Raw genomic sequence first — 57,056 nt, forward strand, 5'->3', positions numbered from 1 at the left:
TAGCTCCCTCGCCAACGTCTCTATTTTGAGGGCTTATGAGGAGTTCGTTACGTGTTGCCACGGTCTTCTACAGCAAGACCGGAAGGACTAGGAGGGCGGTGGAGCTCCTCTCGCAGACTCTGCGTGAGAGGGGTGTGTCAGTTGATTCGTTTGCGGTCAGCCCTGCGAGGGAGTATTTTAGCGGGTTTCTCCACGCTAACCCAAGGATCCTATATGAGACTCTCGCCAACGTAATTGTTGAGATTCGCGGTGTCGAGAACTTTGATCCGACGCGATATGATTCAGTGGTCATAGCGACTCCCATCTGGTGGGGACGTCCCCCACCACCAATAACCGCCTTCATAGTGAAGTACAGCAACGTAATCAGGGCAAGGACGTACTGCATAACCACCGCAGACCTAGGTGTGGATTACTCATCCAGGCTGAGGGGGCTCCTGAGTAAGTGGGGGTATGATGTTGTCGGTTGCGTCTCACTCAGAGATCCGGAGGCGGAAGTCGGTAAGTTGGGTGAGCTGGCGAATGCTATCGTGAGCCACACTCGGCCTGACGTGCAAGGAGCTGTCCTCTCCTGACGTAATGGCCTGTAGGAGCGTCTGCAGTGAGGGGGTGACGACGATCAGGAGCTAACTCATGAATCCCCTCACGAGGCTTAACACGCTGTCTGCCCCTAGATATTCGTTGATTATATATCCAGAGACTTTTGATATCCCCGTGGGTTCATGATTGACTGTCGAGCCCAGCGACACAGAGCTCACATCCACAGCTGGGAAGTCATCCCCAGGCGACTTGGAGCACCACCACCATAACCGTCCAGAGCTCCCGCAACGTATAGGCTCACCACCTAGGATTAAAAACGGCTTGAAGCCTGTAGATCTTCTCCCTAAAAACATCTTAAGAAAACGCTTCCTGAACCCCCGTAGCGGGGAGGGCGCCAAATCGTAGACCACCAGGTCATAGGGGAGGCGACCTGAATGCTTCGAGGACTATTAAGGTTTATATCTCGGCTCAATAATATGTTGGATGTGGCTGCTGGTGTTGAGCTCTATCCCCTCCAGCTCTGACCAGACCTGTGAAGGCTTGAGGGACGCGTTGTCAGAAATCCGTCGAGGGTTGGGGAATTGACTTCCGCTAGATTAAGAGGCTTCATTAGCGCGGTTGCCTCATACCTGGGTGTTGCGTTGATGGTGTATGGAGGTCTCTTCCACAACCCGTTCGCAACACGCAGGGTCACCTACGACTACATGGTTTGGGCGGCCGTCCTCCTCTCACTCTACTCCCTATATCTCGAGCTCAAGACTTACCGAGGCCGGTCCATCGCGTCGAGCTTGGTGGTCAGCATTGCGGGCGGGGTTCAGGTGGTTGTCGGCAGGGTCTTAAGTCTGTACATCAACTCCTACAGCATATTCGGGTACTTCGGCGCCCTTGTAGGTGAGCACTACTCCATGGAGGGCTTCCTCGCCTCAGGGCTTGTGCTCTCAGGTTCCGCGATACTTTCCGCATCAACCACTATCCACGCCCTCCTCGGCGGACCTCTGGAGTTCTCGGAGAGGCCCAGGTTGTGTGAGGTTTGGAATAAACTCGGGGGGCTGTGGATAAGGTTTAACTCCCTGCTTGATGGGAGGGCTTGGGTGATCGCGGCACTATCGGGGTTGTTTGCCTTCTGCTTCAGATTCATCGTTGAGGTACGTTGGTGGGAGTGGCTGATAGGTTGGGACACACCGGAGCACGCCGCTCACCTCATGGACTTCATGGAGAGGCTCAACCCCTTCACGAGCTACTACTGGATGGGTTCAATGAGGAACATCCCACCACTTCTGAACATGGTGCTGGCGCCATTCACACTCGTGAGCGATGCGTGGACCGTCTTCAAAATCTACCCCAGCGTCGCCTACGCGATAATGGCGGGGCTCTCAGCACTCGCGACGATGAAGGTATACAGAACAGGGTGGAGGGCCGGGCTACTGGCCGGCGCGCTGACCTCACTCTACATACTGAACCTGATGCACTCATACCAGTACCATAGACAGCTACTCGGCGCGGTGATGATGCTTGCAGCCGTCCTGACCCTCGAGACCGTTGAACCAGCGAGACGCCTGCGATGCGTGATCCTCGCCGCGACGTTGCTCACCGCATGCGGGCTGAGCCATGAGGTCACGGGTCTCGTAGGTTTCACGCTGTCTCTCACGCTACTGTATAGGTCTGCGAATGGGGGGTGGCCGCCCGGGATGATCGCCGGTGCGGTTGGGGCGGTAGCCAACGCCCTGCTCGAGATCTGGTACTGGAGGAGGCCCTACACCATCAGCACGGTGGTCGGCGCCCTGCCGGTAGGGCTGGTCAGCACTGGACTGGAGGCGCAGAGCCAGGCACTCTCATATCTCGTGGCTGGGTACGGTCTCACACTACCGTTTGTCATGATCGCCCTGACCAGACGGTGGAGGACATACGCTGGGACGGCGGTGCTGACGCTCTTCACGGCGGGGGTCTCACCACTTATAGCGCCATACTCAAGCGTTACAACATGGTACAGGTTCCTGATGGGGGCAGCCCCACTTGTAACCACCCTGACTGCGGTAGGAGTTGTTGAGGCGTTAAGGGACTGGAGGGCGGTGGTTGCGTACACGATCGTATTGGCGCTCCCGAGTGTGGGTTTCGCGTACGGCTACAACCTCATGGGCACTTACACGAGAGCTCTGAGGGAGTTCCCAGACATAATGACGCCCGCCCCACCGGATCGAGAATACCTTAAGACTTACGAGTACTTCAAGAACGTGGGTGTAGGGGATAGAGTCATCATAGCCGACAACTCCATAGCCAGGTACGTCCACCTCGCCATCAGGAACCCGAACCCCCAGCAATTAATATGGATTCGAGGCCCGGTGGGCGAATTAAAGAACACGACCGTGTGTGACATACTCGGTAGGCTGGGGGTGGGCGAGGCAGTCATAGCGTCCACCTATGTGGACGCTTCTACAATAGGTTGCGTCAAGAGCGTGGAGCCGGTGAGTAGCGAAACACCTTGGATAATGGTGGTGAAGCTAAATACCCGGCATGATCCGCACTGAAGAACCTCACCCCCGGACCTCTTGCTGGAGAGTCAATCAAGTGCGTTAGGGTGGCGGCGGATCTTTTGAGGTCTGCAGAAGGCTGGCGTGCAGGATCAACCCGCCGCTTGCTGTTTAAACCCCTCATCTCAATTTTAATGGCGCGTTTTGCGTATACTTATACTGTGGATGGTGTGGTGTCGTGCGTGACGGCGAGTTAGTGCTCATCGATGAGTCGACCCTATGCGTGGGCAGGAGGGTTAAGCTGATCCAGAGAACCTACCTCCATGGGGGTAAGGTGGTTTTGAAGGACGTTGTGAGGTTCGGTGAGGCGGTGGCGATTCTGCCTGTCAAAGACGATGGCAGCGTGGTGCTCATAAGTCAGTTCAGAGTGTCTGTTAACAACTGGGTTCTCGAGGTTCCTGCTGGGAGGGTTGAGGAGGGGGAGGATCTCGTGGACGCCGTGAGGAGGGAGTTGAGGGAGGAGGTCGGGTATGATGCTGAGGAGGTGGTTAAGCTGGCGTCGGTCTACACGGCCCCCGGCTACAGCGATGAAGTGCTTCACGTATTCCTGGCCAAGAAGCTCAGGTTCGTGGGGGCGTCGCCGGAGCCGGGCGAGCTCATAAGGACTGTAGAGCTAAGCGTCGATGAAGCGGTTGAAGCCCTGCTTAAATCCGAGCACACGGACGCCAAGACATTGCTTGCGATCCTGCTACTCAAGACCTTGAGCGCGGCCCGCCGGGTAGGTCAGCAAGCTTTAACCTGATTCACTACCCGCATGCGAGGAGGCCCCTAGGATACGGCGGAGTCTGGCATTCTCCACTACCTCAGTCATGTAGAGTGCTAGGAGGGTGAGCGAGGAAGCGATTATCAGCAGGGTGCATAAATCAACTATGAACCAGTTAGGCCACCAGGCAACGTAGAACGGGAGCGGGAACACAACATCCCTCTTACTCCAATCTACGTGTGCCTTATACGACTCCCACCAGGACCACAGCCCGATCATTATGAGGGTGTGGAGCACACACGCAACAGACACCTCAACACCGCTCCTCAACTCAAACCTCTCCGCAAGTCAACGCGCTGAATCCGAACACCTCGCTCATCCCCAACCCGGCGGTGAGGACGTGCAGTCCGCGGAGAGTCCTCATCGAGGTACGGGCAATTCCCTAGCATTCTCCTACCTAAACATCACATGCTCTAGAACGCTTATATATTGAGAGAAAGTTAACATGGGTTTCGCCGTAGATGTCGGCAACCCCATCGCGTTGCTTAGCTTATGCCGCCGCGCACGCCGCTCAGCGACGCTGCGAGGTAAGTGCAGAGGGCCTACGATCCCGTAGTTGTGGATTAAAATCAGATCACCTCTTCCCTGACCACGTTCCTCGCCAGAGGGATGTCGAGAACGAGCTTAACCCTAACCATCCCATTCGCATACCCTGAAATGTGTGGGTAGGTAGTTATCCCCACCGATTTTGCCAACCTGGACAAGTTAATCAGGTTGAGATGCTCTACGACCACTTTCCTCTCCTGCAGGTTGCTTAACTCCCTCACCACCTCCTCGCCAGGTCTCCTGACCTCAAGAACGGTGTCACATATCTCGACCGCTAGGGCTTGCTGAGGCCTAGCACACAGTTTAACCGCAGCGCCCCTCACTCTACCCCTTACCTCAGGCGTTGTAGTGATGGTGTAGACCCCTTTTTTCTCATCGTAGAGAACCCCCCACTGACCGGGGGTGCTGACAGCCCATGAGGCTTTAACCACGTACCTGCCGTCCTTCAACTCCACCTCAGACCTAACGCTGGTTTGACTTTCGGTAATCTCAATCGACTTACTGAGTTTCGGAATTTTCGACGGATCCATACACATTATGATGACGTTCCTTCCCTCACGCGAGGCAATCCTAACCCCTGGAGCTATCAGATACCCAACACCTCTACTGTCAGTTGCTAGGAGGTATGTGTCGCTACACAGGTCACTGTAGGTGATTCTGTCTACCAAGGCGCTACTGCGTCTGAAGAACTCCGTGGTGATGTGGTAACCCCTGCTGTAGTAGCCGCGAGCCTTCAGAAGGCCGAACTCAACCTCCATGGGCTTAGCCAGCAAGATACCGTCATCGAAGAATCGAACCGAGCTCCTAACCGCTGAGGCCGCCCTGGAATTACTCACACGCACCGCGAAAGGCGTCAGGGTCAGTAACGCGATGAAGACCAGGAAGAACGTTAAAGCGATGTCGAACCCGTTCAAACCACACCCCTAAAATAGACATGCTAAAGAGTTAAATGTGTCTCGAGACTCCTTGCAATGAGGGCAGTACGGCTTCATTGAGTACACTCGCTTTTTTCAGCGCCCCACCCAAAAGTCTTTAGGAGATCCAGCGAGCCTGTGCTTGAGAAACGTCAAACAATTTGTTGATATTTATAAACCTTGTAGTGATTTTCTTTGTGTCGGTGAAATCGTGGGTTACGTAGGCAAGGTTCTAATAGTCAACCTAGCTAAGGGTAGGGTATGGTACGAGCCGACTCCAGATCAGGAGGTTCTGGAGAGGTTTGTGGGCGGTAAGGGGCTTGGACTGTGGTACCTCCATAGGTTGCTGGGGCCGCACTCAGACGTGTCGCCTTTCGACCCCCGCAACCCGCTGATATTCATGACGGGGCCGCTCACAGGACTTCCCGTTCCGTGCGGTAACAACACTACCGCCGTCACTATAAATGGTGACACGTGGTACACGACTGCTGCGTCGCACACCCACGGATTCTTCGGGCCCTACCTAAAGATGGCCGGCTTCGACGGTCTCGTGCTGCTCGGCGCCTCCAAGGACCCAGTTTACATCTGGATTCATGATGGCGAGGTCGAGTTGAGGGACGCCTCCAAGCTCTGGGGCAGAGACACTCACGAGACGGAGGACCTCGTTAAGAGTGAGTTGGGTTTGGAGCCGGCTAAGGTCAGCGTGGCCGCGATCGGGCCTGCGGGGGAGAACATGTGCACCGGCGCCGGCATCTGGAACGACAAGCACCACTCCTTCGCTCACTCAGGCGTCGGTGCTGTGATGGGCTCCAAGAAGGTTAAGGCTATCGCGGTTCACGGCAACGGGAAGATACCTGTCAAGGACCCTGAGAGGTTGAGGGAGGTTGCGAGACTGTGGAGTGAGAATCTCTGGAAGAGCGACGTCGTTAACGCCCTCGCGAGGGGCGGCCTCCCCCGCACCGAGTACGCCTACACGAAGCAGAACTACTTGGTCTCCGACAAGAACCTCTCTGACGTGAGCTCGCCGGAGTTCGCTAAGGGGATGTCCAAGTTCAAGTACACTCCGAAGGCCTGCTTCGCATGCCCTATAGCGTGCTCCTACGAGGTCGAGGTGACTGAAGGACCGTATAAGGGGGTCATCGCAACACCTGCCGGCGGCGGTGAGAACCTGGAGGGCGTGTCCTCCCTGCTCGGGATCTACGAGCCGGGCGCGATATTCCACTTAATAGAGCTTGCGGACAGGCTGGGGTTCGAGACGAGCACCATAGGCTCCACGATAGCCGTCCTCATAGAGGCTTACCTGAAGGGGAGGGTGGGTAAGGAGGAGTTGGGTGGGATCGAGCTTAGGTGGGGTGACCCGAAGTTAGTTGAGGAACTGCTGATTAAGGCTGCGAGGAGGGAGGGATTCATAGGTTACCTCCTCTCCTTAGGTCCGAAGAGGGCTGCCGAGGCCGTGGGGGCTGAGGACCTCGCGGTCCACGTCAAGGGGACCGGGATAAACCTCCACGACTGGCGGTTCACGTGGGCAATACTGCTCGGGCAGTTAATTGGCGGTGGGTACAGCTGGCCCGCCCCCGGCGTGGACGCGTGGGCGACCGAGCCGGACATAGGCTACCCAACATATCAAGACCCCTTCGACTGGAGGCTGAAGCCTAAGGCGGTTAGGGACACGCAGCTCAAGAAGAACTGGGTGGATAGTATAGGAATATGCTGGTTCGCTGACTGGGGCGTGCCCGGCTCCCTAGGGTTTGAGGCGGAGGCCGTCGAGGCCGCGACGGGGATGAAACTCACTAAGGAGAAAGCACTCGAGGTCGGTGAGAGGGTCGTAAACCTTGAGAGGGTCCTCAACGTGAGGCTGGGTCTGAAGCCCGAGGACGACGTGGCCGACGTAGGGCCGAGGTTCCTGGAACCCCCCCGTAGCCGGCCCCGCCAAAGACAAGGACATAAGGAAGCACGTCAGGTGGATGGTTAAGGAGTACTACAGACTCATGGGCTGGAGCGAGAAGACCGGGATGCCTCACCACGAGACCCTTGAGAGGCTCGGCCTGAAGGAGTTACTGTGCTGTTGCCGCTGAAGCCCTCAACGTGAAGCACCATTGATTTTTCAGTAAATCAATTCGAGAGTCCACCTGTCTGTGGTCTAAACTTTATATATTGCTACATTGTAATTAAGGGTCTTGGAGCAATTGGGAGCATCAGAGTGAGGTACATCGGTAGGGTAAACGTTATAGGTAAGCAGGGTAGGGCTGAGGTACGCTACGACAGCGATGAAAGGAAGTGGTACATACACGTAGCGTTCGAGGTATCCGAGAAGCTGGTTAAGGAGAAATGGGCTAAGGTCCCAATGAAACCTCTAGGAGATAGGATCGCTGGAGTAGATATCGGTATTAACGATCTTCTCGCTGTTTACGTGGAGGATGATTCAGCTCTACTCGTTTCGGGTAGACCTTTGAAGAGCACTAGCTTCTACTGGAGGAAGAAGATAGCGGACTATCAATCCATCTTGAACAGGTATGGGCTGAGAACTTCTAGGAGGTTTAGGAGAATGTACAAGAAGTGGAGAAAACAGATCAGGAACTACATAAACTGGGCTGTGAGGAACATTATGGAGTGGTTGTACTGGAGAGGAGTATCAAGAGTGATAGTTGGCTATCCGAAGTACGTAGCTCAGAACAGTAATAAAAGCTCTAAGGTAAACTTCGAAGTTGTTCACACATGGACGTATAGATATCTGTTGATGAGGATTGCCGAGGTTGGAGAAGAGTACAGTATCAGAGCGAAGTTTGTCAGCGAAGAGAATACATCCACTACCTGCCCACTATGCAAAGCGAAGAACCAAGACCACAGAAGAGTATACAGAGGACTGCTGAAATGCTACAAACACAACAAAGTATTCAACGCAGACCTAGTGGGAGCATACAACATACTACTCAAAACAAGAACCATATCCCCAAGCCCCGTTCTACACGGGGTAGGGGTAATGCGCCTGAGACCAGGCGTAGAACTGAACCCTAAAACTGGGAATGTAGCTCCAAACCTCCCCAGAACCCTCGCACTTTAGGGCGGGGAGGAGGTCAGTTCACGCGTAGGCCGTGATTGCCTGTTTTTAATTTGTTGGCTTTCTTCATATATAGTATGTGGTTGGCCCGGCCTTCCTTCCCCACTTCCGGTGGGTTGGACCGGAAGTCCTGGTTCTCGGGTGGCTGTTGGTGTAGTTAATACGCACTTAACTACACTCCGGTGAAGTTAACCCACAACACCATTGCCTCAATAGAGACCCTACATAGAGAACCATAAAGAGAACGAAACCCCGAACAAACCTTAAACCAAGCCGGAAAACAGAACCACATAAAGGTTAAATGACCTAAGACAAACAGCCAACACACCATTAAGTTAAGATCCCGAAGCAAGTGCATCAACCAGTACACCAACCAATGAACCAGCTGATGAACCACTCCCTCCGCGCGTTCCTCGTGACGTATTCCACGAGAGCTCACCTAATTCTAGGTATGGAGAAGCCTTCAATTCTTCGTATGGAGAATCACACACGGTTCTTGAGTCCTTATGGACTGACTTGACCTAGTCCCTTGCCTACGGCGTCATTACGTTAGGGTTCCTAACTTAGTGTGTGATCTAGTGCGTGGTTTGGTAGACCGACTCGCCGCCGTGCTCCTGCTTGGTGGAGGTTGCCCCACGCTTCACCCCTTGGGTGTAGTGGCTAACTCCCGCGTTAACTCCCTCACGTCGCTCAGCCTATCTAAACCGCTGACGAGACCTGCAATCCTTGCGACTGCCTCCTCAGGTAGGGCGGTGCGGGTTAGGTCTATGAAGATGCTGGTAAGGGTTGAGGGGGGTTGGTGTGGAGCCGGCCGGTGCTGCCTCTCTGGCCGGATACCTTAAAGCAGTCGAGGACGGTATTGTGGAGGAAGGCGATGACGTCGTGTTAGTGAGAAGAGGGTATGTGTTGAAGGATTCGGACACGATCCACGGACCCGCTGTGGATTAAAAATCCGCGACGATGTATCAGGATTTAACCTACAGGATTACGTTCCGGCTTTCCTGAGTTCTAAGACCTTAAGGACGTCCTTGTTGACTAGGTTCTTAGGTAGCTCTCCCTTCAATATCCTTATGGCTTCCTCGACCGCTGTGTACTCGAGTCTTTGGAGGGCTTCCTCAGTAAACCAGGCTATATGGGGTGTCAGTATTACGTTGTCAAGTTTAAGGAGTGGGTTGTCGGGCGGTAGGGGCTCGACTTCGAACACGTCAAGCGCTGCCCCGGCTATCCATCCCTCCTTCAGGGCCTTGTACAGCGCTTCCTCGTCTATCAGAGGGCCTCTGGACGTATTCACTATGTAGACGTTGGTCGGAACGAGGCTGGATCCACCTGCAATCGAGAGGCTTACATCTCTAGCTATTGATGAGATTAGCCCCATAACTGACATAAGGGGGTCTGCGGAGTACAGGAGAGCCCTCACAAAGGCATTGCTGTATGAGGCGTTGCTGGAGATATGTAGGCGAAAGAATTGTTGAGTGGAGGCGGAGTTAGGCCTTAGTGCATCGACCCGGCACTACGCTCCTTGCTACGCGTTCCAAATCCTTCGAGAAGACGGGGTGCGGTGGAGAGAATACCTCAACCGCCACTGCGTCCTCAAGGGCTTTCAGCCAATGGACCACCCCCTTCGGGACTATGTATGAGTCACCGCTGTTGAAGAGATACTCCTTGTCTCCAATCCCCACGAGAACCTTTCCAACTACTATGTAGTTAACCTGTTCAAGGTCGTCATGGACATGTCGAGGGACTTCAGACCCCCTGAGGTACGTGTTCTCCGTCAGTAACATGTTGGACCCGCATGCCAGCACCCTCCTCCTAACCCCTGGAAAGGTTTCGACCTCGACCGAGTCCCTTCTCAAGACGAACGCCACCAATTCCTGGCACACCACATAATGGATCGTGTCGTAAGCCTTAATTTATGTTTTAATGCCTACACGACCTCAGCGCGTGGAGCCGGACTATCTGTCTAAATTTAATGTAGTCGTTTGTCGTAAAGCTTTTAACCCTACCCACCATTTAGTAGTTTAGTGTATCTTTATGGGCGACGATGACAACGTGTACTATGAGCTGTACGGGGAGTACATATCGTTAAGGGAGTTAGGGGTTGCTACAGTGGTTTCAACCGCGCTCGCCCTAATATTCTACTCTCTAGCGCCCTATGTGGCCAGCACGTTGAGGATGCCTCAGACAGGGCTCATGATAACTTTAGGTGCTGTGGGGGCGTCGCTCGGGTTCGCGGTAAGCATCTTCTTGACTAAGGTTAAGCGGGTGATTAAGGAGGTGTGATGGGTTTGGATCCCTTCACAATACTACTGGTCGTGGCACTCTCAGCCCTCTCCACAATCCTCTATATATTTATAGGGATACTGCCAGGAACCGATGAAACCGCTACGATGGCTCCAGTATTGCTCACACTACTCTTGGCAGGTGTGGACCCGCTACTGGCCCTGGTCTGGTTCGTGGCCAGTATAGCGGCGTTCAAGATGGCTGACAGTATTCCGGTCGCCCTAGCCGGGATTCCCGGAGGGGTTATGGCGGTTCCTCAGGTTCCTGACGCGCTGACCGCTAAGGAGAGCGGTCTGGCCGACACGATACTGAGGAAGGGCATTGCAGCCAGCGTCGTCGGCCAGTTCGTAGCTCTCGCCACGACCCTCACACTCTCCTACTACCTAATGCCTCTGGGTGACTGGCTCAGAACGGCTGATGAGGTACTCCCAGGCGTTAAGGTCGCCAGGTGGTTCTGGATCCTCTTGATCGGGCTTGTGGTGCTTGCCCTCACCTCTAAGAACAGGTGGCTCTCACTGCTGACTATACCATCATTCGCCCTGCTCGTGCAGGGGTTTAGAGCGGTCTACGGCAAGTCAGTCTCCATAAGCTTCTTCCTAGGTATAACTATAGGTCCCATGCTGTTCGAGCTGATATCAATGCTCCATAGGGAGTTAAGGAAGTCCTACGAGAGGAGGGGGCCTAAGGAGGTGAAGCTGGCCAGGATTGGTAGGATATCGCTCAACCCGTTGAACATATTGAGTAAGGAGGAGGCAGTGCAAAGCACTGTCTGGTCCGCAGTCACGTCAGTGCTCGCCACAGTGATGTCGCCGGTCGGGCTGACCATACTCATAGGGGACCTCCTCAGAGAGAGTAAGAGGGACAAGGTCAAGGGCTCCATACTAGCGTACACAGTCAGGGACGCTGTAAAGAACGCCACCTACATAGGAGGCACCCTAATACCCCTGCTGGTCATAGGGCAGGCCACCGGACCCATGGCGGCGGGCCCAGCACTACCGTTCTTCCAGAAGCTCGACAACCTCGGGATGAGCGCTAGAGACTACATAATGACTCACTACGACTACGCGACCATAGTGGCTTCAGTGCTAGGCGCTACCACCATAGCGTTCGCCTTAGCCTACCCAGTATTAGTTAAGTACTCGAGAACGTTGACCCTGGCAGTCTTCAGGAGGGTTCCTGCCGAAGCGCTCTACGGGCTCTTCATAGCCATAGTGATAATGCTCTCCTACTACGACGCCAGAATATCTGGAGTGTTCGGAACGCTCATCGTGAGCCTAGTATCCGGGACGCTGTGGAGGCTTGGCGTCTCGCTGGGCGTGCTCTTCATGACCTTAGTAGGGGCGTCAACAATAGTCGCGCTGCTCACCGGGTTGCCTATATGAATCCTCGTTGCGAACGCTCAAAAACATCAGTGTTTTTCTTTACTTAACACGTAGGCCATTCGAGCCTTGTTAAGCAAATCCATTGAAGCGGAAGGTCACTAACTCCTTAATTTACGTGAGACTCCTAGATGCCCTGGAGCTTAGTTGGTTGAGCGGAGGAAAAAGGTATGTTGTTCAGAGACAAGACGGGAATGCGGGCTTACTTGCCGCACTTCTTTCCTTTCTTCTCCTCCTTCTTCTCCTTCTTCTCGCTCATGAAGGGGCCCCAAATAATATTTATGTATTCGAACTACTTAAATTGAGTGTGATTGTTAACGCTTCCTACCCGCTTCCTCCTCTATGAACTCAGCCATCAGTTCAACGCCCTTCCTTAGCTTCTCCTCGGGTTGCGTGACGAACGTGATCCTTAGGTGGTTGTTTCCATGCTCGCCAAATATTGATCCGGGTAGCATGACGACCGCCTTCCTGTCCGCTAGCTGGTACGTGAAGTCCACGTCACTCATCCCGATCCTCTGGATGTACGGCGTTAGGTCTGGGAAGAGATACATGGATGCCTGAGGCTTCCAGACTTTGGCTTCGGGTAGGTGCTTCCTCAAAGCGTCGTACAGGGCATCCCTCCTAGATCTATATATTGGGAGCACCTTACCGAGGTATCTCCCCTTAATCCCTGTCGTCAGAGCGTAGTATGCGAACCACTGCCCCGGCACCGGCGATGTTATGCTGAGGAACCCCTTAACCTTAGTGATCTCCGCCACCACCTCCTTAGGGGCGTACGTGTACCCGAGCCTGAAACCCGGTATCGCTATGTCTTTTGAGAACGAGTTAATGCTTATCAACTTCTCCATGGTTCTCGAGTGTCTCTGAATCCAGACATGCTCGCCCTCATAGACCACGTGCTTGTAGGCCTCATCGTAGATCAACCATACATCATTGTCTATGCATAGGTCCGCTATCAACTTCATAAGATCCTCCCTGACGATCCTGCTGGTAGGATTGTCGGGGCTCACGACTATGACCGCTGCCGTCTTCCTGCTTATCGCGCTCTTCAAGCACTCCTCATCAGGTTGGAAGCCATTGCTCACGTCCTGCACGCACTTCCTGACCTTAAGGCCGTAGAACTCGGCTAGGTCCCAGTAGACACTGTAAGTCGGATCCAGCAGGACGACCTCATCACCGGGATCTGTCGTGACTATTAGTGAGAGGTTCATCCCCTCAACGCCGCCTGACGTAACCACTATATTCCCCACATCGACATCGAAGCCGCCGTACTTTCTCAGGTCCTCCCTGATGGCCTCACGTAGCTCTATCAGCCCGGCGGTAGGGACGTACCTGAAGTGGTTGAACGGGTCTTTAGTGAGCCTACCGTAGAATTCCTTAATGAGATCCTCGTCCGGCGGGAGTCCGGGCTGGCCGGCCGTGTAGTTATAGACAACCCTCCCGGACTTAACCAGCTCATCCGCCTTAGCGATCAGCCTCCTCTGAGGCGAGGGCTTCACCTTAGAAGACCTAGACGAGATCTTCCTCAACAGACCACCCTACATAACTATGCAGTGAAATTAAAAACCTCCTAACCCTCCACGTTCAGGGCATTGCATCCTAGACTCAAGCCCTACCTCTCCCTAACGGCCTCAACCCTTATGGCGCCGACCGGGCACGCGTCTGCCGCCTGCTTAACACACTCATAGAGCTCCTCCGGAACCTCCCCGACGGACGTAGTCTCAGAGACCTCTACGCTGTACTTCTCAGCAACTCTATTCTTTCCGATATCCTGGCCCAATGCAAAGACGTCGGGGCAGAGCGCAGGGGCTACCCCGCACGCTATGCACGCTCCTCTGTCCACCCGGATCCTGTACTTCATGCTAGAACCACCGATTATTATGTGTTTATGAGATTATTTATTGTTGTGGTATGGCATTATATATATTGGTGGTTAATGTATGGACGGTTTTGGCGACTTCCTGTGGTTGTTCTTCATACTGTGGCTCTTCACTTCATTCATGTATCCCCAGCTAAGGTACTCCTCACTCAGGAATGCGAGGTCCTCGATAATAAAGGCTCTGGAGAGCGCGTACAACTCTAAGGTTATAACGCTTATCCATAGGCATGAGAGGATCAGCCTCTTCGGCATACCCCTCTACAAGTTTATCGACATCGAGGACTCGGAGGACGTGCTGAGGGCCATAAGGTCGACGCCCCCCGACAGAGGGTTGATGCTGATAATGCACACCCCGGGCGGTCTGATGCTTGCAGCCTCTCAGATAGCGCTCGCCCTCAAGAGGCATCCGGGCAGGAAGATCGTTGTGGTGCCGCATTACGCAATGAGCGGCGGAACTCTAATAGCACTTGCTGCAGACGAAATATGGATGGATCCGGACGCGGTGCTCGGACCTGTAGACCCGCAGATAAGCACTCAGACAGGCTCGCTGCCAGCACCCTCGATAGTTAAGGCAGTTAGGGAGAAGGGGGTCGATAAAGTCAGTGACGAGACCCTGGTTCTAGCCGACATAGCTGAGAAGGCGCTGAACCAGACGAAAGACCTTGTGGCGAAGTTGTTGGACGGCAAGTTACCTCAGGACAAGGTTGAATTGGTTGTGGAGAGACTGGTTATGGGCAGATACACTCACGATTGGCCCATAACGGCTGAGGAGCTCAGGGAGCTAGGTCTTAACGTGAAGACCGAAATCCCTCCAGCAGTCTACAAGCTGATGTCGCTGTACCCGCAGGAGGCGGCCAGGAGGCCTGCGGTCGAGTACCTTCCGGCAACGCCACACAGGTCTGGAGTTCAGCAGTAGTTAATGCTGGTTTAACCTCAGAACCCCACGTACTACGGGATCAAGCGTGCACGATCGAGCAACTGCTGGTTTGAAGCTTATATACATCTATCTATAGATATGTTGGTAGATAGATATGATTCCAGGCAGGATGGCGTTCAGGGGTTATATGAAGTTGGTCACACTCAACATTCTGAGGGGGCAACCGAAACACGCCTATGGATTGATTAAAAGTCTTGAGGACTTAGTCGGTATGAGGCCGAGTACAGGCGTCGTCTACCCGGTCCTCAGGAAGTCGATCCAGGAAGGCTTGGTGGAGGTCGAGATGTTGCGTGCTGAAGGCAGGGAAGTCAAGGTGTACAAATTGAGTGAAAAGGGTCTCGAGTATCTGAAGCTCCATGAGGGAGAGTTGAGGGAGGCTTTAAGACTCGCTGAGTCCTTCAGGAAGTTCAGGCAAGCTGGCTGTGACAGGCTGCTTGAGCTGGTGAGGGAGTTGGTGAAGGGTGCTGGAAGGTTAAGTGAGTCAGAGTTGATAGAGCTGAGGAGGGCTATAGCGGATTTTGAGACGAGGGTTCTCGAGATACTGGCCTCCTCCAAGGTGTGATGAGGATGGGTAGCGAGGCCGTCGTTGTTGAGGGGCTCGTCAAAAAGTTTAAGGAGGTGGTCGCGGTCGACAACATCTCCTTTAAGGTAGGGAAGGGGGAGATATACGGCCTGCTCGGCCCTAACGGGGCCGGCAAGACCACGACCATCCACATACTCACAACCCTGCTGAGGCCTACTTCAGGCAGGGCTTACGTAGCCGGCTACGATGTGGTGAGGGAGCCCGATAAGGTTAGGAAGGAGGTGGGCGTGGTTTTTCAAGACCCTAGCCTAGATAACATGCTCACTGCGTACGACAACATGTACATTCATGGGAGGCTCTACGGGTTGAGGGGGGAGGGGTTGAGAAGGAAGATCTTCGAGCTGCTCAGGTTCGTCGACCTTGAGGAGTTCGCCTACAAGCAGGTGAGGCACTTCTCCGGAGGCATGAGGAGGAGGTTGGAGATAGCCAGGTCCCTGATTCATGAGCCTGACGTCCTCTTCCTGGATGAGCCTACGCTGGGTCTCGACCCGCAGACAAGGGCTAGGATATGGGATTACATATTAAGCGTGAAGAAGGAGAAGGGCACCACAATAATCCTGACGACGCACTACATGGATGAGGCAGAGGAACTCTGCAACAGAATTTCCATCATGGATAGGGGGAAGATCATAGCGGAGGGAACGGCCGACGAACTCAAGTCGATGTTGGGCTCTGACGTCATATACGTGAGGTTCGACGCTCGCGCAGGCAACCCACCCCTCTGCATGGAGTCTGAGATTATTGAGAAGTGTGGAAGGGTCAGGGAGGACACGATCGAGTTGGTGGTCAGGGATGCTACTTCAGCAATACCTAAAATATTCGAGCTAGCCAACGGCGCTGGACTCAAGATAGTTGAAGTGAGCTACAGGAGGCCGACGCTTAACGAGGTCTTCATCCACCTGACGGGCAGGGAGCTAAGGGACTCGCTGGAGGAGGCGCCTATTCCACACGGCCCCAGAGGGAGGTGGTTCTGATGGACGGATTCATAGTGATGACCTACAGACAGCTTAAGCGTTTTGTCAGCGCTAAGTCCAGGCTAGTGATGTCAGTCGTGAACCCGATCGTGTGGATTGTTTTCTTCGGCCTTGGATGGAGCAACGTCTTCAGTTTCCCGGGCGCCAGAGCGGTGTTCGGCGGGCTTGACTACCTAACATACCTGGCGTCAGGGATGGTCGCCATGACAATAATGATGGGTTCCTTCATCAGCGGCATTTCAGTCATATGGGACAAGCAGTTCGGCTTCCTTAAGGAAACTCTAGTAGCACCTACCTCCAGGGCCGAGGTGATATTAGGGAGAACCTTCGGCGACTCTCTAGTCACGGTGTTGCAGGGACTTATTATACTGGCTATAATGTACTTCGTAGCACCTCAAATACGCGTTGCGGGGGCGGTTCCAGCATTGGCGTACGGTATGGTACTCTCGATGGGGTTTACATCGCTCGGGATATCTATCTCGCTGAAACTCTCGAGCAGTGAGGGTTTTCAGATGATAGTGAATTTAATGACCATGCCGCTCATATTCATGAGCGGCGTCTTCTACCCGATAGAGAACATGCCTGAGTGGATGAGGACAGTAGCGTACGTCAATCCATTGACCTACGCCGTGGATGGGATGAGATATTGGTTGACAGGCGTCTCCAGGTTTGATCCCATAGTGGATATAGGACTGTTAGGCGTTTTGACATCCGCTCTGCTACTACTGGCAATAAGAACCTACGTCAAGGCAACCATCGAAGACTAAAACGGTATCTCGTAACAACTCCACAGGACATGCTAAGCTACAACTGAAAACTTTTCATAATTTTCGAGGCGTAATGCATCGCTAGGCCATACTCCCTCCAAGGGATCTCCCCAATACGCCCGAAGTGTGTCGGGCTATTAATCTTCAGGAGAGTTGAGCTAGCCTCCGTTCCCCCAACCTCATGCCTGTGCTTGGGATTAGTCATCGTGGTTGCTGAGCCCTTTAGTCATTAGGTATTCGGTCTCCTGAGTGTGGAAGTTCATCGCGGCCAGTTCTGACACCAGCAACCCCTTCGACGCATCCACGGGTATCACTATCTCGCTTAGCCCCTCCTTAACGGCCGTCGTCTTGAGTTTGTAGACTATCTCGTTGAGCACTTTCGTCGCGTTGTAGGAGGAGAGGGCTACGTAATTGACGAAGAGCCTGCCGTTGCACGAGAACTCAACCACCCCTCTGACCCTCCTGCCAGATCTAACGAGGATTGCTTTCTCGCCCTTCAGATAACGCTTGTGAATGATTCTCTGAACGTCCTCGATCAGATTGCTCCACCAGGTCGTCGGCCTTAACCTTAAGCGCTTCAGACCCTCTGCAGGTATTTCCTCCACCACATAGCGACCCCCTGGGCGGGTCGCGTTGATCCTGCGCGGATCGGCTGAGAACATCATCACTACGCCCTCAACAACGTAGCCCCTCCTCAAGTAGAAGTCGAGAGCCCTCAAGTTCCAGTTCTTAACGCTAAGCGCGAGGGACTTAACACCCTCCGATTCAAGCCTCCCTCAATCACGTCCAGCAGAAGCCCCCCAACACCACGGCTCCTAACATCCTCATCCACAGCAATGCTGTCAAGAAACGCCACCTCTCCACGCTTGAAGACCGTGGCGAAGCCGACCACAGAACCGTCCAACTCAACAACGACGACCCTCTTCCTCCTAGACCTACTCCTAACCAGAGCCTCAAGCCACTCACGACCCACTTCATCCAGAGCCCCTAAGGCCTGCGAATATATCTCGAAAACCCTTCCCACATCACTGGGGCCTGCATCCCTGACTACGAACCCACCCGCACAGGCGGGTCCGTCAAGCACTCAAACCACCATACTCTCAACGCACCACTACATATCTTTCTGTGTACCGAACCTAATAAGACTCACGATCTATGATGCCTATACATGCTTCTTAACTATGTCAATGAACTTCGCGGTGAAATTATCTAAGGTTAAGTCTCTAACCCGATCCGTGGACTTCATTGACAGGTATTCCCATAGTTTTCTATTGGTTAGGACGTCAAGAACCTTCTCGACAGCATCATCAGCGTCCCTGTACCCTAACCCGTGCTCACCATGCCTTACTATATCACTCCAAGCCCCGCCGGACTCATGCACAACTACTGGCAGTCCTCTGGACATAGCCTCAGCAACGACTATCCCCCAGTGCTCGTTTATCGTTGAGTGAAGAAAGACCTTAGAGCGGTCCATCACTTTAGTTATGTCCCTGCGCGGCGCGTCGGGAATCAGGTATACGTCAGCATCTGCGTTTAAGCTGGTGGCGGTTTTGAAGCCTAGAGACTCGGCTAATTTAATTAACCTGGAAAGGTAATTCATGGAAGTCCTAGTACTCGCGCCTCCGAACACGTAAAGCTTAACACCCTTAACTTCCCGTCTTATCGAGGGAAACACTTCACCGATTACCCAGTGATACCTTTTCTCCTCACTAAACCTGCCGACCATTACGACTGAGTCCATCCTCGTGTCGAATGCCGGTATCTCATTCCCCGTGAGAATACTTAGAGCCGGAGGTAGTGGAGGATTAAGCACCTCTGGCTCCTCACCATAAATATCCTTAACAATATCGGCAGTCCAAGCCGAATTCGTTAGAACAACCGAGGCTACCTCAAACGGGTTCTCCCTGACATACCGGGGGGATATCTTTGTATAGAGCTTCCAATACACGTTTAAGGGGAACTTACCATATCTCTCGAGGATGTATGGATCCTCACCGTAGTAGAGTCCGCTCCCACGAAGTTTGGGATCAATCGACACCTCTAACGGGAAATGAATGTACTCGATAAGCTTCACTCCCCTCTTAACCACCTCTGGAATCAGAGGCTTATAAGCAGACTCGTCAGTGAAGACCAATCCAGCGTTGTACTCACGTAACGCCTTCACACCGACATACCCAACCAACAATCTGAGATACAGTCCGAAAGCTTTCAACTCCAGGCGTGTTGAGTATCTAGTAAACCTGCTTAAGTCAATCCCATACCACTCAGGATATTTCTCAACATGAATGGTGACGGGCGATACAAGAACAGGGGTCAAGCCCATTAAGTCAAACGTGTGCGTGACTGAAGCGCAGACAAGTTGGCCTCCTCCAGGCCTGTTCCAGTAGTGATGGAGCACTAACGCACGCCTGCTCAACTAGATCACAAACAAATTTATCCTAAACAGGTTTAAAGCTATGAAAATCGGAGGTTCCAGGTAATCACAACGGCTACGCTATCTATCATGTAACAAGCCGTAGAGCGTAGCGAGCAGTCTGGGCAGTGTATCCCTCCTCAATGCGATGCCCAGGGCTAAGGCGTATCTCACCGCTGAAACGCCTGCCTTCAACCTCCTTAACCTCCGGAACATGGCCACCCGATCATAGTGCAGCCAGAATGTATCCCAAAAACCCCTGTGCCTAGTAAGGGAGTCATTGTGCTCGATATGCCACACTATGGGCGATATTTCCTTATCCACTACCTCATAAGTTTTGAAACCCTTCAAAACACACCAATAGGCCACCACGCTCTCGAACCAGAAACCTTTCCTACTTCCTTTGTAGAGGGCTGAGAGGTGAAGATCCTTGATAAGTGAAGTCCTTAAACCCATGTTCGCTCCGCATAACAAAACCGATTTACGAACGCCATCATTGCATATTTTTTCACCCGCAAAACCTGAAGCAGATATCCATCCACAGTAGTCCCTAAGTTCGGGTAAAGGCTCACGGTGTGGGGCGCTTCTAGTCTGCACCTTTATAAAGAATGGCACCTCGGACTTAATTAGCCTATCGTTATTTAGAAATGCTTTATAAACAAGGCCCGTTAAACCGGCCGCGTCGTCTTTCTCGCTGAACAACCTCTCATACCTCAACACCCATTCCTCATGAGCTACAGCATCGTCATCTAGGAACAAAACTACGTCTCCTGATGCGTTCAGATAACCCAACTCAACCGCGTCTGTAACGTTACCGCTAGAGTTCTGGTATATTACCCTTAGCGGTAAGGCTTTCTTAAATCTTGAAATCACTTCTTCACTCCCGTCATTGCAGGGTTTCAAAACGATTAAGACTTCGTCGGGCGGTCGTTTCTGGTGTGCTAGGCTGTCGAGAGAGTAGCACAGAGCCCATTCCCTACAGTGCGTGAGTACCAGTACAGAGATCCTCACGTGAGCCCCGCGCTAAATTACTTGACCGTAATAAATAAATTTCAAATCTCAAGCCTATAGGTGCAAAAGGGAAAGTTAAAATAACGGTTGCGAAACGCAAACCCCCCTATAGGGGACCTATACATGTCAGTCTGGCAAACTCATAAGCTCTCTAGCTACCCCAACATAGAATCTCGGCAGTAGTCGTAGGGTGTTGATGTCGACCCACTCGTCGGGACCGTGTACGTTCCCGCCTTTAGGTCCGAAGTCCATGCTCTTGACGCCGAGCGGCGTGAAGTACCTTGAGTCTGAGGCGCCAGCCCCCTCCACAGGCGACGCCCTCACGCCCATGCTCTCGAGGAGTTTGAGGGACGTCTTGACCAGCCCGTCATCCGGAGAGAGGTATAGGCAACCGCTGCTTCTCTCGCCGTGGACCTCTAAGCTAACTTCAGGGCCTACCTCAGAGGCCACGCGTTCTAGGGCTTCCCTGACGACCCCGGTCTCGTTGGTCATCGCCCTCACATCCACCTCGACCACGTGCCTGCCCTCCCCGTCTAGGTAGTACATGTTTGGCGTTATCGTCACCCCGTAGTCGCTGTGCAGGGATGTCTGGACTGGAGTTCTGCTTAACGGCATGAGGAGATGAAGGACTTCAGTTAGGCCGACGTCGGCCTCGACCTCGCCGCCCTCCCCGGAGGGGTCTGCGTACTCAACCATTACTTTGGACGGCAGCACGTTCGACTTTACGAAGGTCCCTTCGACACGGGTCGCCAGTAACCACGGGTTAGACCTCATGAAGTGTGAGGCCGCTATGAATGGATGAGTGTCGACTCCGGGGATGAAGTATGCTGCGTGCCTGGTCGGCGTCACCGGAGTCCTCACCTCGAACTCAACTTTCCTTAACGCTCCAGACACCTTGACAGTTTTTCTCGCGGCTTTAACAAGCGCTTTAAATGACTTCCTCCGCCTCACTATAGGACTCATGAGGGAACCATCGCAGTTGATTAGGTATTTTGGTAGTGAGTTTTCTTTGGCTAGCTTTTCAGCCAGTGCCTTAGCGCCGTGGACACCCCCTACCTCCTCATCCGTCGTGAAGGCGTAGAGGACTCTGCCTCTAAGGCCTTGCTCCTTCAGCCTCTTCAGAGCCAGCATCACCCCCACAACGTTGCCCTTATCGTCTGCAACACCCCTCCCGAAGGCCTTATCCCCGACCACAGTGAGTTTGAAGGGGTCGTGAGTCCACTCCTCCCTTACTGCCGGAACCACGTCTAGGTGCGCCATGAACATGATGAGCGGCTCCCCCCTGCCGACCTCGCCGTATATCGTGTAGTAGCCGTTGACCTCAAGGAGGGAAGCGTCCAGACCCCAACCCCTCAGCAGGTCCTCAACCAAGTCGATCACAGCCCTTCCTGGCTTCAACCCCCTGACGGGATCGTTGGTCGTGTCTACACTGACTAGTGAAGCTAGAAGGTCCAGCACGTCCTCACTCAAGCAGGACATCACCTCGCAATATTCATGGCAGGGGCTAATATGCTTCATCACCCTCATCGGAGGCACGGCCCTAAACCTTTATAAGCCCTTGTTTGAGGTATTACATGCAGTAGGGTGTGAGATGAGCAAGAAGGGCAAAGTCGATATAACCTCCCTGTGCGGCGGGCTTCCGGAGGAGCTCTGCGTTCAGTTAGGCGCTGAAGAGCAGCTCGTTAAGATCAGGCTTGAGAGGAGGAAGTTCGGCAAGGAGGTAACGATCATTGAAGGCATAGATCCCTCCACGTACGACCTGAGGAAGGTGGCCTCAGTCCTTAAGAGCAGGCTGGCTACAGGAGGCACGGTGAAGGACAACCACATAGAGATTCAGGGGGACCAGAGGCAGAAGGCAAGGAACATACTTGTGGAGGAGTTCGGCATACCTGCTGAGAGCATAATATTCATAGAAGCTGAGTAAACCGGTTTTAAGGTTTTAATTATGGGCTGAAACGACGTCTACTCTTCCTCTTCATCCTCAGGCACTTTAAGGCCCAATTGTTGCGTTATCTCCCTATACCTGTTCCTCACAGTGACTTCAGTGACTCCAGCGACCTGCGCTATGTCCTTCTGAGTCTTCTTGATCCCGCAGAGCCTGGCCGCTATGTAGACGGCGGCGGCAGCCACCCCCGCTGGATCCTTGCCTGCCGTTATGCCGGTGCTCTTAGCCTGCTCCAGTATCTCCCTAGCCTTAGCCTCAACCCTGCCGCCAAGCCCCAGCGCTGAGATCATCTGAGGTACGTAGTCACTGGCCCCTGATACAGGGATCCTTATGTTGAGCTCACGCACCAGGAGTCTAAAGCACCTCGCTATCTCCTTCTTCTGGGTCTTAGTGTACTCCGCTATGTCGTCCAGGGACCTTGGTAGCTTGTAGAGCCTGCACGCTATATAGAGGCATGCTGCCACGACAGCCTCAACAGCTCTCCCCCTGACGATACCTCTCTCCACGGCCTTCCTATATATCGCCGCGGCCTCGTCCTTAATCGCCTCCGGCAACCCTAACTCCACAGCAAGCCTGTCAAGTTCCTCAGCGGCCTGAGTTATGTTCCTGTCAATGCTGTTCTGGATCCTCGTCCTTATCTGCCACTTGCGCATGCGCATGGCCTCGAGCTTACGCTCGAGCTCCAGCTTCTTACCCGATGCATCCCTGTCACGCCAGTCAATCATCGTGGCGATGCCGCTGTCGTGCAACGTCTGAGAGAGCGGGGAACCTGAACGCGACCTCCTCTCCTTCTCCTCGGGCGTGAAAGCCCTCCACTCAGGACCTTGATCGACAACCCTCTCCTCAATGACCTCCCCGGTCTCAGCGCAGATGTACTCCCCCCTAACCTCGTCATAAACAATCTTACCCGGGGGGCACTTAACCTCCCGGGACTCACCGCCTTCTTCCATTATAGAACCACCAACCACCGTAAACCTTAAAAAGGTGTACTACAGAGTTAATAAGCTTTTTTACTAGTTTCAAGAAAGACACTACATCATCCCTAACATAATATGTGGTGAGGACTCACTCTCAGCGAATACTTAAATAATCACGTAGCACAGTATAGTACTAAGGAGGTAGTGAGGTTTTGAGCGGGTCGGAGAACGTGGTGTATAAATGCTGGAAGTGCGGCAGGGAGTTTTCTTTGGAGGAGGGAATGGAGAGCTTCTTGAGGGCGGAGGAGAGGGAGGGCTACACGTTCCTGAGGTGTCCTTTCTGCGGGTTCAGAATCATAGTCAAGGCCCGAAGACCTAGCTCTAAGAAGGTCGGTGCAGTCTAGCGGCATTGCCTGGAAGCCTCCATAATCAGGGCTTTTAGCTGAGGGACACGCGGTGCAACCGGCAGAGTTCCTGACCAATTTCACTGAAGACCTCTTAAGTCGGGAGGATCTGGAGTGGATGCTAAGTGACGCGGAGGTCAGTGGAGCTAGGCATGTCCTAATGGCTTTCACGACGGACTCCAACACAATCCCTCGAGTTAATGTCGTCTTCTCATACATGGCTGGGGTAGGTCTGATTGAGTGGCTGCGTGTTGAGGTCCTTGTCTCGAAGGATATTGAGGCGGCGAGCTTCTTCACCAAGCAGTACTCGGACCTCATCAGAGGTGGTGGGGAGGTGATTGTCCGCGGTGACGGCATCTCCGTCTTCTACAGGGTGGATGCTAGGACTGAGGTGAGGAGGTTAAGGGATTATGTGCAGGCAGTGGCTGAAGTGATAGGGGTGAGTGTCGGGGTTCTGAGGTATGTCGGCTACACTCTAATACCTGATGAGAGTCTTTAATTGACGCCACCCCAAGTAATTGGGGGTACTGATGCCTGGGAAGTTAGTTCTCGTTGGTTCAGGGCTGTCTGCAGGCCTGATCACCCTGAGAGGTGTTAGGGAGATTTCAGACGCTGACCTAGTGTATGTGGATTCCTACACGAGCGTTTCGCTAGGGGGCTCTGCAGAACTCATAAAGTCGCTTACCGGCAGGGACTTGGTTCCTCTGAAACGCGGGGATGTGGAGGAGAGGTACTTTGAGATCCTGCTGAGGCCGGCTCTAGAGGGGCTTAAGGTGGTTGTGGTGGTTCCAGGCAACCCCCTGGATGCCACCACGCACGCCGCACTGCTTGTTGAGGCGGGGAAGAGGGGGGTTGACTTCGACGTGGTTCCAGCGCCCGGCATAATACCTAACGCGCTGACCATGTCAGGCCTTATGCTCTACAAGATGGGTAAGGTGGCAACCATCACATACCCGAGGTCAGGCGCCGTGTCGGAGTACGCGTACGACGTGCTGAAGGACAACGACTCAAGGAATCTCCACACGCCCTTCCTCACCGAGATGGATCTTGAGAAGGGTTTAGTAATGCAGGTCAGGGAGGCCGTTGAGATACTCTACATGGTCGAGGCTACTAGGGGTGAGGAGGTGGTGAGGGACTCCAGGATGGCTATCGCGGTCTCAGGGCTGACTGGGGAGAGTCAGAGGATATGCTTTAAGACCCTCGGAGAGCTTAGGGGTCTACCAGACCACGGAGGTCCACACACGCTGATCGTGACGTCCCCTAAGATGCACTTCATGGAGGAGGAGGCCGCCAGAATCATCTCCGGGAAGTACTGCCGGTGAGCCCGGTGCTTGAAGCTCTCTCCAAAGCCTTCCTAAGCCTCTCGAGCTTCTCCTTACCCTCAAGCAATGCCTCGTTAGCTACCCTCACAACCTCCTCAACCTTCTCAGCACCGATTAAAGTCTGATCCCTAATCTTAAGCAAGCTCGTTAACCTTACTCCAGTCCTCAGCTCCACTATAACCCCCTTCCCCCTACTTATTGAGAGTACTCCAGAGTGCTTCATGCCGGACTCTCGAGCGATCCTCAGGAGCTCGCCAGCCCACCCCAGGCTGACTGCGGAGGCATGTATTATGGGGCCCGTCACCACCAGCCACAGCCTCCGCGAGACAGGGCCCTCCAGGTAACTCAGTAGCTCCTCAAGCGCTAGAGGCTGGTGCTTCTTGAAGATTATGGTTGATCCCTTCCTCCGCCATGGTAGATCCCCGTCGATCAGGGTCACCCTCCCACTGCAGGAGCTTATCGTGTACAGCCCGTCGAACTCGAAGAGCTTGAGGAGCACGTCAACTATGTCCTTGTCCAGATACCCTATCTCAAGGTCCTCCCTAAGCCTACTGAGCATCCTCCCCTTCCTCTCACGCCACCTCACTACATCAACTAAGGGCACTGAGCGCCACCACACGAGAATCGTTTAAAAGACTTTAATATCAATACAACACTGGTGCTGAAGATGCTTGATAGAGTGAACGCGCTGACGCCGGGGCAGGGGAGGCTTAAGGAGGCTCTTGAGGATGAATCCTACTCTATAGTGGGGGTCTTCGGGCCCACCGGGGTTGGTAAGTCCCTCTTCGCTCTGGCGTACGGTATAGGAGCGGTCAACTCAGGTAAGTACAAGAGGTTGGTGGTGATAAGGCCTGTGATCGACGTCACAACTGGGAGGGAGGTCAGCATGGCTGAGGCAGGTCCCCAGTTCATGGAGCTCTCGAAGCAGTACGTCACGGACGTCCTGAGCGGCTTGATGTCGTGGGATGAGGTTAAGAAGCTAGTCGACGAGGGGAGGCTAACGTTCGCTGACAGCCACTACCTAAGGGGAAGGACCTTCGACTCCTCCGTAATATTCGTGGATGACGCACAGTCCCTCAGGGTCGAGTCCCTCATAGAGGCTGTGGTTAGGGTCGGCAGAAACAGCAGGCTGATAGTTGCGGCGGACCCCATATTCCAGGCCCTCAGGGTCAGGAATCAGGATCCAACCTCAGTGATGAGGGAGATACTGGCGGGCGAGGCCAGGGCCCTCGTCGTTGATCTGGGGGTTAAGGACATAGTTAGGGAGGGCGCTAAGATGGGCTTAAGGCTTGTCATGGAGTACCTCCTCAGAACCAGGAAGCTCACGGACCCCGAGCTGAAGACTCTGGAGACTGTAAGGCTTAAGTCACCAGATTCGGACGTCATAACAGTGCTTGACGTAGTTAGGGTTGCAAGCGGTCTCAACATATCCTTCGAACACCTCCCGAACTACGTGGTGGTTGTCAAGAAAGGCCACCTGGGGAGGCTGGTCGGCAAGGGTGGTGAGAGGATATCGGCAATTGAGAAGGAGCTTGGCGTCAGGGTGAGGGGGGTCGAGCTGGACGTCGACATAACGGACCTGATAAGGGCGGTCCACCCCGTCTCATGGGTTTGGAAGAGGGTTCTGGACGTCGACTTCAAGGGTGCCTACGTCTCGATCGAGATAGAGGAGGGCGTCTTCGGAGCGTTCGTGGGTCAGAAGGGGACCTACGTCAGGTTCCTCGACGCCCTGACCAGAGAGCTGTTCGGAATAGGTGTTAAGGTGATCCCCACAGACGCTAAGGCAAGACATAGGCCTGACGAGAAGCCTAGGAGGAAGGGGGGAGGCGGCGCTAAGGAATCCAGGGAGTCCGGAAAGTAGTCAGTGGCAGACATATATGTCCTCAACAACCTGGTAGTAGCGAGGCCCGACGCCCCTCACGACCCTACCGAAGGTGATCTCGTACCTTACCCCTAACTTACCCAATAACTCCTCAAACACTTTCCGACCCAGTGTGAGGGCCTCCTCCCTACTCCCAGCGCTGAGGAAGTCGTAGACGTGTATGAAGCCGCACCCCCTTAACGCCGAGATAGCGTAAGGAAGGTAGGTGCGTGAGTACTCAGGGAGGGGCATGAGCACTCTGTCGGCGCTACCGGCGTATTCCTTGATAACTTGGGCTGCGTCGCCGAGCCTGGCCTCAACTACTCCCTCCACACCGTTCAGCACTATGTTCTCGCGCATTAGCTCGTAAGCGTTTGGGTTGATGTCTATCGAGACTACCTTGACGGGCCTGGCCTTCCTAGCTATGACTATGGAGAAAAGCCCCACACCGGCGAACATGTTTATCACGAATTCCCCAGGACTGACAAGCCCCGCCACCCTCCCGTGCTCGTAGTTCAGGACGGGAGATATGTAGACCGTGTTTATGTCGACTTTGAAGACGCAGCCGTGTTCCCTGTAGGTCGTGACGCTCCTCTCCTCCCCAGCCAGGAAGACGTGCTCCCTAACCCTGTGGTGAGTCCTCACAGGTGTGATGGCTAGCCAGACGGACTTAACGTAGGGCAGTGCCTTAATGATCTCCTCCCCTACAGGCTTGAAGACCTCGACGGCGAGGTCGGGGGGCTTCCTAATGATGGCTATGTCCCCTATGATCTCCACCCTACCCCACAGTCTATCCCGGTACTCCCTGCCCAACACCTTCTCCGCAATGTCCCTCAACAGTTTCCCCCTGCCCATTAATGTCCACACCGCCTCACGCGTCCTGCGTGCCCCATGTTTACAAATTTTATAAGTTTCGTTAATTATTAAGTTATTGGTGGTAATTATGCCCACCATGAGATCAGGCTTAGTCATGGCTGGGGGGTTTGCCTCCAAGGTTAGGAAGGTAGTCTTCGCCCAGCTTGCTGAGGACCTTAAGGAGAAGAGGCTGGATAATAAGGCTGTAGCGTTCAGCGTGGCCCAGCTGAACAGGTTCCTCTTCACGTTGCTGGTCGACAGGTTGAAGGTGGATAAGAGGGATGTTGTTAGGATAAGTATAGACTACGAGGTTTCTGATGGGAGGGTTGTGTGGAAGTTCGACACGCTGAGGGTCGAGGTCTTCAGGAGGGTTCTTGAGGAGGAGGTCAGTAAGGTTCTGACGGAGCTCGTGCCGGAGGCCGAGAAAATCATGGCGGCCCCCCTCGAGTACATTCCTGAATATGTGGGAGAGACCAGCGACGGTGACAGAATATACGCACTCAAGATAGGGGAGCAGGAGGTCGGTCTAGTTGAGGTGCTACCGATCGACGAGGAATTCCTATACATTAAGGTCGGCGCGCTTACAGTGCCGGAGCCCACCAGGATTGAGAAGGTCAAGATACCCCTGGAGGGGAGGACCCCTGAGGATGCTTTAAGGGCTACGGCGGGTGAGCTGGTCGGCAGAGGCAGGCCGGTGTCGGCTGAGGAGGTTGACTCGATAGTGAGCTACATCAGAGGCAGGCTGGGTGAGGCAAGGCCTGAGGCTAAGGTAGAGTATGAGTAAGTTCACCAGGGGAAGAGATAGGGGTCTAGATTCTTTTTCAGAGCCATGAATCCCTCGCCAGGCGTCAGAACAGGCTTCACGTAGTCGTGGAAGTCCTCGAGCGCTAGTCTAGGGCAGGACGTTATGATTATCACATCAACGGACTCGGAGTCCAGGTCGGTCAGGAGGTCCCTAGTGAGGTGTGCTGAGGCGGCGATGTAGTATCTGCCTCCAGATTCCCTGATCAGCCTCGAGAGCTCCTCCACCAGCCAGGTCCTCTTCTGACCGGCCGCCCCAGTCACGAGGAGCCAGGATCTTGCGTCAATGGATCTGGCGACCTTGCCGAGCCTGACTTTAAGGGTTTTGATGACGTACTCCTTGAGGAAGGCGTAGGTGTTCATGTATGGATCCACAGCAACCACTTCCTTACCACCGCCCAGCCTCAGGCCCACACCCAAGGCGTGAAACCTCCCGCCCGCCACTACAAGCACTGCATCAGCGAATTCCTTAACTGAGTCTAGGTCGGAGAACCAGCACCCCAGCACGAGCCTTGACCCCCTATTCACCACGTCGAATCCCCCCTCCCTAGCGACCGTTACCAGATCCTCGCTTAAGTCCTTATGCTGTGCTGTAGCGTAGATGGCCAGCCTCCTGAGCCCCGCCTCCCTTAACGAACTGAGGAGGTTGTTGATGACCTCCTCAGAGACTCTGGTTTTGGACTGGAGGTCTGCGAAGACCACGTTGTCGGGTGGTGTCCAGTAGGGGTACCTCTCATGCCCTAAATGGATCACGAGGTCGTAGTCCTTAGTGACATCCTGGTCTATGAGGCACGCCCCGAAGCAGGGGCCTGCATCAACATGTATCTCAACCCCTCCCCCTGCCGCCGAGGCCAGGTAGTCAACGAGACAGTAGGAACGGTTTTTAAATCCTTCAGGGATCTGCAACAGAACCTTAGATGGTCTCCTTTCGTTGATGATCCTAATTATTTTGCTTAAGTCTATCTGGTAGTTCTCCAGGAGGCCACTACCTGAGTTCAGATTCATTGCCGTGTCTCAGTAGCTTCTTCAGGGGGTTGGGTTTGAACGGGCTTCAGCCCCCTTATCTGAAGAGTGGTTCTGATGCCTATCTTGTCTCTGAAACGCCTAAGAGCCTCCTTAGCCTGTGGAAGGAACTTTGCAGGGATCCTTACCTCAGCCACCACGCTACCGTAGAACACCCTCGCCCCCACGCCGACGGGCTTGCCGAAGGCCTTCCGCATACCGTCCTGGAGTCTGTCCGCCCCTGCGAAAGCCATCATCTTATTCTCCCTCAGAACGTGATGAGGGTACTGCCTGACTATGAGGAGGTACTTGTCGTCACCGACGTACTTGCTCAGATACTTGTGAGACATCACCCTAGCGGCCTCAAGGCCGTTATGCCTAACGATGGCATTCTCCAGGGACACGAGCTCCACAGCCAGGTCGTAGTCCCCGCGCTGATTGCCCATCACGAACTTGCTTATCTTAGGTTGCGGTATGCCGTCTATGTAGTCCCTCCTAGTGTAGGGGGGCTTGTGCATGTCCTTGTAGCACCTTGCCGGCCTCAGAGGCACCTCAACCACCTAAACATTACTGAGTGTTAAGGTATTTAAGCGTGAGGGACCGGGCGTAACAACTGAAAGCACCCGCCTAAAGTGTTTGAGAGCTGGTCCTCCTAAGCTGAAACAATACCTTCTTAAGCAGCTTGTACAGAGCACCGCACTCAGGGTTTCTCGGATTGGCTCTGAACACCAAGTTCTTAAGCGCCCTAACCCCCCTCTCCTCCCCAACCATGACCGCCAACTCCTCCATCTCCCTCCTCAAAGCCTTTAAGACGTCATCACCACACTCACCCCCTCCGTGCAGCTCCGCGAGAGGCTCTCTGAAGACTTCGTAGAGGTATATCGCGACGGCATGCGATAGGTTAAGTATGTTGTAGTCCGTGCCCGTGTCAAGGGATGACACGAGGTCGCACTTCTCAAGCTCCTCCCTCCTGAGCCCAACGCTCTCCCTCCCAAAGACGAGGGCCACAGTACCTGACTTAGGGAGGACGTACTTGAGGAGATGCGGGGGGAGTGACTGCCTCAGGACGTCTGACTCGAGACCCCCTATTGAGGTGGTGCATATGGACAGCCTGACGCCGGAGAGGCACTCCTCAACACTGGACTTCACCATGATCGAGCCCAGCAGTTCAGCCCCCCTCGCGGCGAACTCCCTCACCTCAGGGTCGTCAACGCTGAACTGAGGGTCAGCGACGCACAAGTCACTGACGCCGAAGTTTCTCGCCAGCCTCAGTATGAAGCCCATGTTTATCCTGCCTTCAGGCCCCACCACCACCAACCTAACGCTACGCTGGCTCAACACAACAACCCAAGAGAACCGGTTCACTCAGGCTTTAATACCTTAAGCCACAGAGTTGCAGATGCTACGTGCAATCAGTTCCTGCATGGATTGAAAACTGCCGGTTGTAGTTGCGACCGTCCTAACGTCCGTCAGGCACTTCTACACACTGATCTTCGTCTCCTCGCCCGGATTGAGTATTATGGGTTCGGACGTGGAGCCGAATTCGTGGAGGTATCTCCTGAATTCCGTGGGTGTCCCTCTTAACATGGGAAAGGTTCCGTAGTGCATCGGTATAACGTACTTAGGTCTTATCAGGGTCGTTGCGTAGGCGGCCTCCCTAGGCCCCATCGTGAAGTGGCCTCCTATCGGTAGGAGGGCTATGAGGGGTTTGTATAGCTCTCCAACCAACTTCATGTCGTACGTCAAGCCTGTGTCGCCAGCGTGGTATATCGTGTAGCCCATCTTGCCTACGACAACCCCTACAGGGGAGCCCTTACTGCTGGAGTGGTAGGCGGGGGTCAGCACTGCCTCGAACCCTGCTCCGAGATCCATGGGGCCACCCACATTACCCCTTATCACCCTCTCAGCACTCCCTAACTCCTCAGTTATGTGGATGGCGAGCTCGTTTATCGCCACCGCCTTGGCGTCGGGGCAGTTCCTCATTATCTCCAGCGCGTCCCCTATATGGTCCCAGTGGTCGTGAGTCACTATAACGTAGTCACTGCACACCCCCTTTACATCCTTCTGGGGGGACACCGGATTATTTATCCATGGATCTATCAGGAACGTCCTGCCGAACATCTCGATCCTGAAGGCGGCGTGTCCGAACCACTTGATGCTGATATCGACCATGTTATCCACCAAATAATAAGTAACGCACTGCACCGTAATATACTTTAAACAAGCTTCACAGCCAGGGCTCATCACTCTTAACCCTTAATTTGGGATAGGTTAATTTTCATGGTGCGGTGGTGTGCTTCAGTGATGGATGATGAGCCCCTTAAGGCTTACGTGAAGGCTGGAGAGATAGCCTACAGGGTTAAGCAGGCGGTTGCGTCACTTGTTAGGCCGGGGGTCAGCCTGCTTGAGATAGCTGGAGGTGTTGAGAGGATGATAAGGGATCTAGGTGGTGAGCCGGCCTTCCCCACTAACATATCGGTCGGGGAGGTCGCTGCCCACAGGACGCCCTACGCTGACGACGCCGAGTTAATTCCTGAAGGGGCTGTGGTGAAGGTCGATATAGGTGTCCACGTCAATGGCTACATAGCCGACACAGCGGTGACGCTGGCGTTCAACGATAGGGCGGTCAAGCTTGTTGAGGCGGCTAGGGAGGCGCTGGCTAAGGCTCTGAAGCTGGCGGCCCCTGGAACGCCTCTTAACTCGTTCGGGAGGGTTATTGAGGCAACGGCGAGGAGTTACGGCCTCAACGTGGTCAAGAATCTGTCAGGTCACTCGCTCGGCAGGTACTTGATACACGCTGGTGAGGTTATACCTAATCATGCAACGATGGTTCCGACGGGTAGGATGGTTAGCGGCAGGGCCTACGCTGTGGAGCCATTCATCACGGAGGGTAAGGGTTACGTGGAGGAGATAAGGGGGTCTGTCCAGATATACGCGCTGACTACGAACGTCAAGAGCCTGAAGCGCTTGAGCGGTGAGGGGGTGAGGCTCGCTGAGGTCTTGGGCAGCAGGTTCAGGACGTTACCGTTCTGTGAGAGGTGGCTGAAGGACATATACCCTGACTTAACGCGGCTGAGGACTCTCCTCCAGGACATGGTCAGGAAGTCCGCGCTGGTCAGCTACCCAGTCCTGAGGGAGGTAAGTGGCAGGCCCGTGAGTCAGTTCGAGGAGACGGTCGTAGTGTGGGGAGGGGATGTAATAGTGACGACCAACCCTGGGTTAAGTATATAAATGTCTTTATAATGTCTTAAGGCTTAGGTTTAATGAGGAAGAGGTGGGTGTGGTAGGAAGATGGACGGTGTTCAGGACTGGACCTCAATGTTGATAGCCATTCTAATTCTGTCTTCATTCGTACTCAACTTCACAGATATACCTCAGAAGATTCAGTTCACGCGCTACTCCTCAGTCGTTAGGAGGAAGCTGATGGAACTCATGGAGTTCGAGGAGGAGGGGAGGAGGAAGTCCATAAAGTTCCTGAAGGACATGAACCTTCAGAACCCGAAGGAACTCATAGACAACTACGTCGATAATTTCTTCCTGATATCTCCTGTGGAGAAGGAGCCTACGGACATCATAATGAGGCTGAAGCACTTACTGAGGACTCGCGACGAATCCGTCAAGAGGTACGTGATGGACAGAGTGCCTGAAGCGCCTGAGGTGACTAGGCAGAGGATCGAGGTCCTGCTGGAGATCAACTCGGTGCTGTCCTACATAAACAAAGTCGTCAAGCACTACTACAACCTAGGCGTGAAGTTCAACGACTGGATAATGATGATGCAGCTGGCGTTGCAGATAAACCAGATAGCCAGGCTGGCTAAGGCCTACAAGGACGCGATAGACTCGTTTGGCCTGGGTGCCCCCATAGGCGACGGGGCTGGCGCCCTCGCAGCGCGAATGCTTACAGGCAACGGCTCGAGCCCGGTCGAGGTAGCTACCGAGACCGTCCTCTACGAGACCTCACTAGAGGGGAGGAGGCTCTACGTGATTAAAGCGAAAGGCCCCGGACCCACTGTCGGATGGCCGGGCGAGGCCCTCGAGAAACTTATTGAGAGCCAGGGATGCAGGGTTGCTAGAATAATAACCGTCGACGCCGCCCTGAAGTTGGAGAGTGAAAGGAGCGGTGAAGTGGCATACGGCGTGGGTGCGGCTATAGGAGATCTAGGCCCTGAAAAGATAGCCATGGAGAGGATTGCCTCCAAATGCTCTGTACCTCTAGACGCTGTGGTCGTTAAGATGAGTAACGAGGAGGCGATAAACACTATGACGAAGCAGGTGTACGACGGTGTGGTTAAGGCTGTCGAGGTGGTCAAGAACATAATACTCAGCAAGACGAGGGAGGGCGAGGCGGTCGTTGTGGTGGGCGTGGGCAACACGCTCGGTGTAGAGTGAGGTGGTCTGGCGTGCCGCTAGCTATAGACCCGATCTACATCCTCCTCATAGCTGTTGTCGTGTTCCTGGCCTCCTACCTGGCGATTACGTATCTGAGGGAGGCATCATCCCAGAAGAAGGAGGAGAGAGGCAGGGTGATCACAGTAAGCAAGTGTCTCAGCTGCGGCCACACAGTCTCAACAGACTACGGTAAGGACGACTACGTGGGGAGGAAGAGCGGTAAGTGCCCCAAGTGCGGAGGGGACATGGGCGTCGTAGCCATATACATGGAGATGCCGGCGCAACCTCACGAGAAGTGATCACCTAACTGAACACGTCTTAAGCACGTGCTCACGAACAAGGGAGTAGACCCTCTCAGGGTCGTCACCACACCTAACCCCCCTGGCTTGAAATGATATGGACGCCAGATCCCCCCCGACCGCCGCACTCTCAACCCGGACCTGAAGAACCCCGACCTCAAACCACTCGGACCAACACACCTTAGTGCTTCCAGCACCGACGCATTCCGAGTGTGTGAAGCAGTAGGGGAGGGCCGGCAGATCACCCAGAGCCTCGGCAGATCCATCGTCGTTGCAGAGATACACTACCTTCACGAAATCTTTGACCACATACTCAAGGAGCTTCGGCATCAGCAGGGCACCAGGTGATGGTATTCCTCACCCAGCACTGCCATCAGGTCTAAAGAAATGGCACTAACTCTGAGTGGCAGTAGGGGCACTTCCCGTTCAGCGACTTGTAGTCTCCGGAACAAATCACGACCTTGTCGCTCCCGCACTTGCTACACGTGTACATCACGTCCTTGCCAACCCTCAGTGACTTCCTGCATATGGTGCAGTTCTTGGTGACCCAGCCCAGATGTCCTGAGGCGGTCACGCCCTTAAGTATCCCCATCCAGCTCACCTTACACATATACTCGCGGCATGGTTAATAAGGATTTTTACTCTCATCAGCAACCAACATATAATATCACTTAAAACCTAGAGTAGGTGGTGTAGCGATGTCGTCTGTTAGGATATGCGCTGTGGGGGACGTGCACGGCAAGAGGTACCTGCAGATCTTCCAGGCGTCGCTCAGGTCCATGGTTTCCTTTAGGCCGGACGTCTGTGTCTTCGCTGGTGATATGGTCGATGACGGCAGGGCGGAGGAGCTCGACATCGTGGTCAATGAGGTCAAGACCAAGTTCCCGAACACCCCCATAGTAGCGGTGTTCGGCAACGAGGAGTACCACGAGTATGAGGACATCTTCATGAGCAGGTACCCTGAGCTGATGTGGCTGAACGACTCCATGTCAATCCTGGATGTGAGGGGCGTTAAAATAGCGTTCATAGGGTCTAGGGGGTCGCTGGACAGGCTCACGTACTGGCAGAAAAGAAACAAGCCCGAGCTGAGACTCATCTATGCGGAGAGACCGAAGATACTGAGGTCCCTCATAAATGAGGCGAGGAAGCACGCTGACATAGTGACTTTAGTTACCCACTACGCCCCAGCATTCCTGACGGTCAGGGGGGAGCCCGAGAGAGTCTACCCCTTCATGGGCTCCCAGTTGATGGAGAGGATGATCAGGGAGTCGAAACCCGAGCTAGTCATTCACGCACACGCGCACAACGCCAGGGTCCTCGAGGCAGTGTTAGGAAGCATCAGAATCTATAACGTCTCCCTGCCTGCACGGAGGAACGTCACCCAGATAGAGTTCCCCCTAAGGAAGATCCTCAGTGACTCCCGAACTTCGCCGCAGGCGTGAGTAGATGAAGAATCTCCAATTAAATTAGCTATTCGAAGGTTTTAGTTGGTTAGGTTAAAATGTTTTAGCTACATTTAAATACTCGCCACGCCATATATGATATGGTGGGTGAATTTGAGCACTAGGTCTAAAGATCTACCCAGCCTACTTCTAGGCATGGTTCTGGCACTACTCGTAATCACCACCTCCGCAACGACCGTGGTTCTGGCAGCCAGGTCGGAAGGGAGTAGGGGTGCTGTTATCGTGGAGATGGTGTTCAGCAGACCAATAACTCAAGAGGATGTGAGCAGGATAACGAAGCTCGGTGGCAAAGTCATCTACCGCTTCGACGAGATAAACGGGCTGGCGGTAGCTGTAAGGCCTGAGAATGTTAGAGACCTAATGACCATTGAAGGGGTTAGTGAGGTAGGGCCTACCGACGTGGTTGAAGCTCTCTCAGAGGTGTTGCCAGGCTCTTGCGAATCCCACGGAACTGTTCTGACGTGGAACCTCGACATCATCAACGTGCCTACAGTGCATGAGATGTATGGATTAGATGGTAGCGGGGTCTACATAGCGGTTCTCGACACAGGACTGGAGCCTCAGTGGAGGAACTACTTCCTGGAGGACCGCATAGCTTCAGAATTCGGTGCGGCGTTCCTCGGAGCTATGGCCACAGCCTACTGGACTACCGGTGAGGTGCTCAACAAAAACGCGTGGCAGGCGGACACGAACGGCCACGGCATGCATGTGGTCAGCACGATAATAGGATTCAGCGTATACGGGTTTTACACGGTGGACGGGGTGGCTCCAGGCGTTAGGATAATCCCGGTGAAGGTCTTAAGTAACAGTGGGTGGGGATTCTCCACAGACATAGCTGCTGGCATAATGTACGTGACGAGGCTTTACGTCATGGAGAAGGAGTCAGGCGGTAATGTGTTACCGCCAAACGGTGTTGTGAACCCGGTCATAATAAGTATGAGTTTAGGGGGGTCGAGACTCACGCCGATAGAGAAAAGGGCGATAGACTACGCTATCGAAAATGGGGTTTTCATAGTCGCCGCAGCAGGCAACGGCGGTGAGAAGGGCATGTCATACCCAGGGGCTTACGAGCCAGTGATATCCGTGGGGGCTGCCGGATGGACCGGCGAGTGGGGTGGTCAAGCATGGTGGAGGACGTCCGACGTTCCCGAGGGTGAAGAGTTGAAGGGTAATGTGTACGTCACGGACTTCAGCAGCAGGGAAAAGGAAGGACAGGATCTTGACGTTCTAGCTCCAGGTAGCTGGATTGTAGGCCCCTACACAGCTTACGGTGCTGCACACCCGCCCTACTGGGCGAACGGTAAGCCGGGGCAGTACTACTACCTTGGTGGGACGTCGATGGCCACACCTCACGTCAGCGGCGTGCTGGCTTTAGTATTGCAGAAAGACCTGGAGGACGGAGATATATACCTAGACCAGAAGTCAGCGGAGGAATTGCTTGAGTCATCAACGTTTAAGATCGATTGGTTTAGCGCTCAGGTCTTCGACCCAGTCAGTGGGACATTCGTTACGTATAGTTGGGATTCCACCGCTATAGGCGAGGGTCTCGTACAAGCCGACCTAGTAGTGAATAACTTCCATGAACCATAAGACAAAACCATTTTTGCGCCAATGCCCTGTTTCCTAGGTAATTTAGTGATTTTCGATGTGTTCACTGCCCGCGACGGTTAATCCTAGGTTCGTATGGAGTTGCTGTCAAGTAATACGTCACTCTTGATTCAGGTTCCGCGGTAATACGTTGGATTGGATTGCGCGGGCTTCCCCTCGGTCTTATTTACACTATTAATTAAATCTCTGAGTGATGTTGAAGTTACTGTATGGGGAGGGCTTTCTTGTCTGAGTACTTGAGTAGTGGTTTCGAGGACTTTGTGGAGGGTTCAAGTAGCTCATGCGAGTTCCTGGCTGAGGATTTCACGCTATCGGTCTCCGTCTTAACTGTTGTGAAGCGACTTGGTTATGAGGACTTGGCTGAGGAGTTGATGCCTCTCGTTAAGTCCCTCGTCGGGGAGATCGTGTTCAGGCTGAGCACGGGCAGGTATATCGAGGGGTTGGCTCACGAGCTGGGTCTCCATGCTAGGAGGTTGTGGGAATCGGACTACAGTGACGCGGAGTTAGCGGATGTCCTTAGGTCTGCCCTGGAGTTGAGGGAGAGGCTGGAGTCCGGTGAGGTTGATGAGGATGCAGTGCGTGAGGTGCTCGATAGGTTCCTCAAGATAGTGAGGGTTGATGTGAGCAGGACTAAGGTGATTAAGGGGGTGGTCGAGAACCCGGAGCCTGCTCTAGCTCTTCAGCTGATGGCTACAGCACTAGCTGTGTGTGTGGGTGGTTTAGGTGGGTCTCAACGTAACTAAGCTGGACCCTCTGTCGGAGAGGCTTATAGACTTCCTGGCTAGGAAGGCTTCCAACAAGGTCGTGGACGGAAATAAGCTTAAGGTGGTGGCGGGCTCCTCCATGGCTAAGGTCTCCATGGAGGTGATAGAGTCTGTGGCTAAAGAGGTTACGAGGGTTGAGGGCGCATCACTCTACTGCAACCTCTGCGGGAAGGGCCCCTTCACTAAGAGGGGGATGTACCTCCACCTTACGAGACTCCATAAATACGAGCTCAAGGCGCTGTTGGTTCAGGAGCTTAGGGAGAAGATCATGAAGTCCGGCCAGTAGCCGGGATCAACTACCAGCAATACCGGCGGTGCTTAGGTCGTTAAAGCCTTCACAAGGCCCGGCGGTGTGTCTATAGGCATTCCCAACCTGCTCCCTAGTCTGTAGGCCAGTAGCTGAAGGGCTATGGAGGACGAGATCGGTGAGAGGACCTTGTCAGCGGGTGGAGTCTCGACCACGTGGCCGACGCCCACGCCATCGAATGCCAGCGTTATCACGGTCGCCTCCTTGGATAACGCCTCCTTAGCGACCTTAGTGTAGAGCTCTATCGCCGCCTCCTCGACGGGTTTGATAAGTATTATTGGGTAGCCCTCTCTCACCAACACCATGGGCCCATGCCTTACCTCACCTAGCTGGAGGCCCTCAGCATGAACTAGGGCGGTCTCCTTAATTTTGAGGGCGCCTTCGAGAGCTATCGGGTAGTTCACGCCGCTGCTTGCCACGTAGATGCTTCCCCAGTCAATCAGCCTGCCAGCCACGCCCTCCATGCTTGAGTCTAGGATAGGTAACTTCGCGCTTAAGGCCTTCGCGAACTCACGTATCCTGCCGTAGAGCTCGTTCAGCTCATCTACCCCCACAGCCGCTGTGTGGAGCCCCGTGTAAGCTGACAGTATAGCTAGGGTGACCAGCGTGGACGTAAAGGTCTTGGTGGCAGGAACCGCTACCTCAGGACCTGCACCGATCGGCAGATATATGTTGGACTCTATGGAGAGGCGTGAGCCAACCACGTTCGTAACCCCCAGTATGACGGCGCCCCTCTGCTTGGCTAGCCTGACGCTCTTCAAAACATCGCTCGTCTCACCACTCTGGCTTATCGCGATCACGACAGTTCCAGTGCTCACATTGTCCAGTGCGTAGTAGGGGAACTCTGCAGCGCTGATCACGTTCACCGAGACCCCTGCTAAGTCCGAGAAGTAGTAGGCCGAGACCATCCCAGCGTGGAGGCTAGTGCCGGTTCCGACCACGTAGACGTTCCTAGCGCCGTAGATTATCATGGAAGCCAGTCGCAAGTACTTGTCCATGAGTGTGTAGGTAGTTTTCACAAGCGATTCAGGTACTTCATATATCTCCTTCAGCATGTAGTGGGGGTAACCGGCTTTCTCGACAGTCTCGGTCGGGTACTTGACCCTCTTCCTCATAACCTCCCTGACCTCGTTCAGGGTCTTTACGTCGAATATCCTTACACCATCTGCCCCGACCTCGGCAAGCATGTCGTCGCCAAGAATCAGCGCTTCCTCGGAGAAGCCGTAGAGGCTCGGCACGTCACTTGAGACGTAGAGGCATCCGCCACCCAAGCCTATGGCTACCGTCAGCTCGTTGCTGGTTACGTATATCTTACGCGAGCCCCTCACCACCATAGCTGCGGCGTAGACGCCGTTCAGCATCTTGGTCGCTTGAGCCACCGCCTGCAGCACGCTACTCCCACTCTTAATTAAGTCCTCCACCAAATGCGCGAAGACCTCCGTGTCCGTTCTTGAGGCGAACACGTGGCCCTTCCTTTCAAGCACCCCCTTAATCTCATCGAAGTTCTCAATCACTCCGTCACCGACCACGGCCACCTGATTGCCGCAGTCTGTGAGGGGGTGGGTGTTCTCGTAGACGGGCCTTCCCCTGCTGGCGTAGCGGACGTGTCCTAGAGCCACGCTCGATGGGATGTTGATCAGGTCTATGTGTTTGGACGCCTCTGTGAGGGGTTTAGGGTGTTTACGGATGACTATCTCGCCGGAGTCGCTGATGTAGGCGAGCCCTGTCCCATCATATCCTCTGTAGGACAGCCTCCTTAACCCCTCGATGATCGCGCCCTCCGGGATCCTGGAGGTGCAGACCACGCCGAATATGCCGCCCAAATCTCAGCCCCTATTGACTTCGCCTCCGGAAGTTTTAACTTATTCGCTTATATCACACAGCACAGCGTTAGTGAGTTTCACAACATCCTCAACCCTCATCTCAATAAGGGTGTGCGTAGTTCCGCCGCCCCCGATCACCCTCTCATGGCTAGCGACGCACTTATCTACAAACGTTCTGAGACCGTGCCCCACCGGCGGCACGGCCCCGACCGGGTAGCCTGTGAACCTTTCCACTTCCCTAGCCTTAGCCATCCTGACCCTACTACCGCACATCACCGCCACCTTACTAAGATCCACCTTCCTGTCACCGCACACTATAGCTATGACCGGCTCTCCCGCCTCACTTAAGAGGAGGAGTGTCTTTATTATCTTGTCAGGGGGCACGCCCAACTGTCTCGACGCGGCATCCACAGTCATGGTGTGTTCCGGTAGCTCAAAAAACCTGTGCCATACCTTCGCGCGCTCCAGGTAGTCCTTCAACTTCACTGCCACGTCTATGGTCCTGCCCGCACTCATGAGGAACACCTGCCCAAATACATTTACCGCCACCTTATTTTAATCCCTAAGCTTCTCGAAGGCCGAGCATCGAGTTTCTGGCTTAATAGCTGAAGGGCAGACTTATAAGGTTATGGCGATATTATATAGTATTTGTAGGTCACGTGAGGTGATGGGGGTTGGATCTCGAGAGCGTGCTCGAGTTTATAGCCTACGAGATTGTGTGGAATCCGCTGTTGCCAGTTATCTTCCTGCTTGCGGGGCTCTACCTAACTGTCGGCACGCGGTTCTTCCAGTTCAGGAAGTTTGGCACCATATTCAGGAACACGTTAGGGAGGGTGGCGGAGGCGCGTGGGGGGAAAGGGCCTGGGATAGTGTCCCAGTTCGCTGCCTGGGCTACAGCGACAGGGGCTACGATAGGCATGGGGAACATAGCTGGGGTCTCCAGCGCGGTGGCGCTAGGAGGGCCTGGTGCGGTATTCTGGATGTGGGTGGCCGCGCTCTTCGGCATGGGCACGAAGTTCGCCGAAGTCGTTCTCGGCGTCAAGTATAGGGAGGTCCTTCCAGACGGGAGGGCTTACGGCGGTCCTCCATACTACATGGAGAAAGGACTTGGTAAGGAGATGCGGTTGCCTGGCTGGGTTTGGAGGACTCTTGCAGCTTTGTTCACGCTCACTTTCTGCTCAACTGCCATAATATCGATGAGTAACTACACGATCATGGAGGGGGCGATGACGTGCTTTCAACTGTCCAGCGAGGTGTCAGCTGTAGTTGGTCTGATCTACGCCCTGCTGGTCACCGCGATATGCATAGGCTTCATACCTAGAGTAGCTAGAGTGGCCGAGCTACTCATGCCGCTGATGGTCGTGATATACATCGGCGGGTGTTTAGGGATTCTGACCACATATGTACAGAACTTACCCAACGCGTTTGCCCAAATATTCACCTACGCATTCACGCCGGCGGCTGCTGTAGGAGGTTTCGCCGGCGTCGCCGTGACTAAAGCCATTCAGGTAGGTGTTGCCAGAAGCGTCTACAGTAATGAGGCTGGGTGGGGAAGCGCCCCTCACATCCACGCCACCGCTATGGTGGACCACCCCGTGAGGCAGGGCATGTGGGGGGTTATGGAGGTTTTCCTTGACACGATTGTAGTATGTTCAATGACAGCTCTCACAGTCATCACGACGGGGGTCTGGCAGACAGGCAGAGGCGGTGTAGGTGCGGTGCTTCAGGCTTTCGCATCAGTCTACGGCCCGCTGGCGCCAGCGATACTCTACTTAACGCTATTACTGTTCGTGCTGACGACGAGCACCGGCTGGTACAGCTACTACGAAGTTGAGGCTAGGTACTGGCTTGGGAGCAGGCCGAGACTCATGAATGCCGTTATAAGATTCTTCCAGATCGGGTCTCCATTCATCGTGTGGGCCGTAGGCGCTACAGCGCTACTCTATGGGGTGGTGCCGGCAGTGTTCTGGGTTCTGGGGGACATCACGGCGGGTCTCCCCGTATACATAAACTTAGTGGTTTTGCTGGTGCTGTCGCCTGTCATATTTAGGGAGGTCAAGGATTTCGAGTCGAGGTTCAGCGCGAGGTGAGCGGTCGAATGTTGATCGGGTTTGTAAATGGTAACATATACGTTTCATTCAAGCCTTTCAGGAAGGCGGAGGCCATGGCCGTCGCGGGTGGAAGGGTTGTCTACGCGGGTAAGAGGGAGGTTGTAGAAGTTGCTGTCAAGGCGCTTGGTGGTGATCTAGTAGATTTAGGGGGTAGGACCGTCCTCCCAGGATTTATAGACGCTCACTTACACCTCGACGAGCTTGGTATGTATCTAAACATGCTGGACCTACGTGGTGTGGGGAGCGTGGCGGAGTTGAAGGAGAGGGTGAGGGAGTATGCTAGGGGTGTAGGGACTACGTGGGTGCTTGGTCATGGGTGGGATCAGGAGCTCTTTAAAGAGGGCAGGTGGCCGACAAGACACGACCTAGACGAGGTTGTCAGCGACAGGCCCGTCATGCTCTCAAGGGTCTGTATGCACGCGGCAGTTCTGAACACGAAGGCTATGGAGATCACGGGGTTAATGCGGCTAGAGTCGCCTGGGCTAATGCGAGATGAGCGCGGGATCCCCACAGGGGTTGTGAAGGAGGAAGCGTTCGACGTGGCTAGGAGGAAGTTTGAGGAGTCGCTAACGGACGAGGACTACGTTAGGCTTCTGGAGGACGCGGCGCGTTTCGCCACGTCGCACGGCGTTACCACAGTTGGATTCGTGAGTTGCGATGTGAGGTCTTTGAAGGCGCTTACCAGATTGAAGGATAAGGGAAGACTTACGACCAGGGTTAGGGTGTACTTAAATCCTGGGGAGGAGTGGGAGGTCTTAAGGATCCTCGAGAAGCTGGGCATGACGAGAGGATTTGGCGACGACTTCCTCAAGATAATGGGGGTCAAGATCCTTGCTGACGGGAGTTTGGGGGCAAGAACCGCGTGGCTCTCGGAACCCTACTCCGACGATCCGACTACCAGCGGCTACCCCAACATAGATGAGGAGAGCCTTAAGAAGCTCGTTAAAGAGGTTCACAAAGCTGGACTGCAGTTAGCGGTCCACGGCATCGGTGATAAGACCATAGACTTGATTCTCGACGCTTACGAGGAGCTTGACGGGGTTAAGGGCAGGAGACACAGGATAGAACACGCCTCAGTCCTGAGGGAGGATCAGGTTGAGAGGATGGCTAGGTTAGGTGTGGTTGCCTCAGTACAGCCTCACTTCGTAATAACTGACTGGTGGGTCAAGAACAGGGTCGGTGAGGGAAGAGTGCGGTGGGTCTATCCCTTCAAGACTATGACTGAAAGGGGGATTAAGCTGGGGTTCTCTACCGACAGCCCTGTGGAGGTCCTGAACCCATGGGAGACTGTGTACGCGGCCGTGACTAGAGGTAGACATGAGAAAATCCCACTCTACGAGGATACAGAGAGGGAGCGCCTCACTGTGAGGGAGGCACTCCACGCATACACTTGGGGCTCCGCATACATAATGTTTGAGGAGGACAGCCTGGGAAGTCTCGAGGAGGGTAAACTAGCAGACTTCATAGTGGTTGATAAAGACCCCTTAACAGTCGATGAGATAGAGTTAAGGAATTTGAAGGTACTTGAGACTTATGTCGGAGGTAGAAAGCAGGATTTCAAATCTCATTAGCTGATATAGGTCGCTCCGACCTCCTCCCAGTCCTAAAGGGAACTCACTGCCCCGTGTAGTCCATTGGTTCGCGATTTACCGCTTAACCTTCATAGCTTCGTCGCTGGTGGGTGCTGTATGCACTCATACTGTTCCACCCGTACGCGGGGGATCGGGGACTGAAGACTCAAACTCATCATCACTACCCCTCGATGTAGAGAGCCCACATTCACACCTCATTAGAGATACTGCTCCGTTTGGATCTACATAAGTGACCATCTACGTGAAGGGGGCTTGTTAACAACCATAGCAGCCTCGGCTTCAACAGGCAAAGCCAGGCGGCCTCACTTCAACTACCTCCCTGTTCACGAGGGTGGGTGGTGTCCTCCCTTCGTAGAAGGCAAGGAGGTTCTCAGCAACTACTTCCGCCATGCCGTGCCTCGCGTCGTATGTGGCGCTGGCTGCGTGCGGTGCTAGCACGACGTTCTTAAAGGCCGTTAGTGGGTGGTTTGGTGGTAGTGGTTCTTCTTCGTATACGTCTAGTCCTGCTCCTGCTATCCATCCTTCGTTTAGTGCTTTGATTAGTGCTTGGGTGTCTATGACTCCTCCCCTGGATGTGTTGATGAGCACGGCACTCCTCTTCATAAGCCTAAGCCTCCCCTCACCAATCAAATACCTAGTCTGAGGAGTGAGGGGGACGTGAAGCGTAACAACATCCGACTCCCTCAACAACGTGTCCAGATCAGTGTATGTAACACCCAACTCCTGCTCAGCGTCCATGTTTCTCGTCAAGTCATAGTAGATAACCCTCATGCCGAAACCTCTCACACCTATCTCAGCAACTCTTCTACCTATCCTTCCCAGCCCCACTACACCGAGTGTCTTGCCCCTCAATTCGATCCCTAAAAGCATCTTCGGATGCCAGCCTGTCCTGATCCTCCACCACTCGCCAAACCTGACTAAGAGATCGCCTTCAACAACCCTCCGGACCGTGGCCAGTATGAGCGCCCACGTGAACTCTGCAGTGGCCTCGGTCAGGACTCTGGGCGTGTTGGTCACGTACACGCCAAGCCTGGTCGCGCACTCAACGTCTATGTTGTCAAAGCCCACGGCAAGCTGAGCCACTAGGCGGAGCCTTGGAGCGCTCCTCAATAAGTTGCAGTCAACCCTATCACTGAGCAACGACACAAGTGCGTCAACGTTCCTAACCTTCTCGAGCAATATCTCGTATGGTGGTGCCTGATACCTGTCCCATACCTCGACGTCATAGTACTGACTTATCTTAGCCATGACATCGTCGAACAGCTCCCTAGTTATGAAGACCCTTGGTCTCACACACCACACCGAAAATATTTTGTACGTTAGTCTAAATAAGCTATAAATTAAGGTTTGCAATTCTAGTTCAATTTTTATTAGCTCTGAAACGCTTCTCTACCGCGAGGTAATATAATGAATAATAACATGAAGTTATGCGTAATACTATTAATGGCACTCATAACGATAGTCTACGTCCTGCCCGTTGCGTCAATCCTCCCGACTGAAACGCAGACCACGTCCTTGCAAAACAGGATTACCGCAGGGAGTTCCACGAACTACCTTAGTGAGGCAGGGTTTGAGGAGGGTGTTTATGAGGAGAGTGATTCGCAATGCACTGCGATCCTCGTGGGGAAGGGTGCGTCGGCAGACGGATCGGTGATGGTGGCACACAACGAGGATGACTCAGGAAAGGTTGTTGATCTGCTGCTAGTCAACCCTCGGAACACGCCGCTCAGAGTGCTTGGTTACCTCGCAACTAGACTGACCAACGGCACGTGGGTATATAGGGAGCTCGACACTCCATTGATGGTCCCAGTGCCTAAGGAGACTTACGCGTTCTGGGGGGCTATAATGCCCGGCATAGCGTTCAGCGGCAGATACGTCAACGAGCACGGCGTCGTGATATTCAGTAATAGCGGGACAGCTTCACGTGAGGATAAACCAGAGCTCGTCAACGGCGGTATCAGGGAGTTGCTCAGACTCCTCGTGATACAGCAAGCCAAGACCTCCAGGGAGGCTGCCGAGCTCATCGGTCGGTACGTCGAGACATACGGCTACGGCGCTCCAGCGAGGAACTACATCATAGCAGACCCGAACGAGATATGGGTGGTGAACGTGGTCTACGGCAAGCATTGGGTTGCGCAGAGGGTCCCAGACGACTCGGTGGTGGTGATACCCAACTACCTCGTGATACATGAGGTAAACTTGTCGGACACTAAGAACTTCATGGGATCTAAGGACCTCATTGAGTACGCTATTAAGAGGGGCTGGTATGACCCATCGCGCGACGGAGTCTTCGACTTCGCTAAAGCGTACGGCGACCCGGCGAACCAGGCGTCTGTAGGTAATATCTACAGACATCAGACAGCGCTCTACCACCTCACAGGCAAGGTTTACCCAACGACCAGCATGCCATTCGCCGTCAAGCCTAAGAGTAAGGTCACCCCGCAGGACCTCATGAACATCTTGAGGCAGGTGAATCACGTGGCCGTCGATCAGATCAAATACGCCGCATCACAGCCCGGAAGTTTCCACCGAAACCTGCCGATAAGAGCCATAGCCCCGTGGCACAATCAGGACGCATGGGTTGTGCAGTTGAGGGCTTGGTTACCACCCATTGTCGGGGTTGTGACATGGAGGGCCGCCAACATGGTCGATGAGAACGTGTTCGTCCCAATATACTTGGGGATCATATACTCGGACTTCCCCGCCCCCTACAAGTTCGCCGACCCCAACAAAATAGACTTCAACTCAGCGTACTGGACATTCAGGGTCTTCAGCAATCTAGTGGATCTCGACTACCAGAACAGGATGACGACCGTAAGTAGCTATCAGAAGAGCGTTGAGGCGGAGTTCTTCAAGATGCAGCCATACATCGAGGATCAGGCCCTCAAAATATATAATGAGCTGGGCCCGGAGTACGCCGGGAAGTACTTAGCAACATACACCTCAGGGGCCTTGATGAAAGTATATTCAGATACCCTTGAAATGATACGTGCATGGCAAAGCGGAGGATAGCAAATCATTTTTCAATATTTAAAGCTTCGGCACCCGCCCGTTAAGGTGGGGGTGTCATCCTTCAGCTTCATAGCAAAGGTTATAATCTTCAGCGTCGCTCTTTAATTGAGTGATGAGGCGGAACGGATGAGTTAGATGATTGATAGCAAACCGTCTGAGTGTAGAGGCTTTTTAGACCATGACTTAGTAGTTGACGTGGAGGATAACATCTACGTCGTCGTCGGTAATAGACATCCTCCGGGACTCATTACCGCGTACGTCAAGTACGCCCCTACAAGTAACCCGACCCTCTGGAGGGGGAGGTTCACGTACTATGAGAGGGTGCTTAGGGAGTATGACGTTAGTGAATTGGTTAAGGTCATGTGCAGGTTCGGGATTCAGGTTTACGACCCGACACTCAACGTGCTCGTGCCCGCGGTGCCCGAGTCCGCGGTTAGGAAGTGGCTTAAGCCCGAGTTGAAGATGGAGGAGCTCAGGAGAAGGGCCAGCGACGCAGTGGAGTTAACGGCGGTCGAGGTTTCAGAGCTTATGTCGGCGTCCGGCGTCAACCCCAGGAACGTGGGGGTCACAGGCTCGGTGCTGGCAGGGATTCACGGCAGACACTCCGACGTGGATCTAGTCATATACGGCTGCAGGGACGTGCTGGAGTTCGTTGAAGCACCGCACCCCTACCTCTCTAGGATGCCTGCTAACTGGATTGAAGGTAAGATCATGAATAACTCGAGGACCTTGGGGTTGAGTCCCAACATCTATAGGAGGATAATACCTCACTACAAATTCCTCAGCTACAAAGGGGTGCCGGTGACGTTCACCTTCGTGAGCAGAGATAGGATAAGATATGGGGAGCTAGTTCTAAAGCCTGTCAAGCCAACGGACGCAGTGATTGAAGTGGAGGGTGGGGATTGTAGAGCGCTCTTCTACCCATCACATGTCCTAGCCACTGGACGTGTTGAAGGTGTTAAGGTGAAGGGATTAATCAGCTATGAGGCCGAGTACGGGTACGTGTTATATAGGGGAGGTAGGCTAAGGGTATCAGGCATGTTGGAGATGTCGATGCCTGAGGAGGAGTTTTACCTCCTGGTGGGTGGGAGGGAGCACAGGGGGTATGTGGTTCCCGCGTGACTAAATGGTTAAAGTCCGACCCCCAGCACCGTGAGGGTCAGCCTGCCTCACGTGTTCGAGGCTGGTTAAGGGTGCTGTCTAAGTGATGGTAGGTTTTTATTGCCGGTTTCCTTATGTTTAGGGGTGTGGGTGTTCGGTTGGCTAGACTCGCTTCAGTCATTCTTTTCACGCTGGTCGTTCTCGAAGCGATGCTCTCCGGGCCGACTTTAACGGTGCTTGCCCAGTCTCAGGGACTCGATAAGTTGCTTGAGGTTGTTGGTAATGACCTAGTACTCACCTATGAAGTTGTCAGATCCGTCTACATATCCAACCTGAGTGGGAGGCTAGTGGTCTACAAGGTTGGGCAGGAGTACATGGTTAGGGTTAGGACGAAGGACGCTTCGTCCGTGGTTGTGGAGGCCTACAGGTTTCCCGGGTCTACTGTAGAGGTCTCTGTGCTCAGCAGCGATTGGGTTGGTGTTGGTGGCTTCATGTACTGGGTGGTCAGCAACTACACGAACTTCCTGCTGAAGCACATTCTAATTGATTATAACCAGACGGTGAGCAGGGATTTAGCAATCGACGTGATTAACTCCCTGATGGTGGTGCCTTTAATACGTGGGGGAGTCGCCCACAACTGCCTGAACATCCCGGTGTATGATGCATACATCAGCGGCTTCGAAGTCTCTGTGACGACTGATGCAGGTAGCGGCGTGGCGTACTACGACTGCATGTATGGTATTCTCATTAAGGCAAACATGTCTAAGCCAACGCAACAGGTAGTTGACAACACTGTCTACACGATGAAGGACTCGATATACCTGGAGATACGCAGAGCCAATACTGAGATACTCAACAGGATAGTGTTTAAGGAGCAACCGCCAGGGAGCTACGACCTCTGGGTTCTAGCGGTTCCTGTAGCGGCAGCGTGCTTTGCCTCCGCGTTGATGCTCTACTACATCATTCGGTTGAGAGGCCGAACCCGGTGAGGGTTGTGAGAACCGACTTGAACATGATCATCGAAGTCCTGATCGAGCACTATCACCGTAGTTTGGGTTACGACTTCCTAATCCCTCTTAAGGCGAGGGACCAGGCACTAACCCCTCTTGAAGTGCTGATCGGGGTGGTTTTGTCCCAAAACTCTACAGACAGAAATGCGTGGAGGGCTCTGGAAAGCCTTCTAAGGCACTACGGCGGGCGCGTGACCATAGAAAGGCTAAGGGAAACCGACGTGAATACGATAGAGGCTTTAATAAGGCCTGCCGGCATGTACAGGCTGAAGGCAAGAACCATCAAGAACACAGCGTTAAGGTTGAGGGAGGAGGATGAACTGGTGAGGCTGGACCCAGATGCGTTGAGGGAGGTGTTGCTCTCCATACATGGTGTAGGACTTAAGACCGTTGATGTGTTCCTAGCGAGCGTGCGTAACTTCCCCACATTCCCCATAGACACGCACATCAGGAGGATCCTCTACAGGCTCGGTGTGGTGGAGAGGGCTTCCGAGAAGTATGAGAGGATTAAGGCTGAAGTCATGAGGCAGTTGACACCTAACAAGTTACTTATCGCTCACTATGTGCTCATACTACATGGGAGGAGAGTATGCAGGGCGAGGAACCCCAGATGCGCCCTATGCCCTGTGAGGGACACGTGCGTGAGGAATGGCCTGAGCTAGAGCAGGCTTATAGGAGATCCAATTTATTACGTGGTAGGTGATGATCAACGGAGAGTGGCGAGGGGGGACGTGCTAGAGCGTCCGCTGCGGCTCGGAACAATGAGTCCGCGGGCATCAGGGGCATAACCACCATGTTGAACGTGGTGTGTAGGATAGTGAGTATAGCTAGCTTGACCATGCTGGCACCCGCCCTCGTAGGACTTGTCTACGGAGAGGTTAGCGAAGTGCTACCCTTTCTAATCGTCAGCTCAGCGTCCTTCGCCATCACGTTCACGTTGAGCCTGCTTCTACCGGCACCGTCAACGATAGCACTGACTGAGGCAGCCTTCATTTCAAGCATCAGCTGGATTGCTGTGGCCCTGCTTGGAGCGGTGCCCTACGTTCTAACAATAGGTATGAGCTGGATCGACGCCTTCTTCGAGAGCATGTCAGGGTTCTCAACCACTGGGATGACTCTCATCAAGGTGATTGAGGCGGTGCCTAAATCAGTACTCTTCTGGAGAGCCTTAACTCAATGGCTGGGTGGAACCGGCATAATAATGCTGTTCCTGATATTCGTGATAGGACCTACGGAGAGCGTTAGCCTGTGGAGGCTCTACGTGGCTGAGGCTAGGGAGCTTAGGATAAAGCCCTCCACATGGGCTACTGTGAGGTCGATATGGATCATATACTTAGGCTACACTATTGCATGTACGCTCACACTCATGCTCTTAGGTCTGGATTGGTTTGACGCTGTAACACACTCGTTCACGGCCCTGGCCACGGGAGGTTTCTCAACACGAACCGATAGTGTAGCGGCGTTTCACAACCCGTCTGTGGAGATGGCCCTAGCCTTCTTCACGTTCGTAGGGGGCACTAACTTCCTAGCCCACTACATCCTCTTCGTCCACGGCCCTAAGCAGTTCTTTAAACACTATGAGGTTAAGGCAACGATAGCCATGATCGCCACCTCAACGCTAATCATGACGTTCGACTTGACGCGCTGGCTGGGCGTCAACATGCTGGAGGCGCTTAGACTCGCGATCTTCCAGACTATATCGATAATGACTACGACCGGCTACACTACGTCGAACATAGACTTATGGCCTCCCCTATCAAAAACGGTGCTTCTACTACTAATGTTCGTCGGTGGTAGTTTATGCTCCACGGGCGGCGCCATTAAGGTCGGTAGGGTAGTTGCTGCGCTTAAGGTCATGGTCAACCAGGTTCAGCTACTCTTCCTCCCCGCCGGAGCTCTCAAACCGGTTAAGCTGGGCAATCAAGTCCTGAGACACGAGGATATCCTGAGGCTCTTCATGTTCATCTCAGCGTATTTGGTGGCTATAGTGGCGGGCACATTGATGCTAACAGCGTTCGGCTACGATCCATTCCAGGCGTTCTCCGCCGTCGTGTCAGCCCAAGGTAATGTGGGTCCATGCTATATGGACCTATTCAAGCTAAATGACGTGTGTAGAGTGGTGCTGGCTCTGTTCATGTGGTTAGGCAGGCTCGAGTTAGTGCCGGTTATGGCGTTATTGTTACCTAGTCAGTGGGACGCGGTCCTCAGGAGGAGGGTTGCTAAACACTAGTAGTACTAACACCTCAGCTTGAAGAACTGGTAATACATGCATTTATATCTTGCGAGAGAAGACTATCTAGGAAGTGTTACTCGATGGTTTTAATCAGGTGGCACGGTCACGCGTGCTTCGAGCTGATCGATAGCGACGGCTTCTCCATAGTCATTGATCCCCACGACGGGGCCAGCCTAGGACTGCCTGCCCCCAAGGCTAGGGCTGACGCCGTCTTAGTGACTCACGAGCACTTCGACCACAACGCATACCAACTGGTTAGGAAGGATGAGGGAAGAGTGTATTCCATGCAGAAAGGGGAATTCAAAGTGGGAAAACACAGGGCCCTCGGGGTCGAGGCCTACCATGACAGGTTTAAGGGGAGGAGAAGGGGGAGAGTGATTATGTATCTAGTTGAGGTGGAGGGTCTCAGACTCCTTCACGTGGGCGATCTAGGGGACATGCCTGAGCCGGCGGTGTTGAACGCCTTGAGAGAACCACACATACTCTTCGTGCCGGTTGGCGGGACCTTCACTCTAGAGCCGGAAGAGGCGGTTGAGTTCGTTAAGGTCGTGGCACCTAAGGCGGTGGTTCCCATGCATTACTGGTTGGAGGGGGTCACACTCCCCCTGAAGCCCTTGGACCATTTCCTCAGTCTAGCGGGCCACGAGGTCGTTAGGGTCGGTAGAGAGTGGAGCGTCTCACCGGGCAAGCTAGTTGAGTGGCCCTCCGCTAGGGTTGTAGTCTTCTCGATTAAATGAGACTACATACCTCCTGTATTCCCTTCATGTAAGGACAACATGTTTTACCTTAACTCCTTGCTTTTTAGGGTTTATATTCTCCCTTGAGATGTAGTTCATTAGAGCTAATCTAATGATCTCAGACCTGGAGAGGCCGAGCTTAGTAGCTAACTCGTCCAGTCTTCTTAAAGTGATCTCATCTAGTTTGAAGGTTACTATCCTCATCGTGCCACCATAAAACAATACTAGACAGGAGTATTCAATACACAGCAGATCATCATTAAATGGATTCCTCTTTAAATAGGAAGACATAGTGAAGGATAACTTTATATACTTCTCTTCCAATATTACTCTTGAGGATGACTACTATACCGACAGTACACCTTTCACTGCCTGATAAGCTGTATGATGAGTTACGCCAGCTAGCTAATAGCATGGGTATTCAAGTGACAGACCTCATTAAGATATTCATAAAGCAGGGGCTTTATGGGAATCTGCAGGTGGAGAACCCGACGATTCAGAAGTTGAACAGCTATGACGGTGAACTCACCTACGTTAAGGGGAAGATGTACCTACTGGAGAAGCTCATGAACGACATGATGGACAAGCTTGACAATCTTGAAAGAAGGCTTGAAGAGCTGGAGTCTCCGAACCTCCTAGCCAGGGCCAGGAGACCGCCGCTTAAGAGTCAGCAGGTTAAAGCTTAATAGTCCCCAAGACGTGTTTACAGTGGCCCCACTGAAGTTCCCCGTGTACGGGGTATCATGAGGTGGGGAGGGCCACCCCCGGCCCTTCTGCTACCTGCTCACAGCATTCATTATCACGCGAATTGCCTTACTGTACTCCTTGTTGCTCAGCAGTCTCTCACGGATTGGTCTAATCAGCTCGATCAGGTAGTTAGCGACGGCGTTCTTGAGGTCTAGTGGGTGTATAGAGCCGTCTGCGTACAGCCTAACCAACTCCTCCTGACTCCACACGTCGATGCTGCCACCGAACTTCTGTGGCCTCTCGATAGTGAACCTCTTTTCCTCACCGCGGAATATTAGATGCTTAGCTATGTCCAGAATGGGGTTGCCTTCAACGACTTTCAGGGGGCAGTAGGCCTTGAGCACCTTATCTCTGATGACCTCGTCAGCGTCGGTGACGAAGATCGCTGACTCGGGCTTTGACTTGCTCATCTTGTACTCCATGGCGAGCTCTTCGAGCACTTCCTCGCCGACGCCACCCATATCCATCCTGCTGAAGCCCTGGAGGGACGGTATCAGAGGGGTGTGTATAGCCACCACCTTACGCCTCCTCAGCTTCTCAGCAACGTCTCTCTGAAGCATGTGCGCTCTCCTCTGGTCAGTACCTCCGAGGGCGACGTCAATCCCTAACTCGAATATGTCTGTGACCTGCATAAGAGGGTATATGAGTTTCGAGAAGTCTGACTCGCCTTCATCGGCCTTCCTACCCAATATGGTTAAGGCCCTCTTAATCCTGGCTAAGCTAGTAGACTTAGCGACTCTAAGTAGTGTGGCCCAGTAGTTAGGGTTGTTCATCAAGTCCTCTGCATATACAAGCCTATACCGGCCCTCAATACCCAACGTATCCAGCACAGTAGCTACATGCCTCGCGGCAACCCTGATTAGATCCATATCACCGCCCAACTTGTCGTTAACCCAAGCATGCCAAGTAGCGGCGAGGAGGTTCATCTTTAAGCCAGCCTCAACGAGGTCCTTAAACTTGAGAGCCCACACGAACCAGCCAACGTGGAAGACCCCGCTGGGCTCGAAACCCAGATATCCTGAGCCGCCACCGGTCTCGAACAACTCCCTAAGCTCATCCATAGTCACCACTTCAGAAGCCCCTCTCGTAGCGAGCTTGATGCACGTCTCTACGTCCACATCGCCCACCACTTAAGTAGTGATTCACGGTCCAACTAATAAGTTTTATTAGGGAGGGCAGGCGTAAAAAGCAGAGCGTTGAGGAACCTCACTTAAGCCTTGAGAGGAACTTCTCCCTATCCACTACCACCCTCTCATGTACGCCGTACCCTATCAGGCTGTCTGAGCTCCACGCCTCAACCCAGAAGATCAGTCTCCTGCCATCAGCCTGCAGCAACGTGGAACGTATCTCCACCTCACTGCCGACCAGCGCGGGCTTCACGTGATACACGTCGACATGAGTGCCCACGGTCGTCTGACCCTCGGGCAGGCCCTCCCCAGCGAATATGCAGCATGTCTCCTCCATAAAAGATATCATGGATGGTGTGGAGAGCACCTCAAGGGTTCCGGAACCCACATGCTTGGCTGTGTGTTGCGGCGTTATCGAATACTTCCGCACGTACCTCGCGCCAGGGGCTAATGACATCGTTGACCACTAAATAGTACCGTGTCCGGAGATATTTAAGGTTCCTGAACGAGTTCCCATCGCTAGAGGGTGATGAGAACGTTGGCAGCGATTAGGACGGCCAGCAAAGCTAGGGTTATGGCCGTGTGTCTCGGGTTGTAGGTAAATGAGGGGTTGTAGGCTGGTTTAGTGTGTATGCCCTCCTCATACAACGACACATACTCCTCCGTCGTCACTATCGAGATAGCGAGGCTCCTCCAAGTCTCAACCCCCTTCATACTGCCGACGAGCAACGCTGTTTCGGCGTCACGCATTATATGTGGGACCACCCTCCACGTGAGGGCAGGGTAGAGCGAGGCACTCCTCAAGCCCAAGACCTTCAGCAGAGTGGATACCTCCACGGGATTCAGGAAGTAGAAAAAGCATAGGAACGAGAGGCTGACGGTGAGAACACGCAGGGATATGAGCGCCGAGGATTGAATGCTCATCGTGAAGGGCAGGGACATTATGAGATACCATGCGGCCGGGATTGAGGCCAGGACTGCAGCGTATTTAATCGCTCTGGTGGAGCCGCGCATCACGTAGGTCAAAACAGCTGAGGCGAGTGCGATTAGTGTGTGGAGAACACCTCCCCTGACAGCCAGTATCTGGGCAGCCAGTAGGGTGAGGTTCAACAGTAGAGGGACATGCCTCCCCTCAATATCACCATATATGAAGACAGCCCTGAATAACAGTGAGCTGAAAACCCTCACTAACTCCGGCACCTTCCTAACGACGCTCAATACTCACCACCTTATTAGCGATCATCTCGACGAAGGGGTCGTGCGACGCAATGACGAAGCCCGTGCCCATCGTGGAGGCTCTTACTATCGTCTCCAGAACGTAATGCTTGTTGATGGGGTCAAGGCCTGCCGTCGGCTCGTCCATAAGAATGAATTCATACCCCCTAGCTAACGCTGAGGCTATGGCCAGCCTCCTCCTCTCGCCACTGCTTAGTCTCATGATGGGGGTCTCAATCTTGCTTGAGAGTCCGAAAAACTCAAGGAACTTCAAGCCCTCCCGACCCACCTCCTCAGCCGGCGTGGGCGAACTTAAGAAGAGTAGAGGGTTATCCGGCACCAACACCAGTTTTCGACGGACTCCATTAAACCTAACTACCCTACCACCTCTCACATACTCCCCGGCCACAAGCTTAAGCAGTGTAGTCTTCCCGGAACCTGATACCCCCTTAACAACCACTACCTCCCCCCTACACACATCGAAATCCACGTCCTTCAGCAAAGGCTCCCCGGAGTCAGGGAATTTGAAGCTGTCAACAATTATTCTCATACAACCACCGCTATTCACATCAGGGGGTCTTAGGCTTCTCATCATACGTTCGAGAACCTCCCCAAACGGGTTTGCCGGCGAGTCTGTTAGGAGTCCTTCATGCATGTAGAAAGTCCTGCTGACCACGTTACTCCAGAGGGACATGTCGTGATCCACTATTACCAACGTCTTACCGTACTCCTTCAAAATCTTCTCAGCATACCTGACCAGCGTCTCCGAGTTCCTTCTGTCCAAGTAGGAGGAGGGCTCGTCTAGCAGGAGCACGTCCTTACTTGAGCCCGCAGCTATGAGGAACGCCAACCTCTGTATCTCGCCGGAGCTCATGGTGTACGTTGTTCTGGCAGCGTATCCACCTAAGCCGAATTCCCCCAACACGTTGTCGACGTTGGACATGCCGTCGCTTAATCTGGACTCAGCGTAGCCGAGGACTTCAGACCACACATACGGTGTTGATATGAAGAACCACGGTTCCTGGTGGACGTACATAGCCCTACCCCGCAGTACTCCTAGGGAGGGGCTGCAGTAACCCTTCACAACACCACTAACGACCGAGGGTATCACGCCGCTCAACGCTTTAAGAAGCGTTGACTTTCCGGAGCCGGAGGGACCTACCAGGAGCACTGCCTCACCCTCACCGACTTCGAGGGAGGCGTCCCTCACTATCTGCTGTCCACCCACCCATACACTGAGGTTCTTAACGATCAACCTAGAACTACCTTCTAGCCCGAGTGACGAAGGATATCACTGGTGAGGAGAGCGTCAGGCCCGCTAGAGCCTGGCCGAAGTTGACTGGAACTTCAAGGAAAGCCTCCCCAGACGGCACTCCCTGGAGTGGGTTAGAGATAAAGTACTCGTACAGGAAGTACCCGAGGACCATGAGGGAGCCGCCGGCCAGTATCGGAACCACGTGACTCAGCGCCTCACCACCTCTCACCACCACATAAGCCACGGAGCCCGCGATCAGCGCGCCCACCAAGATCCAGAACCAAGAGCCTAGCGTGAACGACGCTGAAACCACGTTCACGTTGAGTCCCGCTATGCTTAGCGGTATCGAGGTAAGCTCGACCTCCCCAGTGAAGAGAAGCACTCCCAGACCCGCTATAGTGGCTCCGAGCACCAGGCCCGTCATTATGGAGATTAGGCGAAGTCTCCGTGGATCGCCGACCCTCCCCCTGAAGCTCCTGATTAGTAGTGAGACAACGAAGCCTTCAACGAACTTAATGAGTAAGGTGCCTGGCGCGAAGATTCCGTAGCCTGTCACCAGGTCAGCCAGGGCCGATCCCATTCCTGAG

The 57,056-nt window shown here is 53.8% G+C and carries 65 protein-coding genes (1 of these 65 cut by a window edge); 35 read left to right on the forward strand and 30 right to left on the reverse strand.

What is annotated here, in order from left to right:
- Positions 1–35 precede the first annotated feature (35 nt).
- Positions 36–572: a hypothetical protein gene (locus tag QW772_04935; GenBank protein ID MEM0038251.1), complete on the forward strand. Its 537-nt coding sequence runs from the start codon at positions 36–38 to the stop codon at positions 570–572.
- A gap of 51 nt (positions 573–623) precedes the next feature.
- Here the strand turns inward: QW772_04935 and QW772_04940 are convergent, their stop codons facing one another.
- A complete protein-coding gene (locus QW772_04940) occupies positions 624–935 on the reverse strand; it encodes a hypothetical protein (GenBank protein ID MEM0038252.1) in 312 nt (103 codons plus the stop codon).
- Between the two features lie 183 nt (positions 936–1,118).
- On the opposite strand from QW772_04940, the gene QW772_04945 reads away from it, so the two are divergent.
- Together QW772_04945 and QW772_04950 are read left to right on the forward strand one after the other, a co-directional pair.
- Positions 1,119–3,062 (forward strand): hypothetical protein, encoded by a 1,944-nt coding sequence (locus tag QW772_04945; protein ID MEM0038253.1) that lies wholly within the window; start codon positions 1,119–1,121, stop codon positions 3,060–3,062.
- Positions 3,063–3,243: 181 nt separating this feature from the next.
- A complete protein-coding gene (locus QW772_04950) occupies positions 3,244–3,807 on the forward strand; it encodes an NUDIX hydrolase (GenBank protein ID MEM0038254.1) in 564 nt (187 codons plus the stop codon).
- On the opposite strand, the gene QW772_04955 is transcribed toward QW772_04950, so the two are convergent.
- Both QW772_04955 and QW772_04960 read right to left on the reverse strand, forming a co-directional pair.
- Positions 3,799–4,098 carry a hypothetical protein gene (locus tag QW772_04955; protein MEM0038255.1) on the reverse strand — a complete coding sequence of 100 codons (300 nt, stop codon included), beginning with the start codon at positions 4,096–4,098 and terminating at the stop codon, positions 3,799–3,801. The two genes, QW772_04950 and QW772_04955, sit on opposite strands and share 9 nt — an antisense overlap.
- Positions 4,099–4,397: 299 nt before the next feature.
- On the reverse strand, positions 4,398–5,288 hold the full coding sequence (locus tag QW772_04960; GenBank protein MEM0038256.1) for a hypothetical protein: 891 nt from the start codon (positions 5,286–5,288) through the stop codon (positions 4,398–4,400).
- A 211-nt stretch (positions 5,289–5,499) separates the two neighbouring features.
- On the opposite strand from QW772_04960, the gene QW772_04965 reads away from it, so the two are divergent.
- From QW772_04965 to QW772_04980, 4 genes are all read left to right on the forward strand, one after another.
- Positions 5,500–7,260: an aldehyde ferredoxin oxidoreductase C-terminal domain-containing protein gene (locus tag QW772_04965; protein ID MEM0038257.1), complete on the forward strand. Its 1,761-nt coding sequence runs from the start codon at positions 5,500–5,502 to the stop codon at positions 7,258–7,260.
- The gene (locus QW772_04970; protein MEM0038258.1) at positions 7,253–7,363 is read left to right on the forward strand and encodes an aldehyde ferredoxin oxidoreductase C-terminal domain-containing protein; all 111 of its coding nucleotides are present in this window, start codon (positions 7,253–7,255) and stop codon (positions 7,361–7,363) included. The genes QW772_04965 and QW772_04970 overlap by 8 nt, the downstream gene beginning before the upstream one ends.
- Positions 7,364–7,488: 125 nt before the next feature.
- Complete coding sequence (locus tag QW772_04975; protein ID MEM0038259.1) at positions 7,489–8,349, forward strand: transposase; 861 nt, start codon at positions 7,489–7,491, stop codon at positions 8,347–8,349.
- 783 nt (positions 8,350–9,132) lie between these two features.
- Positions 9,133–9,294, forward strand: a complete 162-nt coding sequence (locus QW772_04980) for a hypothetical protein (protein MEM0038260.1) — start codon at positions 9,133–9,135, stop codon at positions 9,292–9,294.
- A gap of 37 nt (positions 9,295–9,331) precedes the next feature.
- Here QW772_04980 and QW772_04985 read toward each other — a convergent pair whose 3' ends face one another.
- Together QW772_04985 and QW772_04990 are read right to left on the reverse strand one after the other, a co-directional pair.
- Positions 9,332–9,730: an NAD(P)-dependent oxidoreductase gene (locus tag QW772_04985; GenBank protein MEM0038261.1), complete on the reverse strand. Its 399-nt coding sequence runs from the start codon at positions 9,728–9,730 to the stop codon at positions 9,332–9,334.
- A 100-nt stretch (positions 9,731–9,830) separates the two neighbouring features.
- The gene (locus QW772_04990; protein ID MEM0038262.1) at positions 9,831–10,229 is read right to left on the reverse strand and encodes a cupin domain-containing protein; all 399 of its coding nucleotides are present in this window, start codon (positions 10,227–10,229) and stop codon (positions 9,831–9,833) included.
- Positions 10,230–10,377: 148 nt separating this feature from the next.
- Between QW772_04990 and QW772_04995 the strand changes: the two genes are divergently transcribed.
- Together QW772_04995 and QW772_05000 are read left to right on the forward strand one after the other, a co-directional pair.
- Positions 10,378–10,626, forward strand: coding sequence for a hypothetical protein (locus QW772_04995; GenBank protein MEM0038263.1), 249 nt, complete (start codon positions 10,378–10,380; stop codon positions 10,624–10,626).
- Positions 10,626–12,008 (forward strand): tripartite tricarboxylate transporter permease, encoded by a 1,383-nt coding sequence (locus tag QW772_05000; protein ID MEM0038264.1) that lies wholly within the window; start codon positions 10,626–10,628, stop codon positions 12,006–12,008. The genes QW772_04995 and QW772_05000 overlap by 1 nt, the downstream gene beginning before the upstream one ends.
- A gap of 311 nt (positions 12,009–12,319) precedes the next feature.
- Here the strand turns inward: QW772_05000 and QW772_05005 are convergent, their stop codons facing one another.
- Both QW772_05005 and QW772_05010 read right to left on the reverse strand, forming a co-directional pair.
- On the reverse strand, positions 12,320–13,534 hold the full coding sequence (locus QW772_05005) for a pyridoxal phosphate-dependent aminotransferase (GenBank protein ID MEM0038265.1): 1,215 nt from the start codon (positions 13,532–13,534) through the stop codon (positions 12,320–12,322).
- An 83-nt stretch (positions 13,535–13,617) separates the two neighbouring features.
- The gene (locus QW772_05010) at positions 13,618–13,866 is read right to left on the reverse strand and encodes a ferredoxin (protein MEM0038266.1); all 249 of its coding nucleotides are present in this window, start codon (positions 13,864–13,866) and stop codon (positions 13,618–13,620) included.
- A gap of 79 nt (positions 13,867–13,945) precedes the next feature.
- On the opposite strand from QW772_05010, the gene QW772_05015 reads away from it, so the two are divergent.
- The 4 genes from QW772_05015 to QW772_05030 all read left to right on the forward strand — a co-directional run bounded on the left by QW772_05015 (position 13,946) and on the right by QW772_05030 (position 17,145).
- Positions 13,946–14,800, forward strand: a complete 855-nt coding sequence (locus tag QW772_05015; GenBank protein MEM0038267.1) for a hypothetical protein — start codon at positions 13,946–13,948, stop codon at positions 14,798–14,800.
- A 115-nt stretch (positions 14,801–14,915) separates the two neighbouring features.
- Positions 14,916–15,383 (forward strand): PadR family transcriptional regulator, encoded by a 468-nt coding sequence (locus QW772_05020; GenBank protein ID MEM0038268.1) that lies wholly within the window; start codon positions 14,916–14,918, stop codon positions 15,381–15,383.
- Complete coding sequence (locus QW772_05025; GenBank protein ID MEM0038269.1) at positions 15,383–16,378, forward strand: ATP-binding cassette domain-containing protein; 996 nt, start codon at positions 15,383–15,385, stop codon at positions 16,376–16,378. Before QW772_05020 ends, QW772_05025 begins: the two co-directional genes overlap by 1 nt.
- Complete coding sequence (locus QW772_05030; GenBank protein MEM0038270.1) at positions 16,378–17,145, forward strand: ABC transporter permease; 768 nt, start codon at positions 16,378–16,380, stop codon at positions 17,143–17,145. Before QW772_05025 ends, QW772_05030 begins: the two co-directional genes overlap by 1 nt.
- A gap of 197 nt (positions 17,146–17,342) precedes the next feature.
- Here QW772_05030 and QW772_05035 read toward each other — a convergent pair whose 3' ends face one another.
- From QW772_05035 to QW772_05055, 5 genes are all read right to left on the reverse strand, one after another.
- Entirely contained in the window at positions 17,343–17,864 is a 522-nt protein-coding gene (locus tag QW772_05035) for a hypothetical protein (protein MEM0038271.1), read from the reverse strand.
- Positions 17,861–18,229: a GNAT family N-acetyltransferase gene (locus QW772_05040; GenBank protein ID MEM0038272.1), complete on the reverse strand. Its 369-nt coding sequence runs from the start codon at positions 18,227–18,229 to the stop codon at positions 17,861–17,863. Before QW772_05040 ends, QW772_05035 begins: the two co-directional genes overlap by 4 nt.
- A 78-nt stretch (positions 18,230–18,307) precedes the next feature.
- Positions 18,308–19,561 (reverse strand): glycosyltransferase family 4 protein, encoded by a 1,254-nt coding sequence (locus QW772_05045; protein MEM0038273.1) that lies wholly within the window; start codon positions 19,559–19,561, stop codon positions 18,308–18,310.
- Between the two features lie 78 nt (positions 19,562–19,639).
- Entirely contained in the window at positions 19,640–20,569 is a 930-nt protein-coding gene (locus tag QW772_05050) for a glycosyltransferase (GenBank protein ID MEM0038274.1), read from the reverse strand.
- Positions 20,570–20,695: 126 nt separating this feature from the next.
- Positions 20,696–22,048, reverse strand: a complete 1,353-nt coding sequence (locus QW772_05055; protein ID MEM0038275.1) for a M20/M25/M40 family metallo-hydrolase — start codon at positions 22,046–22,048, stop codon at positions 20,696–20,698.
- Positions 22,049–22,127: 79 nt separating this feature from the next.
- Here QW772_05055 and yciH point away from each other — a divergent pair, with 79 nt between their 5' ends.
- Positions 22,128–22,493, forward strand: a complete 366-nt coding sequence (gene yciH / locus QW772_05060) for a stress response translation initiation inhibitor YciH (protein ID MEM0038276.1) — start codon at positions 22,128–22,130, stop codon at positions 22,491–22,493.
- Between the two features lie 38 nt (positions 22,494–22,531).
- Here yciH and QW772_05065 read toward each other — a convergent pair whose 3' ends face one another.
- Positions 22,532–23,482 (reverse strand): transcription initiation factor IIB, encoded by a 951-nt coding sequence (locus tag QW772_05065; protein ID MEM0038277.1) that lies wholly within the window; start codon positions 23,480–23,482, stop codon positions 22,532–22,534.
- Between the two features lie 161 nt (positions 23,483–23,643).
- On the opposite strand from QW772_05065, the gene QW772_05070 reads away from it, so the two are divergent.
- From QW772_05070 to dph5, 3 genes are read left to right on the forward strand one after another with little or no spacing between them, the layout of a single operon-like run.
- Entirely contained in the window at positions 23,644–23,835 is a 192-nt protein-coding gene (locus QW772_05070) for a hypothetical protein (GenBank protein ID MEM0038278.1), read from the forward strand.
- Positions 23,836–23,887: 52 nt separating this feature from the next.
- Positions 23,888–24,334 (forward strand): hypothetical protein, encoded by a 447-nt coding sequence (locus tag QW772_05075; GenBank protein MEM0038279.1) that lies wholly within the window; start codon positions 23,888–23,890, stop codon positions 24,332–24,334.
- A 31-nt stretch (positions 24,335–24,365) separates the two neighbouring features.
- Positions 24,366–25,157 (forward strand): diphthine synthase, encoded by a 792-nt coding sequence (dph5, locus tag QW772_05080; GenBank protein MEM0038280.1) that lies wholly within the window; start codon positions 24,366–24,368, stop codon positions 25,155–25,157.
- Here the strand turns inward: dph5 and QW772_05085 are convergent.
- Positions 25,132–25,761: a hypothetical protein gene (locus QW772_05085; GenBank protein MEM0038281.1), complete on the reverse strand. Its 630-nt coding sequence runs from the start codon at positions 25,759–25,761 to the stop codon at positions 25,132–25,134. The two genes, dph5 and QW772_05085, sit on opposite strands and share 26 nt — an antisense overlap.
- A 63-nt stretch (positions 25,762–25,824) precedes the next feature.
- Between QW772_05085 and QW772_05090 the strand changes: the two genes are divergently transcribed.
- The gene (locus QW772_05090; protein ID MEM0038282.1) at positions 25,825–27,018 is read left to right on the forward strand and encodes a PhoH family protein; all 1,194 of its coding nucleotides are present in this window, start codon (positions 25,825–25,827) and stop codon (positions 27,016–27,018) included.
- Here the strand turns inward: QW772_05090 and QW772_05095 are convergent, their stop codons facing one another.
- The gene (locus tag QW772_05095) at positions 27,019–27,873 is read right to left on the reverse strand and encodes a class I SAM-dependent methyltransferase family protein (protein ID MEM0038283.1); all 855 of its coding nucleotides are present in this window, start codon (positions 27,871–27,873) and stop codon (positions 27,019–27,021) included. It abuts the gene before it with no gap.
- An 88-nt stretch (positions 27,874–27,961) separates the two neighbouring features.
- Between QW772_05095 and QW772_05100 the strand changes: the two genes are divergently transcribed.
- Complete coding sequence (locus tag QW772_05100; protein MEM0038284.1) at positions 27,962–28,657, forward strand: DUF2258 domain-containing protein; 696 nt, start codon at positions 27,962–27,964, stop codon at positions 28,655–28,657.
- 2 nt (positions 28,658–28,659) lie between these two features.
- Here the strand turns inward: QW772_05100 and dph2 are convergent, their stop codons facing one another.
- From dph2 to QW772_05120, 4 genes are all read right to left on the reverse strand, one after another.
- Positions 28,660–29,679, reverse strand: a complete 1,020-nt coding sequence (gene dph2, locus QW772_05105) for a diphthamide biosynthesis enzyme Dph2 (protein ID MEM0038285.1) — start codon at positions 29,677–29,679, stop codon at positions 28,660–28,662.
- Positions 29,676–30,227, reverse strand: coding sequence for a 50S ribosomal protein L16 (locus tag QW772_05110; GenBank protein ID MEM0038286.1), 552 nt, complete (start codon positions 30,225–30,227; stop codon positions 29,676–29,678). The genes dph2 and QW772_05110 overlap by 4 nt, the downstream gene beginning before the upstream one ends.
- A gap of 76 nt (positions 30,228–30,303) precedes the next feature.
- The gene (locus QW772_05115; protein MEM0038287.1) at positions 30,304–31,041 is read right to left on the reverse strand and encodes a TrmH family RNA methyltransferase; all 738 of its coding nucleotides are present in this window, start codon (positions 31,039–31,041) and stop codon (positions 30,304–30,306) included.
- A 114-nt stretch (positions 31,042–31,155) separates the two neighbouring features.
- Complete coding sequence (locus QW772_05120; GenBank protein ID MEM0038288.1) at positions 31,156–31,848, reverse strand: metal-dependent hydrolase; 693 nt, start codon at positions 31,846–31,848, stop codon at positions 31,156–31,158.
- Between the two features lie 132 nt (positions 31,849–31,980).
- Here QW772_05120 and map point away from each other — a divergent pair, with 132 nt between their 5' ends.
- From map to QW772_05135, 3 genes are read left to right on the forward strand one after another with little or no spacing between them, the layout of a single operon-like run.
- Positions 31,981–32,907 carry a type II methionyl aminopeptidase gene (gene map / locus QW772_05125; GenBank protein ID MEM0038289.1) on the forward strand — a complete coding sequence of 309 codons (927 nt, stop codon included), beginning with the start codon at positions 31,981–31,983 and terminating at the stop codon, positions 32,905–32,907.
- Positions 32,908–32,967: 60 nt separating this feature from the next.
- Positions 32,968–34,065, forward strand: coding sequence for a DUF1512 domain-containing protein (locus QW772_05130; protein ID MEM0038290.1), 1,098 nt, complete (start codon positions 32,968–32,970; stop codon positions 34,063–34,065).
- Between the two features lie 11 nt (positions 34,066–34,076).
- Entirely contained in the window at positions 34,077–34,364 is a 288-nt protein-coding gene (locus QW772_05135; GenBank protein ID MEM0038291.1) for a hypothetical protein, read from the forward strand.
- Here the strand turns inward: QW772_05135 and QW772_05140 are convergent, their stop codons facing one another.
- Complete coding sequence (locus QW772_05140) at positions 34,365–34,694, reverse strand: hypothetical protein (protein ID MEM0038292.1); 330 nt, start codon at positions 34,692–34,694, stop codon at positions 34,365–34,367.
- A 49-nt stretch (positions 34,695–34,743) separates the two neighbouring features.
- Positions 34,744–34,956, reverse strand: coding sequence for a hypothetical protein (locus QW772_05145; protein ID MEM0038293.1), 213 nt, complete (start codon positions 34,954–34,956; stop codon positions 34,744–34,746).
- A gap of 106 nt (positions 34,957–35,062) precedes the next feature.
- Between QW772_05145 and QW772_05150 the strand changes: the two genes are divergently transcribed.
- From QW772_05150 to QW772_05165, 4 genes are all read left to right on the forward strand, one after another.
- A complete protein-coding gene (locus tag QW772_05150) occupies positions 35,063–35,806 on the forward strand; it encodes a metallophosphoesterase (GenBank protein ID MEM0038294.1) in 744 nt (247 codons plus the stop codon).
- A 114-nt stretch (positions 35,807–35,920) separates the two neighbouring features.
- Positions 35,921–37,417, forward strand: a complete 1,497-nt coding sequence (locus tag QW772_05155) for a S8 family serine peptidase (protein ID MEM0038295.1) — start codon at positions 35,921–35,923, stop codon at positions 37,415–37,417.
- A gap of 242 nt (positions 37,418–37,659) precedes the next feature.
- Positions 37,660–38,178, forward strand: a complete 519-nt coding sequence (locus QW772_05160) for a hypothetical protein (GenBank protein MEM0038296.1) — start codon at positions 37,660–37,662, stop codon at positions 38,176–38,178.
- Positions 38,159–38,485, forward strand: coding sequence for a hypothetical protein (locus QW772_05165; GenBank protein MEM0038297.1), 327 nt, complete (start codon positions 38,159–38,161; stop codon positions 38,483–38,485). Before QW772_05160 ends, QW772_05165 begins: the two co-directional genes overlap by 20 nt.
- A 32-nt stretch (positions 38,486–38,517) precedes the next feature.
- Here QW772_05165 and glmS read toward each other — a convergent pair whose 3' ends face one another.
- Entirely contained in the window at positions 38,518–40,329 is a 1,812-nt protein-coding gene (gene glmS, locus QW772_05170; GenBank protein ID MEM0038298.1) for a glutamine--fructose-6-phosphate transaminase (isomerizing), read from the reverse strand.
- Between the two features lie 39 nt (positions 40,330–40,368).
- A complete protein-coding gene (locus tag QW772_05175; GenBank protein ID MEM0038299.1) occupies positions 40,369–40,845 on the reverse strand; it encodes an aminoacyl-tRNA deacylase in 477 nt (158 codons plus the stop codon).
- Between the two features lie 158 nt (positions 40,846–41,003).
- On the opposite strand from QW772_05175, the gene QW772_05180 reads away from it, so the two are divergent.
- Positions 41,004–42,419 carry an amino acid carrier protein gene (locus tag QW772_05180; GenBank protein MEM0038300.1) on the forward strand — a complete coding sequence of 472 codons (1,416 nt, stop codon included), beginning with the start codon at positions 41,004–41,006 and terminating at the stop codon, positions 42,417–42,419.
- An 8-nt stretch (positions 42,420–42,427) separates the two neighbouring features.
- The gene (locus tag QW772_05185) at positions 42,428–44,011 is read left to right on the forward strand and encodes an amidohydrolase (protein MEM0038301.1); all 1,584 of its coding nucleotides are present in this window, start codon (positions 42,428–42,430) and stop codon (positions 44,009–44,011) included.
- 300 nt (positions 44,012–44,311) lie between these two features.
- Here QW772_05185 and gyaR read toward each other — a convergent pair whose 3' ends face one another.
- Positions 44,312–45,334, reverse strand: a complete 1,023-nt coding sequence (gene gyaR, locus QW772_05190; GenBank protein ID MEM0038302.1) for a glyoxylate reductase — start codon at positions 45,332–45,334, stop codon at positions 44,312–44,314.
- 105 nt (positions 45,335–45,439) lie between these two features.
- Between gyaR and QW772_05195 the strand changes: the two genes are divergently transcribed.
- The 6 genes from QW772_05195 to QW772_05220 all read left to right on the forward strand — a co-directional run bounded on the left by QW772_05195 (position 45,440) and on the right by QW772_05220 (position 52,125).
- Complete coding sequence (locus QW772_05195; protein ID MEM0038303.1) at positions 45,440–47,044, forward strand: C69 family dipeptidase; 1,605 nt, start codon at positions 45,440–45,442, stop codon at positions 47,042–47,044.
- A gap of 135 nt (positions 47,045–47,179) precedes the next feature.
- Positions 47,180–48,166, forward strand: coding sequence for a hypothetical protein (locus tag QW772_05200; GenBank protein ID MEM0038304.1), 987 nt, complete (start codon positions 47,180–47,182; stop codon positions 48,164–48,166).
- A 125-nt stretch (positions 48,167–48,291) separates the two neighbouring features.
- Positions 48,292–49,134, forward strand: a complete 843-nt coding sequence (locus tag QW772_05205) for a hypothetical protein (GenBank protein ID MEM0038305.1) — start codon at positions 48,292–48,294, stop codon at positions 49,132–49,134.
- Positions 49,131–49,817, forward strand: a complete 687-nt coding sequence (locus QW772_05210) for an endonuclease III (protein ID MEM0038306.1) — start codon at positions 49,131–49,133, stop codon at positions 49,815–49,817. The genes QW772_05205 and QW772_05210 overlap by 4 nt, the downstream gene beginning before the upstream one ends.
- Positions 49,818–49,972: 155 nt before the next feature.
- Positions 49,973–51,385, forward strand: a complete 1,413-nt coding sequence (locus QW772_05215; GenBank protein ID MEM0038307.1) for a TrkH family potassium uptake protein — start codon at positions 49,973–49,975, stop codon at positions 51,383–51,385.
- 83 nt (positions 51,386–51,468) lie between these two features.
- Complete coding sequence (locus tag QW772_05220; protein ID MEM0038308.1) at positions 51,469–52,125, forward strand: MBL fold metallo-hydrolase; 657 nt, start codon at positions 51,469–51,471, stop codon at positions 52,123–52,125.
- Positions 52,126–52,149: 24 nt separating this feature from the next.
- On the opposite strand, the gene QW772_05225 is transcribed toward QW772_05220, so the two are convergent.
- Entirely contained in the window at positions 52,150–52,329 is a 180-nt protein-coding gene (locus tag QW772_05225; GenBank protein ID MEM0038309.1) for a CopG family transcriptional regulator, read from the reverse strand.
- A gap of 134 nt (positions 52,330–52,463) precedes the next feature.
- Here QW772_05225 and QW772_05230 point away from each other — a divergent pair, with 134 nt between their 5' ends.
- Complete coding sequence (locus QW772_05230) at positions 52,464–52,811, forward strand: hypothetical protein (GenBank protein ID MEM0038310.1); 348 nt, start codon at positions 52,464–52,466, stop codon at positions 52,809–52,811.
- Positions 52,812–52,901: 90 nt separating this feature from the next.
- On the opposite strand, the gene QW772_05235 is transcribed toward QW772_05230, so the two are convergent.
- The 5 genes from QW772_05235 to QW772_05255 form a co-directional block, all read right to left on the reverse strand.
- Positions 52,902–53,999, reverse strand: a complete 1,098-nt coding sequence (locus QW772_05235; protein ID MEM0038311.1) for a tyrosine--tRNA ligase — start codon at positions 53,997–53,999, stop codon at positions 52,902–52,904.
- A gap of 79 nt (positions 54,000–54,078) precedes the next feature.
- The gene (locus tag QW772_05240) at positions 54,079–54,456 is read right to left on the reverse strand and encodes a thioesterase family protein (protein MEM0038312.1); all 378 of its coding nucleotides are present in this window, start codon (positions 54,454–54,456) and stop codon (positions 54,079–54,081) included.
- A 62-nt stretch (positions 54,457–54,518) separates the two neighbouring features.
- A complete protein-coding gene (locus QW772_05245; protein ID MEM0038313.1) occupies positions 54,519–55,217 on the reverse strand; it encodes a hypothetical protein in 699 nt (232 codons plus the stop codon).
- Complete coding sequence (locus QW772_05250) at positions 55,204–56,442, reverse strand: ATP-binding cassette domain-containing protein (protein ID MEM0038314.1); 1,239 nt, start codon at positions 56,440–56,442, stop codon at positions 55,204–55,206. The genes QW772_05245 and QW772_05250 overlap by 14 nt, the downstream gene beginning before the upstream one ends.
- Positions 56,443–56,476: 34 nt before the next feature.
- On the reverse strand, positions 56,477–57,056 hold the 3' portion of the coding sequence (locus tag QW772_05255) for an ECF transporter S component (protein MEM0038315.1). Its footprint extends 158 nt past the window's final position; the window shows 580 of its 738 coding nt (coding positions 159–738); the start codon falls outside the window, past its right edge — the gene reads right to left on this strand; the stop codon is at positions 56,477–56,479.

The organism is Zestosphaera sp., from assembly GCA_038727705.1.
Classification (GTDB): domain Archaea; phylum Thermoproteota; class Thermoprotei_A; order Sulfolobales; family NBVN01; genus Zestomicrobium.

Excerpts from the sequence above, each read along its gene's own strand:
- QW772_05220 (MEM0038308.1), top strand. The coding sequence starts at position 51,469 with ATGGTTTTAATCAGGTGGCACGGTCACGCGTGCTTCGAGCTGATCGAT.
- QW772_05225 (MEM0038309.1), bottom strand. The coding sequence starts at position 52,329 with ATGAGGATAGTAACCTTCAAACTAGATGAGATCACTTTAAGAAGACTG.
- QW772_05185 (MEM0038301.1), top strand. The coding sequence starts at position 42,428 with ATGTTGATCGGGTTTGTAAATGGTAACATATACGTTTCATTCAAGCCT.
- QW772_05145 (MEM0038293.1), bottom strand. The coding sequence starts at position 34,956 with ATGGGGATACTTAAGGGCGTGACCGCCTCAGGACATCTGGGCTGGGTC.
- QW772_04995 (MEM0038263.1), top strand. The coding sequence starts at position 10,378 with ATGGGCGACGATGACAACGTGTACTATGAGCTGTACGGGGAGTACATA.
- dph5 (MEM0038280.1), top strand. The coding sequence starts at position 24,366 with ATGCCTGGGAAGTTAGTTCTCGTTGGTTCAGGGCTGTCTGCAGGCCTG.
- QW772_05240 (MEM0038312.1), bottom strand. The coding sequence starts at position 54,456 with ATGTCATTAGCCCCTGGCGCGAGGTACGTGCGGAAGTATTCGATAACG.
- QW772_05230 (MEM0038310.1), top strand. The coding sequence starts at position 52,464 with ATGACTACTATACCGACAGTACACCTTTCACTGCCTGATAAGCTGTAT.
- QW772_05100 (MEM0038284.1), top strand. The coding sequence starts at position 27,962 with ATGCCCACCATGAGATCAGGCTTAGTCATGGCTGGGGGGTTTGCCTCC.
- QW772_04970 (MEM0038258.1), top strand. The coding sequence starts at position 7,253 with ATGGTTAAGGAGTACTACAGACTCATGGGCTGGAGCGAGAAGACCGGG.
- QW772_05000 (MEM0038264.1), top strand. The coding sequence starts at position 10,626 with ATGGGTTTGGATCCCTTCACAATACTACTGGTCGTGGCACTCTCAGCC.
- QW772_05095 (MEM0038283.1), bottom strand. The coding sequence starts at position 27,873 with ATGGGCAGGGGGAAACTGTTGAGGGACATTGCGGAGAAGGTGTTGGGC.
- QW772_05025 (MEM0038269.1), top strand. The coding sequence starts at position 15,383 with ATGAGGATGGGTAGCGAGGCCGTCGTTGTTGAGGGGCTCGTCAAAAAG.
- QW772_04935 (MEM0038251.1), top strand. The coding sequence starts at position 36 with ATGAGGAGTTCGTTACGTGTTGCCACGGTCTTCTACAGCAAGACCGGA.
- map (MEM0038289.1), top strand. The coding sequence starts at position 31,981 with ATGGATGATGAGCCCCTTAAGGCTTACGTGAAGGCTGGAGAGATAGCC.
- QW772_05200 (MEM0038304.1), top strand. The coding sequence starts at position 47,180 with ATGATTGATAGCAAACCGTCTGAGTGTAGAGGCTTTTTAGACCATGAC.
- QW772_05140 (MEM0038292.1), bottom strand. The coding sequence starts at position 34,694 with ATGCCGAAGCTCCTTGAGTATGTGGTCAAAGATTTCGTGAAGGTAGTG.
- QW772_05130 (MEM0038290.1), top strand. The coding sequence starts at position 32,968 with ATGGACGGTGTTCAGGACTGGACCTCAATGTTGATAGCCATTCTAATT.
- QW772_04985 (MEM0038261.1), bottom strand. The coding sequence starts at position 9,730 with ATGTCAGTTATGGGGCTAATCTCATCAATAGCTAGAGATGTAAGCCTC.
- QW772_05055 (MEM0038275.1), bottom strand. The coding sequence starts at position 22,048 with ATGTCCTGCTTGAGTGAGGACGTGCTGGACCTTCTAGCTTCACTAGTC.
- QW772_05120 (MEM0038288.1), bottom strand. The coding sequence starts at position 31,848 with ATGGTCGATATCAGCATCAAGTGGTTCGGACACGCCGCCTTCAGGATC.
- dph2 (MEM0038285.1), bottom strand. The coding sequence starts at position 29,679 with ATGAATCTGAACTCAGGTAGTGGCCTCCTGGAGAACTACCAGATAGAC.
- QW772_05150 (MEM0038294.1), top strand. The coding sequence starts at position 35,063 with ATGTCGTCTGTTAGGATATGCGCTGTGGGGGACGTGCACGGCAAGAGG.
- QW772_05020 (MEM0038268.1), top strand. The coding sequence starts at position 14,916 with ATGATTCCAGGCAGGATGGCGTTCAGGGGTTATATGAAGTTGGTCACA.
- QW772_05090 (MEM0038282.1), top strand. The coding sequence starts at position 25,825 with ATGCTTGATAGAGTGAACGCGCTGACGCCGGGGCAGGGGAGGCTTAAG.
- QW772_05195 (MEM0038303.1), top strand. The coding sequence starts at position 45,440 with ATGAATAATAACATGAAGTTATGCGTAATACTATTAATGGCACTCATA.
- QW772_05030 (MEM0038270.1), top strand. The coding sequence starts at position 16,378 with ATGGACGGATTCATAGTGATGACCTACAGACAGCTTAAGCGTTTTGTC.
- QW772_05010 (MEM0038266.1), bottom strand. The coding sequence starts at position 13,866 with ATGAAGTACAGGATCCGGGTGGACAGAGGAGCGTGCATAGCGTGCGGG.
- QW772_05175 (MEM0038299.1), bottom strand. The coding sequence starts at position 40,845 with ATGAGTGCGGGCAGGACCATAGACGTGGCAGTGAAGTTGAAGGACTAC.
- QW772_05015 (MEM0038267.1), top strand. The coding sequence starts at position 13,946 with ATGGACGGTTTTGGCGACTTCCTGTGGTTGTTCTTCATACTGTGGCTC.